Origin of the sequence: Streptomyces sp. NPDC050564, from assembly GCF_044457265.1 — a bacterium.
GTDB lineage: Bacteria > Actinomycetota > Actinomycetes > Streptomycetales > Streptomycetaceae > Streptomyces.
In genome coordinates this window covers 1-55985 of sequence record NZ_JBITGS010000050.1, presented here as the reverse complement: position 1 = coordinate 55985, position 55985 = coordinate 1, and the positions used below count along the sequence as shown (strand labels likewise).

30 protein-coding genes and 4 pseudogenes are annotated in these 55985 nt (G+C 68.2%); 19 read left to right on the top strand and 15 right to left on the bottom strand.

Features of this window, described 5'->3' with window-relative positions; all coding sequences use genetic code 11:
- Positions 1 to 85: 85 nt before the first annotated feature.
- Positions 86 to 1531 (bottom strand): dihydrolipoyl dehydrogenase family protein, encoded by a 1446-nt coding sequence (locus tag ACIBK0_RS45445; protein ID WP_399094312.1) that lies wholly within the window; start codon positions 1529 to 1531, stop codon positions 86 to 88.
- A 334-nt stretch (positions 1532 to 1865) separates the two neighbouring features.
- Positions 1866 to 2336 carry a VOC family protein gene (locus ACIBK0_RS45440; RefSeq protein ID WP_399094304.1) on the bottom strand — a complete coding sequence of 157 codons (471 nt, stop codon included), beginning with the start codon at positions 2334 to 2336 and terminating at the stop codon, positions 1866 to 1868.
- A 19-nt stretch (positions 2337 to 2355) separates the two neighbouring features.
- Between ACIBK0_RS45440 and ACIBK0_RS45435 the strand changes: the two genes are divergently transcribed.
- From ACIBK0_RS45435 to ACIBK0_RS45425, 3 genes and pseudogenes are all read left to right on the top strand, one after another.
- Positions 2356 to 2523, top strand: coding sequence for a hypothetical protein (locus tag ACIBK0_RS45435; protein WP_399094301.1), 168 nt, complete (start codon positions 2356 to 2358; stop codon positions 2521 to 2523).
- A gap of 43 nt (positions 2524 to 2566) precedes the next feature.
- Positions 2567 to 2946, top strand: a pseudogene (locus ACIBK0_RS45430) (TetR family transcriptional regulator).
- Positions 2947 to 3540: 594 nt separating this feature from the next.
- On the top strand, positions 3541 to 4539 hold the full coding sequence (locus ACIBK0_RS45425) for an NADP-dependent oxidoreductase (protein WP_399094309.1): 999 nt from the start codon (positions 3541 to 3543) through the stop codon (positions 4537 to 4539).
- Here the strand turns inward: ACIBK0_RS45425 and ACIBK0_RS45420 are convergent.
- From ACIBK0_RS45420 to ACIBK0_RS45405, 4 genes and pseudogenes are all read right to left on the bottom strand, one after another.
- The gene (locus tag ACIBK0_RS45420) at positions 4526 to 4753 is read right to left on the bottom strand and encodes a hypothetical protein (RefSeq protein ID WP_399094298.1); all 228 of its coding nucleotides are present in this window, start codon (positions 4751 to 4753) and stop codon (positions 4526 to 4528) included. The genes ACIBK0_RS45425 and ACIBK0_RS45420 overlap by 14 nt on opposite strands.
- A 74-nt stretch (positions 4754 to 4827) precedes the next feature.
- Positions 4828 to 5520, bottom strand: a pseudogene (locus tag ACIBK0_RS45415) (tetratricopeptide repeat protein); the annotation flags it as partial.
- Positions 5521 to 5659: 139 nt separating this feature from the next.
- The gene (locus ACIBK0_RS45410; protein WP_399094295.1) at positions 5660 to 7297 is read right to left on the bottom strand and encodes an integrase; all 1638 of its coding nucleotides are present in this window, start codon (positions 7295 to 7297) and stop codon (positions 5660 to 5662) included.
- 861 nt (positions 7298 to 8158) lie between these two features.
- Positions 8159 to 9070 (bottom strand): protein NO VEIN domain-containing protein, encoded by a 912-nt coding sequence (locus ACIBK0_RS45405; protein ID WP_399094292.1) that lies wholly within the window; start codon positions 9068 to 9070, stop codon positions 8159 to 8161.
- A 101-nt stretch (positions 9071 to 9171) separates the two neighbouring features.
- On the opposite strand from ACIBK0_RS45405, the gene ACIBK0_RS45400 reads away from it, so the two are divergent.
- The 3 genes from ACIBK0_RS45400 (at position 9172) to ACIBK0_RS45390 (ending at position 12808) form a co-directional block, all read left to right on the top strand.
- Positions 9172 to 9924, top strand: a complete 753-nt coding sequence (locus ACIBK0_RS45400) for a restriction endonuclease (RefSeq protein WP_399094289.1) — start codon at positions 9172 to 9174, stop codon at positions 9922 to 9924.
- 110 nt (positions 9925 to 10034) lie between these two features.
- A complete protein-coding gene (locus ACIBK0_RS45395) occupies positions 10035 to 11903 on the top strand; it encodes a DNA/RNA helicase domain-containing protein (protein ID WP_399094286.1) in 1869 nt (622 codons plus the stop codon).
- A 308-nt stretch (positions 11904 to 12211) separates the two neighbouring features.
- Complete coding sequence (locus ACIBK0_RS45390; protein WP_399094307.1) at positions 12212 to 12808, top strand: sce7726 family protein; 597 nt, start codon at positions 12212 to 12214, stop codon at positions 12806 to 12808.
- Here ACIBK0_RS45390 and ACIBK0_RS45385 read toward each other — a convergent pair.
- Positions 12780 to 13805, bottom strand: a complete 1026-nt coding sequence (locus ACIBK0_RS45385) for a hypothetical protein (RefSeq protein WP_399094283.1) — start codon at positions 13803 to 13805, stop codon at positions 12780 to 12782. The genes ACIBK0_RS45390 and ACIBK0_RS45385 overlap by 29 nt on opposite strands.
- 309 nt (positions 13806 to 14114) lie before the next feature.
- Here ACIBK0_RS45385 and ACIBK0_RS45380 point away from each other — a divergent pair, with 309 nt between their 5' ends.
- The 8 genes from ACIBK0_RS45380 to ACIBK0_RS45345 all read left to right on the top strand — a co-directional run bounded on the left by ACIBK0_RS45380 (position 14115) and on the right by ACIBK0_RS45345 (position 34221).
- A complete protein-coding gene (locus ACIBK0_RS45380) occupies positions 14115 to 14798 on the top strand; it encodes a hypothetical protein (protein WP_399094281.1) in 684 nt (227 codons plus the stop codon).
- Between the two features lie 710 nt (positions 14799 to 15508).
- Positions 15509 to 16111: an RNA polymerase sigma factor gene (locus tag ACIBK0_RS45375; RefSeq protein ID WP_399094278.1), complete on the top strand. Its 603-nt coding sequence runs from the start codon at positions 15509 to 15511 to the stop codon at positions 16109 to 16111.
- Positions 16108 to 16716, top strand: a complete 609-nt coding sequence (locus ACIBK0_RS45370; protein WP_399094275.1) for a hypothetical protein — start codon at positions 16108 to 16110, stop codon at positions 16714 to 16716. The genes ACIBK0_RS45375 and ACIBK0_RS45370 overlap by 4 nt, the downstream gene beginning before the upstream one ends.
- A gap of 587 nt (positions 16717 to 17303) precedes the next feature.
- A complete protein-coding gene (gene pglW / locus ACIBK0_RS45365; protein WP_399094272.1) occupies positions 17304 to 21995 on the top strand; it encodes a BREX system serine/threonine kinase PglW in 4692 nt (1563 codons plus the stop codon).
- Positions 21992 to 25624, top strand: a complete 3633-nt coding sequence (pglX, locus tag ACIBK0_RS45360) for a BREX-2 system adenine-specific DNA-methyltransferase PglX (RefSeq protein ID WP_399094269.1) — start codon at positions 21992 to 21994, stop codon at positions 25622 to 25624. The genes pglW and pglX overlap by 4 nt, the downstream gene beginning before the upstream one ends.
- A gap of 135 nt (positions 25625 to 25759) precedes the next feature.
- Positions 25760 to 29647 carry a phage resistance protein gene (locus ACIBK0_RS45355; protein WP_399094266.1) on the top strand — a complete coding sequence of 1296 codons (3888 nt, stop codon included), beginning with the start codon at positions 25760 to 25762 and terminating at the stop codon, positions 29645 to 29647.
- Positions 29644 to 32568, top strand: a complete 2925-nt coding sequence (gene pglZ / locus ACIBK0_RS45350) for a BREX-2 system phosphatase PglZ (protein WP_399094263.1) — start codon at positions 29644 to 29646, stop codon at positions 32566 to 32568. Before ACIBK0_RS45355 ends, pglZ begins: the two co-directional genes overlap by 4 nt.
- Before the next feature lie 333 nt (positions 32569 to 32901).
- Complete coding sequence (locus ACIBK0_RS45345) at positions 32902 to 34221, top strand: hypothetical protein (RefSeq protein WP_399094260.1); 1320 nt, start codon at positions 32902 to 32904, stop codon at positions 34219 to 34221.
- A 145-nt stretch (positions 34222 to 34366) separates the two neighbouring features.
- Here the strand turns inward: ACIBK0_RS45345 and ACIBK0_RS45340 are convergent, their stop codons facing one another.
- Genes ACIBK0_RS45340 through ACIBK0_RS45325 form a run of 4 tightly spaced genes read right to left on the bottom strand, consistent with a single transcriptional unit; the run spans position 34367 to position 44025 of the window.
- Positions 34367 to 40069, bottom strand: coding sequence for an SAV_2336 N-terminal domain-related protein (locus ACIBK0_RS45340; RefSeq protein ID WP_399094257.1), 5703 nt, complete (start codon positions 40067 to 40069; stop codon positions 34367 to 34369).
- Positions 40062 to 41018: an AAA family ATPase gene (locus tag ACIBK0_RS45335; protein ID WP_399094254.1), complete on the bottom strand. Its 957-nt coding sequence runs from the start codon at positions 41016 to 41018 to the stop codon at positions 40062 to 40064. The genes ACIBK0_RS45340 and ACIBK0_RS45335 overlap by 8 nt, the downstream gene beginning before the upstream one ends.
- Positions 41015 to 43081 (bottom strand): hypothetical protein, encoded by a 2067-nt coding sequence (locus tag ACIBK0_RS45330; protein WP_399094251.1) that lies wholly within the window; start codon positions 43079 to 43081, stop codon positions 41015 to 41017. Before ACIBK0_RS45330 ends, ACIBK0_RS45335 begins: the two co-directional genes overlap by 4 nt.
- Positions 43078 to 44025: a hypothetical protein gene (locus tag ACIBK0_RS45325; RefSeq protein ID WP_399094248.1), complete on the bottom strand. Its 948-nt coding sequence runs from the start codon at positions 44023 to 44025 to the stop codon at positions 43078 to 43080. Before ACIBK0_RS45325 ends, ACIBK0_RS45330 begins: the two co-directional genes overlap by 4 nt.
- A 530-nt stretch (positions 44026 to 44555) precedes the next feature.
- Here ACIBK0_RS45325 and brxD point away from each other — a divergent pair.
- Both brxD and ACIBK0_RS45315 read left to right on the top strand, forming a co-directional pair.
- Positions 44556 to 45905, top strand: a complete 1350-nt coding sequence (gene brxD, locus ACIBK0_RS45320) for a BREX system ATP-binding protein BrxD (RefSeq protein ID WP_399094245.1) — start codon at positions 44556 to 44558, stop codon at positions 45903 to 45905.
- On the top strand, positions 45905 to 48121 hold the full coding sequence (locus tag ACIBK0_RS45315) for a DEAD/DEAH box helicase (protein ID WP_399094242.1): 2217 nt from the start codon (positions 45905 to 45907) through the stop codon (positions 48119 to 48121). The genes brxD and ACIBK0_RS45315 overlap by 1 nt, the downstream gene beginning before the upstream one ends.
- A 263-nt stretch (positions 48122 to 48384) precedes the next feature.
- On the opposite strand, the gene ACIBK0_RS45310 is transcribed toward ACIBK0_RS45315, so the two are convergent.
- A complete protein-coding gene (locus tag ACIBK0_RS45310; protein ID WP_399094239.1) occupies positions 48385 to 49524 on the bottom strand; it encodes an RES domain-containing protein in 1140 nt (379 codons plus the stop codon).
- Between the two features lie 123 nt (positions 49525 to 49647).
- Between ACIBK0_RS45310 and ACIBK0_RS45305 the strand changes: the two genes are divergently transcribed.
- From ACIBK0_RS45305 to ACIBK0_RS45295, 3 genes are all read left to right on the top strand, one after another.
- A complete protein-coding gene (locus tag ACIBK0_RS45305) occupies positions 49648 to 50235 on the top strand; it encodes a hypothetical protein (RefSeq protein ID WP_399094236.1) in 588 nt (195 codons plus the stop codon).
- Positions 50236 to 50328: 93 nt separating this feature from the next.
- Complete coding sequence (locus ACIBK0_RS45300) at positions 50329 to 51540, top strand: HEPN-associated N-terminal domain-containing protein (protein WP_399094233.1); 1212 nt, start codon at positions 50329 to 50331, stop codon at positions 51538 to 51540.
- Between the two features lie 494 nt (positions 51541 to 52034).
- Complete coding sequence (locus ACIBK0_RS45295; protein WP_399094230.1) at positions 52035 to 52736, top strand: hypothetical protein; 702 nt, start codon at positions 52035 to 52037, stop codon at positions 52734 to 52736.
- Positions 52737 to 52922: 186 nt separating this feature from the next.
- Here ACIBK0_RS45295 and ACIBK0_RS45290 read toward each other — a convergent pair whose 3' ends face one another.
- The 3 genes and pseudogenes from ACIBK0_RS45290 to ACIBK0_RS45280 form a co-directional block, all read right to left on the bottom strand.
- A complete protein-coding gene (locus ACIBK0_RS45290; protein ID WP_399094227.1) occupies positions 52923 to 53432 on the bottom strand; it encodes a hypothetical protein in 510 nt (169 codons plus the stop codon).
- 185 nt (positions 53433 to 53617) lie between these two features.
- A pseudogene (locus ACIBK0_RS45285) lies at positions 53618 to 54705 on the bottom strand (protein-L-isoaspartate(D-aspartate) O-methyltransferase).
- A gap of 227 nt (positions 54706 to 54932) precedes the next feature.
- A pseudogene (locus ACIBK0_RS45280) lies at positions 54933 to 55526 on the bottom strand (radical SAM protein); the annotation flags it as partial.
- Between the last annotated feature and the right edge of the window lie 459 nt (positions 55527 to 55985).

Sequence of the window (55985 nt, the reverse complement as noted above, 5' to 3'; positions counted from 1 at the left end):
GCCACCCCATAGGGGTGTCTGGACGGAGGAGACCACCCAGCAGCCAGTTGGGCTCTACCTCCAAGCCCGGTCCTTCAGGGCCGGGTCAAGTTGACCCGCGGTGGGTCTCCAGCAGCCGCAGCCAGATCTCGCCGAGGGTGGGGAAGGCGGGGACGGCGTGCCAGAGCCGGTCGAGGGGGACTTCGCCGGCGACGGCGATGGTGGCCGAGTGGACGAGTTCTCCGACGCCGGGGCCGGCGAAGGTGACGCCCACCACGGTGCTGCGGTCGGTGTCGATGAGCATGCGGGCGTGGCCGCGGTAGTCCTCGCCGTACTGGTGGGCACCGGCGACGTGGGCGAGATCGTAGTCGACCACCTTGATGCGGCGGCCGCTCTGTTCGATCTCGCGGCTGGTCAGGCCGACGGAGGCGACCTCGGGGGTGGTGAAGACGACCTGGGGGACGGCCGCGTGGTCGGCGGTGGCGACATGCGCGCCCCAGGGGGCGTCGTCGACGGGCTCGTTCTTGGCGCGGGCGCCGATGACGGCGCCGGCGATCCGGGCCTGGTACTTGCCCTGATGCGTCATCAGGGCGCGGCGGTTGACGTCGCCGACGGCGTAGAGCCAGTCGCCGTCGACACCGCTCACTTGGAAGGTGTCGTCGACGGTCAGCCAGTCGCCGGGGGTCAGTCCGACGGTCTCCAGGCCGACGTCGCGGGTCTGCGGGGCGCGGCCGGTCGCCAGCAGGATCTCGTCCGTGGCCAGCTGCCCGCCGTCGGACAGTGTGATCCGCACCTCGCCGTCCTTGCCGCCCTCGCGGGCCATGGAGGTGGCGGTGGTGTTGAAGCGGATGTCGACGCCTGCTTCGCGCAGTCCGTCGGCGACCAGTTCGCCGGCGAACGGCTCCATCCGCTCCAGGAGCCCGTTCTCGAGGACGAGCATGGTGACCTGGGAGCCGAGGGCCTGCCAGGCGGTGGCCATCTCGACGGCGACGACGCCGCCGCCGACGATGGCGAGGCGGCCGGGCGCCTTGGTGGCGGTGGTCGCCTGGCGGCTGGTCCAGGGGCGGACGGTGTCGTATCCGGGGATGGGGGGCAGGGCGGCGCGGGTGCCGGTGCAGACGGCGACGGCGTGCCGGGCGGTCAGGGCGATGGTGTCGCCCTCAGGGGTCTGCACGGTGACCTGCTTGGGGCCGGTGAGGCGGCCGTGGCCGCGTATGAGGTCGACGTTGACGGAGTTGAGCCAGTCGACCTGGTCCTCGTCCTTCCAGTAGGAGGACATCTTGTCGCGGTGCGCGAGGACCGCCTCGACGTCCAGCGGGCCGGCCACCGCCGGGTTGAGTCCGGGTACGCGGCTCGCGTCGGCACGTGCCACCACCGGCCGCAGCAGCGCCTTGCTTGGGTCGCAGGCCCAGAACGAGCACTCGCCGCCGAGGAGTTCACGCTCCACGATCACGGTGGTGAGCCCTGTGGCGCGGGCGCGTTCGGCCACGTTCTCGCCGACTGGCCCTGCGCCGATGACGATCACGTCGTAGGTGCGGGTTGTCTCGTTCATCATTGCTGTGTTCCTCACTGTTTCGTTCCTCATTGCTTTTGTGAGTCGGTCGGACTCTCCGGCGGCCGCGGCCCCTTGCTGGCCGCGTTCGCCGTTGCCCGTCGCCGGACGGCCCCCGGGCCGCCGCACCGCACGGGGTCGAGGGGCAGTCACGGGATGGGACGGGCCCTGTGGCGGCCGGACCGCCGGGCGGCGGAGAGCACCCACCCTTGCGTTCGCCCGGCGGTCCGGTGCCGGTCTTCGGTCCGGACCGCGAGAAGTGCTGGGCCGGACCGGTTGCCGTCCGGGCCGGGCGCGGCCCGTTGCGGCCCTTGGACGGTGGCTTGTGGGGTGGTCAGCGGCCGGGGAGGCGCTGCGAGATTTCCTGGAGCACCCAGCCGTTGCTGTCCGGGTCGCTGAAGGTGAGGAAGGAGCCGTAGGAGGCGCGCTCGGGGTGCAGGCCGGCCAGCCGCTCCTGGCCGGGGCCGCGGTGGGTGACGTCCCCGCCCTCGTGGCCGTGGAAGAGGCCGCCTGCGTCGTGGAAGATCTCGCTGACCTCGATGCCGCGGCCGGTGAGCTCCGCCCGGGCCTCCTCGATGTCGGAGACGATGAGGTACAGGCCCTGGAACGAGCCGGGTGCGATGGGGGTCATCCCCTCGCCGAAGATGATCGAGCACTCGGAGCCGGGCGGCGTGAAGTGCACCACCCGGACGTCCTCGTTGGCCTTGTAGTCGACGTCCAGGCGGAATCCGACCTTCTCGTAGAAGGCCTTGGCCCGGTTGATGTCGGAGACGGGCAGCACGATCATTTCGAGCTTCAGTTTCATGGGGGGTGTCCTTAGTTTCTTGACGTCGGTGGATTACGCCAATGCGTCACCGGTTCAACAGGTGGTGGTCGCGGCCGGGGCCTCGTTGCCTCCGGCTGCTGCGGCGGACGGCGTGACGCCGAAGGGGGAGTGGGCGATCCGCTACCGGTCCGACCTGAACCAATGGTCCGTTTTTCCGGACCACTGATCCGAATATATGGACCACTGATCCGAATAGTCAAGAGGGGTAGCTGCGGGCCGACGCCAGGACGGACCGCAGCCACCTGCTCGCCGTGGCGGGCACCGCCATCACTGAGCAGGGCGTCGACGTGTCACTTGCGCGACATCGCGCGCAGGGTGGAGGTCGGGCTCGCGACGCTGCTGCGTCACTTCCCGGCGCGTGAGGCGCCGCCGAGGACACCGACTCCGCACTCCACGCTTCGTGCGTCACGATGTGCGCGGCCGGTGTGCGGCTCTTTGCCTGCGCCCAGGCCGCGGTCATGGCGCGGAGCGATATCGATGGCGCCAATTTGTCTGCGCTGCCGGCGGCGCTTGGCTCGGCGATCAGTGGTCGCTCGCGCCATGCGCCGATCGCCTCTTCGGGGGCCCGTCGTCTCGCGGTGGCTGCTGAGCCGACCCGAAGTCAGCGAGAAGCGGGGAACGGGCAAGGTGCCCTGGATCTCGAACTGTTCGTGCGCGCCGCCGTCGTCAGCCGCTTCGCGGCGGTCGTGGCCCGCTCCCGGGGAGCGCGCGGCTCGGTCGGCGCCTTTGGCCGCCTTGGCGAATGCGGCCTCGAGCCGCTCCTGCTGAGCGCGCTGCCGAGTTCGCCGGTCCGCGAACGAGGCGGTTTCGTCTGCAGGCCCGAGGGTGACGTTCCCCGTCGGGCCTGGCCGCTCATTGCGGTTGTCGGAATCTTGCTCGCGCCAGGCCTCAGGCCTTCGAAGTGGCGCCCACGCGTGCCGAGCTGGAGCAGCCTCGCGAGCCCGACCTCCACCCTGCGCGCGATGTCGCGCCGTGACCGTCGACGCCCTGCTCGCTGATGGCGGTGCCCGCTACGGCGAACAGGTGGCCGCGGTCCGTCCTGGCGTCGGCCCGCAGCTACCCCTCTTGACTATTCGGATCAGTGGTCCATATATTCGGATCAGTGGTCCGGAAAAGTGGACCGCTGATTCATTTCATTTACCCCCGCGAGAGACGCAGGAAGAGCGCTGTGCCAAAACAGACCATGAAAGCGATCCGGCTGCACGAGTTCGGCGGCCCTGAGGTGCTGCGTCATGAGGAGGTGCCGGTTCCCGCGCCGGGGCCGGGTGAGGTGCTCGTGCGCGTGCACGCGGTCGGCATCAACCCTCCTGACCGGTATGCGCGCGAGGGGATGCCCGACATACCCCCCGAGATCAGGCCCGAGTTCCAGCTCCCCCTGATTCCGGGGACCGACATCTCAGGCGTCGTGGAAGCCGTCGCCGCCGACGCCAACGGCTTCGCGGTCGGAGACGAGGTGACCGGCCTTCTGCGCTTCCCCACCCTCCTCCAGAGCAGCGCGTACGCCGAATACGTCACCGCGCCTGCGTCCGACCTCGCCCGCAAGCTGGCCGGCATCGACCACGTGCACGCCGCCGCCCTGGTCATGTCGGGATTGACGGCGTGGCAGTTCTTGATCGAGCTCGGGCACGATCATCCCTCGCCGTTCCAAGAGGCCCAGCACCGCCCGATGGCACTCGACAGCCACAGCACGGTGCTCATCAACGGCGCTGCCGGTGGCGTGGGCCACCTCGCTCTCCAGCTGGCCAAGTGGAAGGGGGCCCGCGTCATCGCCGTGGCCTCCGGCGCCCACGAGACGTTCCTGCGCGAGCTCGGCGCCGACGAGTTCATCGACTACACCAAGGAGCGGCCCGAGGAGGTCGTTCGTGACGTCGACCTGGTCCTGGACACCGTCGGGGGTCCCGACAGCAGGCGCTTTTTGCGCACCCTCAAGCGCGGCGGGTCCCTCTTCCCGGTGTACTTCGGCCAGTTCGACGACGAGGAGAACGCGGAGCTGGGTGTCACGGTCACGGCCGTGTCGGTCCGCTCGAGCGGCGCGCAGCTCGCCGAACTGCAGAGCTTGGTCGACGCGGGGAAGATTCGCGTCGCGATCGACAGCACGTTCCCGCTCGCGGATGCCCGGGCGGCGCACGAGCGCGTCGCCCGGGGGCACATCCGGGGCAAGGTCGTGCTCACGGTCGCTTAGGAACGAGCCGTCCCACCGACGCCACGCCGCCGGTGTGCCGCTCATCGCGGCGCGGCAAGAAACGGGCCACGAACTCGCCCAGGCTGTCAGCGACGGCTTCGGGTTCGGCTTCCGGTTTGGCGGGCATGCCGCAGAGCGGTGGATCGTCTTCGATGACGTCGAGTTCACGCGGCGCGCCGTCGATGACGCCGAAGATCCGGTCGTAGGTGTCCAACGGCCGCTGTTCGACCTCGAGTTGGTCGGCGGGGACGGGCCGTTGCCGGGCTTGTTTGTGGCTGGCGTTCTCGCCGGCTTGTCCTGGTAGGTCGCCTGCAAGCTCATGCAGGCAAGGACGTTGGCCATGAACTGGCGGTCGTCGATCTGCTTGGCCAGTTGCAGGGCCTCGGTGAAGTATGCGCGGGCCTGGTTGTACTGGCGGGCGTCGAAATACGTCCAGCCGGTGAGGCGTGCCAGCTCGGCCGCGATTCCGTACAGGCCGTTCTGGAGGGACGCCGGTCGGCTCTCCTTCAAGAGCCCGACCACATACCGGAGCTGACCGACGACGGCCGGCCTCAGAGCCGGCCGCCGTGCTGGTCATCTCGTCGCCAGTAGTCCTCGATAGAGGAGCGGAACGCTTCAAGTGTGGCTGCGCTGAGGCTTGTTCGTGTGGCCATAGCCAGGATGCTGTCCACATCCGGCCCCGGCAGGGACACGGGTGTCTGCTGCTCTGGCGCTTGCGGTGCCTCGCGCTTGGTGACGACGAGAGCCTGTGGAGTCTCCCAAGACCGGCGGGCAAGCCCGAGCATGTGTCCTGGGATGCGCAGGCCGTCCGCGATGCGCTCGATGAACGTCCATGTGCAGCAACTGGCGGCGGCCGGCGATAACTTCGCCCACGCGGCTGGGAGTCAGCGCGCACCGCCTGGCGATCATCGACGGATAGATGCCCGCCCTGATCTTCACCAGCCGGAAGACTCTGGTGAAGTCCCGTACCCGACACGCATTCGGCCACTGCTGGAGGTGGCTGCCGCAACACAGGGTGCCGCTCCAGCCTCCCAGGGTCCTGCACACGGGCCAGGAGCCTCCATCAAGGCATGCAGCGCATCGGGCCCCCAGCCGTCGGGTTGGACGAGGAAGCGCCGGATCAGCGGGGCGGCTCGAGAAGGTCGACGGTGGCGAGACTCGTCTCGCCGTTGACGAGTGTGAGGGCGACTTCGGCCCGGGCTGCCAGGTCAAGGGGATTGAGGCCTTCGGTATAGAAGGCATGGACAATGCGGTCGAGTCCCGCACCGATCAGGGGGGCGGCAGTGCGCAGTGATGCCTCCAGGGCGACACCGCTGGTTGCTCCGCCGTGAAGGACGATGTTGCGTGTGCGGTAGAGGCGTCGCAGGGCGACGCGGAACGCCTTGTTGACCTCGGCGAGTTGCCTGCGCGGCTCCGCGATGAGGGCGGCCATCCGGCCGGCTGCGGACTGGTCGGAATACCGGGTGGATGCCTTGCTCAGAGCCAAGGCATCCACGCCGCCGGCGTGAAGGGCCCCGGCGACCAGACGGGCACGCTCCCGGTTGCTGTTGCAGCCCTGGAGAGCGCGGGTGAGTTCGTCGGGCCGTCTCGGCCGGTGGCGGTGGGCCAGGGTGGTCAGTTCGGCCCGGGGCCAGGAGCAGGCAATGATCGCCGCCATGCGGTCGGCAGCGACGGCTTTGCCCCGCTCGCGGTCTCCCTTGGGGTCGTCGGCATGGACCAGAAGCGATTCGACAGCTGCCCATCCGCCGGCAACGGCAGGCGCGAGCGCACCCCGGTTGATGACCGCGGCGAGTTCGAGCGCGTCGTCGATACGCCCGCGTCGGCTGTCGACCTTGTACAGGTGCTTTTCATGAACGAGAGACAGCACGTCGGCGCCCCGGGTGGGGGGACCCAACGGCACCGGGGCGGAGTGGCCGGCGATCCAGATGTGCGGCAGCGGGACCACTCCGCCGCGGCTGGCACGCAGGAATTCAGAGCGGGCCGTCATGCGGTCCAACAGCCGCCGTGCCTGTTCGGCAGCGCCGTACGGGTCGCGTGCGCTGAGCTGGTAGACAAAGCCTCCGCCGGAACGGAACCCCGCGGTGCCGTGCCCGTGTTCCCTCAGCCAGGCAACGACCTTGCCTTTGGGGAGCCAGTGCTCCAGGGGCTCAGCGAGTTCCCGGCGCGGTACTTTCGCCAGAGCCACAAGGACCTCGTAGGGGCGCCCCGGAGCTTGGGCCAGTGCGGCTGCGCTCTCGGCGATGTCGCTGGTGGTGGCCTGGTCCCGGTCAAGCCTGCGCGCCCAGTTGCCTAAATAGCTGGAGCTGTAGCCGAGATCCAGAAGATGGGCTGCCACGGTGCGCGAGAAACGCTCGGGTTTGACCCTCTTGCCTTCCTCGACATTCACCGCGGCCGCCCAGCGCTCCAGGTAGCCGACCCGGGCATGCCCGATGATCTCCTTGAGTCTGCGGCGCTCCGGGCTGGGGTCCCACAGCGGCTGCTCAAGCAGCGCGGTGAGTTCTTTACGCAGGTCCCGGTCACCGAGTCCGCGATCGGGGCCTATAAGGGCGCTGAGCTCCTTGCGCTGCCAGTCGCAGGCGGGAGGCGACAACACGTTGTGGGCCTGCCAGTAGCTGGCCTCCCACAGTTCCTCCAAAGCGAGGACCGAGCCTATGTCCCACAAACGGCGAGGCCAGGGTGTTCCTTCGTCGGTGAAATAATCGGCCAAGCGGGCAAGAACGTGGCGAGCGTACAGGTCGGGGACCGGCGCGGAGACCATCGCAAGACTCTAGCCGCAGCGACCGAGCCGGGACAGCAGGAAAGCGGAAATCTGGTATCCTCCAAGTGGACTTGAAAGGGTCACTCGCCACCGTGTGGCCACTGGCCCCCGGCCCGCACGCTTATAGCGTGCGGGTTTTTTCTTCGCCTGACGCCTCCCCTGACCTGCGCGCCAGAGCTATGTCGTCCACTCAACTCCGATCCACCGGTTCGGCCCTGAAGTGATCACCGCGGAGCGGTTGGGGCTGATCGGCTGATGAAGGGCGCAGTGCTTCCGGGCAGCTGCCGAACACCAGGGCGCGGACGATCTCGGTTCAGTTCGCGTAGCCGCGGCAAGCCCTGCCCCTCCGGGAAGGCCCCGGGTCCGAAAGCGGCGAACATGCCCTGCGTTTGCGGGCTGAAGGCGACGCCACAGCCCCGCCACTGCTTGAGCTCGACCACCACCATGCCCAGCGCCTCACCGGGCGCTGGGCCCAGTAGCAGCGCGTCCAAGCGCCGTCCTCCGCCCGGCGTGCCGACCCCAGATACACCTGCGGATCTCCCAGCCCGGCCCGCACCAACGCCTCAAGCAGCGCAGGCCAGGAGCTGCGCGAGCTGCGCACCTCACTGCGATCCGGTACTCCGAACCCGGCGGTGGTCTACCGCTGTCGGCCCCGCCCGAGGAAGGACGTCCCAGACACCGCGGTGGCGATCTCCCGCACCCGGCCGGAAGCCGCGCACGGCACGAGCGCAAGCCACCTGGAGACTTCCCAGCGCTGCTGTCTGCCAGTCCACCCTGCCGACGACCGGCGGGCAGCTTCCGCAGCGACGATCAGCCCGTCCCGCTCGTCGACACGGTGCAGGAGCCAGGCACCGTAAGCCATCACTCACGTGTGCACAGACGGTACTCGTACACCATCGGCCGGCTGCCTGACACAACCTGGTCACCTGTCAGCACGGTGATCGTCGGCCGCGTGCCGAGTGCATCGGTCACTGCTGCCAGGCGCCAGCAGGAATCGGTGGCGGCCGTTCTGTGCTCGTTGGCCGTCAAGAGGAAGGCCGCCTTCGGGCCGGAGATCCCCTTGACCTCGACGTGCAGTTCACCATGTTCGGGCGCTGTGCAGGTGACGTCCCAGCCGCATTTACGGGCTGACACGTCGGTGACCGCGAAGCCGAAGCCACGATAGTGAGCCATGACCTGCTCCATGGCCGCCCGTTCGACTACCTGATTGGCAAGGGGATCACCAAAGGCAGCACCGGTGGGGCCGACAATGATCGCTGAGGGCGCATCGCCGGGATACTCCGGCCACGGGCCGACCCGCCCCTCAAGCGCAGACATTTCCTCGGGACTGATGTATATGGGGTTGCTCATCTGCGGTGCCCGGAACAGTTCCATACCCGCCAGTTCGGGCATCGCCTTCAGTTCGTCTGCCGCGATCGGGGTCGGCAGGATGTCGACGTCCAGATCGACGGCCCATTCCAAGCGATGGGCTCGTTCCTCGTCCAGCCAGTAATCCGAGGCGTCGTCGGCTTTGAGTCGAAGGTACGCCGGGCCTGTGGCATACCCGATGCCCCACACACCGGGTATGTGGGTGGTCGTCGCCGGGCCGCCCACCCACAGCACGACACGCTGGCCAGGTGCCATCAGGTCAGTACGGTAGTTCTTGGCGACGAGCCAGTCCCACACTTTGTACTCGCCGTCTTGGACCTGTTGAGGCAGGTCGTAGACATCTGGATTGCAGCGCAACACCCAGCCGCCGAGGTTCGCGTCAGTAATCCGCGGAGTCTTTGACACGGCCCCCTCCATGGATTGAGCCCCCTTGCCGCGCACCATCGCTGGTCTCGGCAGCGGTATGAGAAACGAGAACATTCAGGAGGCTACTGGAGCAGCTGACCGTGGCCTTCGTGGTCGGCCTGGCCGAGGCGCCGGCCGTGATCCACGACGCCGGGCTCATCCACCGCGGCCTCGCACGGGTGAACGTCCCGATCGCCGACGAACGGCCTCTGTTGGGCAGGAGACATTCCAAAAAGACGCCCCGCAACCGTCTCGTGACTGAGTGGCACGCCAAAATTCGACGAGAAGGGGCGCGGCCGGACCCGAGGGAGGTTCCTGCCGCCTGCGGTGCGTTGGTGTCAGGTCAGGACGCGAGGCGGAGCCAGGGAGATTGCGCAGGATTGCCCGACGAGCGCGGGAGCCCGAGCCGATTGCGCGCAACCTGTCCCGCCTGCCAAGTGCGGGCGGGAACTGCATGGTTGCGGCGATCGTCGGGCGCCCCACGGTGTGGAAGAGGCGCCGCCTGGGAGCCGACGGGGTGGCCTGGGACGGACAGGGCTCGGAAGTCGGTCTTGCAGTGCAAGCCGTACACGCGCCCGGTGGGCTCCCGGGAGGTGCAGACCTTCAACGGAACTCCCCGGCCCGAACATGGAGCGCACCACCCCATCATGATCGGACTCAGTGGCTTCACCCAGCCCGCGATCACCTTCACCGCCTGGCACGCCATCGTTCTGGTCGGTCGGAGCTCAAGCGCTGGGCTGATGGCACCCATCTCTACGACATCGTCGAAGCCGAAGCCCAAGAGCGACCTGCCGGCCTGGAGCGTGGGCTGCGGCTACCGGGAGGCCCTGCAGGTTGTCAGTGCCGGGGTTTAGAGTGATCTCTGTTTTTCGCGGCCCGCCGGGCTTCTGCTGTTTGCGGACATGCCCCCACCCGCGCACGGTGTTTCGTGCTGCCCGGGGGATGTCTGGTGTCGTTGCTGCGTATGTCTGCTCGTGCTGTGGTGGAGGCGGTGGGTGGCGGCTCGCTGGTGGAGAGCCTGGCCACGCAGTTCCGGTTCACCTACGGCTTTGAGGCCGGGGTGAGTGAGAAGAGGTCGTGGGGCAACAGTCTTCCCGCGCTCGCCCACACTCTGCTCGACGCGGGCCTGGGGGACGTCGAGGTCCTCATCGAGTATCCGGTGCCGCTGTCCAGCTACCGGGTGGACGCCCTGCTGGCCGGCGCCCACCCCGTGACGGGTGAGCCGTCGTATGTGGTGGTGGAGCTCAAGCAGTGGACGGCCGTCGCGCCGGTGCCGGACGCCGAGGACCTGGTGACGGTGCAGGGCATGGGCAACACCGCCCGCCTGCACCCCATCGCGCAGGTACGCCGCTACTGCGACCACATCGCGGACTTCACCAAGTCCCTCCACGGTCACGAACACCGGATCAGCGGCGCCGCGTTCCTGCACAACGCCACGGACTTCGGCGTCGACAGCCTTTTCGACCTTCAGGCCGACGCGTACGGCCGCTTGTTCACCGCCTCCAGCAAGGGAAAGTTCCAAGAATTCCTCAAGGAACGCCTTGCCCCCGTCTCCGGCGCGCACGCCGCGGACACGCTGCACCCGGAGCAGATTGCGCCCAGTAAGCAGCTGATGGCCGTCGCGGCCCAGGAGATTCAGGAACGCTCCCAGTTCAACTTGCTCAACGAGCAGCAGGTGGCCTACTCGCTGGTGATGCGGGCGGTGAAGAAGGCGAAGCAGTCCGACTTCAAGGAAGTCATCGTCGTCACGGGCGGTCCGGGCTCTGGCAAGAGCGTCATTGCGCTCGAAGTTCTCGGCGAGCTGTACCGCACCGGGGTGACGGCCATCCACGCCACCGGCTCCAAGTCGTTCACCACCACCCTGCAGAAAGTCGCCGGCAAAGGCAGCGGCCGTATCCGGAAGCTGTTCGGCTACTTCAACCATTTCAGCCACGCCGAGAAGAACGGCCTGGACGTGCTGCTGTGTGACGAGGCCCACCGGATCCGGGAGTCCTCCAACCACCGCTTCACCTCCAAGGCCAAGCGCAGCAACCGCCGCCAGATCGAAGAACTCCTGGACGCCGCCCGAGTGCCGGTCTTCCTGCTCGACGAACACCAGGTCGTGCGCCCCGGCGAAATGGGAACCGTCCACGAGATCGATCAGGTGGCCAAGGCCATGGGCCTGACCGTCCGGCACGTGAACCTCGACGGACAGTTCCGCTGCGGCGGCAGCCGCGCCTACGAACAGTGGGTCCTGCGCCTGCTGGGCCTGATTCCGGGCGGCCCCATCCCCTTCGAAGGCGATGACCACTTCACGCTCACGGTGGCCGAGACCCCGCAGGAACTCGAAGCGATCCTGCGCTCCCATCAGGAGGCCGGGCTGCAGGCGCGTATGACGGCGGGGTTCTGCTGGCGCTGGAGCGAGCCGGTTGTCGATGACCACAAGAACTTCGTTGCTCTCGTCGACGATGTCGACCTGCCTCAGTGGGATTGGAAGCGTCCGTGGAACGTGCAGGGGGACCGCACCATCGGCGGCTACCCCTCGAAAGACCTCTGGGCCACTGACCCGGCCGGGTTCACGCAGGTGGGATGCATCTACACGGCACAGGGCTTCGAATACGACGTCAGCGGCGTCATCTTCGGCCCCGACCTCGTGTGGCGTAACGGCGTATGGGTCGCCGACAAGAAGTCCAGCAAGGACACCGTCGTCGCCCGTGCCCCCGAGCACGAGTTCGCCCACCTGATCCGCAACACCTACAAAGTGCTCCTCACCCGCGGCATGCAGGGCACCGTCCTCTTCTCAACCGACCAGGAGACACAGGACATGCTGCGCTCTCTCGTGCGCTCGGCGTAGACGGCACGTGTACGACGGGGCTTGCGGCAGGCAGGCCCGGACGCTGCCCGGACATGTGCTGCGTCATCTCAGCTAGCCCACGCCAGTGCAGGTCGCGGCTACCGTCGCAGACCACCTCGTCCAGGGCACGGGGCAGGAGAGCGCCGTGCTCTGCGCTCTGGCAGTTGGCGTCGCTCGGGCTGATGCCGGCAGCCCCCGGCATCCACTGGGCGATGGGTCAAAGAGTTGGCAGGCACCGCCGCCCCGGCAGCACGGGCGGCATACCGAGATGGGTGGGTGGTGGGGCGTTTTAAAGTTCCGGGGTGAGCATGCGCAGCAGTCAGGCCCGGGATGGTGATATCCGGCCCGCGGTGCGGGAGTGGATCCTGCGGCAGCCGGGATGGGGGCAGGCGGTGCTGCGCGAAGAGTTCGGGCTGTGCAACGGCGAGGCCCGGGCCGATGTGGCCGTCATTGCTCCGCAGCTGGTCGGATTCGAGATCAAAGGCCCGCTGGACCGGTTGGATCGGCTGCCTCGTCAGGTCGCCTTCTACGACCGCATCTTCGCGCGTTCCTGGCTGGTGACCACCGAAGCGGCTTGGCCGGCCGCATCGGCGCTGATTTCTCCCTGGTGGGGTGTGTTGCTGGCCCAGAGCGGGCGCCGGCAGTCCGGTCTGCTCCCGGTGCGGGCGGCACAGCCCAGCCGCGTCGTTGAGCCGTTGGCGCTGGCCCGCCTGTTGTGGCGCCAGGAAGTGCTGGCCGAACTGGACGCAGTGCGCTGGAGGGGGGCCACCAGCCGCCTGCCCCGCTACCAGTTGTGGCAGATCCTGGCCGAGGCGCTGCCGGTGGAGGAGTTGGCAGGACGTGTCCAGCACGTTCTGGCTGCGCGGGAACGGCCCGCTAGCCCAGCTGACGCAGGGTCTGGGTGAGGTGCTGGGTGTGGCCGGCCCGGATGAATCGTTCCGGAGGACCGGCCGTCTCCTGTCCTGTGGCGCAGTTGGCGAGATACTGCTCGCCTTCGCTGAAGCCCCGCCCGCGGAAGCGGGGATCGCTGGTGAGGCGGGAGACCAGGGTTGGCATCTGTGCGGTGCCGTACACGGCCATGTTCCGCCCCTTGACGACCAGATAGTCCTCGGCCGTGGAATACAGCACCCGGCCCAGGATCGTCACCGGGCCCGTCGTGTGCTGCGCCGGCTTACCCGGATGCACGATCGAGTAGTCCCCGAACACCAGCCGCTCGCTCATCCCGGAGTGTTCGCCTACTTTCTGCCACAGCTCCAGTTCGCGACGGGAGAGGGGATTGATGATGTCGCGCTCCAGCCCTTGAAGCGAGGCAGGAAATGCGCCCGACAGCAGCACGAGGGTGCGCCAGGGCCGTAACGCGCCTACCAGCGAGGCTGCTTGCGCAGCCCATGCGAGGGCCTGCTGGGGCTGATCCAGCGCCCCGACATCGAGCAGCACGTCCGTCTCTTCCGGCTCGGTCTTTAGTCGCGTCAGCAACTGCTCTATCTGCTCGACGGCTACTGCGGTGGGCGCGTGTGCCCGCTCGATGCGCAGTCCTAGCCCGTTGCCGGTGGACTGGGCGAGCTCGTCGGCCAGGGCCTGCTGGCGTGGCGTACGAAACGGGCTGGTGACGGGCGCGGCGGTGGTGAACAGCCCGAAGGCGCTCCACAGCGTGCTGCCCACCATCTCGGGCTCGTCCTCCACGTGCTGGGTGTCGATCCAGCAGCGGCGCGAACTGCTCACGGCGCGCAGTCGGTTGGCCGCCTGTGTGAGGTGCTTGATGCGTTCGCGTGTCGATGGTCGTGTGTCGGTGGGCGTGCGCAGCACGGGCACCGTCCAGAGCACCGCCATCTGCTCGCCGACCTCTGCCGCCACGTCACAAAAGCCGCGCACGTCCCCGCGCTTGACCGGTAACGCCGCCACATAGCGAATCATCTTGTGCGCCCCCCATCGCCGTCCGTGACCGCAGAGTGACACGAGACAACGGCCCGTGAAAGGGCGCCTCAGGCCACCTGCACGGTCGCGCAACACGGCTGGTCCTTGTCGGTGCCATCCTCAACTCTTCCTCTGAACGCGAGCGGTGAACGCGTGGCGTTGGTCGTGACCGGACAGGATGCGGACACGAGGTGACACGGGTGAGCGGCAGGTGCATGGAGCCGCTCGATCGCCGGTCGCCGGATGCGGCCTTCGCTGGCGTTGGGGCGGTGGCATGGCTTCTAGGGAGGGTGTGACATGGGACGGCTGAATTACGCACCGTTGGACGACCTCACGGACGGCTTCTTCGCACCCACCTTGCACAAGTTGAGACTGACCGTCGAGCAGATCAGGGCGCAATCGCTCACCGAGCTGCAGGCTTCGCTGGAGAGGGTCAACACCGCGATCGAGCACCCGGATTCATTCCCGGTAGCGCGGGTGGAACTGGTCGCGCAGGCCGGCAGAGTGGTGACCGTTCTGACGAGCAATCCAGACGACACCCTGTACGAGGTGGGCATTCTCCCCACCCTGCTGGAACGTAAGACGCTGATCCTGGAACGGATCAACGCACTGCGGCCGGCCGCGCAGATCAAGGACTTCCGCCAAGAGGTCAGCACCAGTGTCAGCGACCCAGAGACACGGCAGCATCTGCTCAAGGTCCTCGACGAGCACGCCGCGATGGAAAAAGAACGCTCCGAACGACTGGAGCGCGAGCGAGCCGAGCTTTCCGCGGAGTTGGCGACCGAGTCCACGAGCCTGGCGACAGCAGTGGCCTTCACTGAACTGAAGCACCGCACGGCTGCAGTGGAGAAGCTTGCAGACAAACTCGACAGCGAGAAGGTAACGAAGTTCGACGTCGTCACGATCACGCTGACCATCCTTGCGGCGATCGGCGGTCTGACCGGTGCCGTGGTCGCGCTCATCAGGTGGGTAACCGGCTGAGTACCTTCGAGCGAAGAGAAGGGCGCTGGGTAGGGAACTCACCTGGCTGAACCCACCCGCGCCCGCTGCGTGAGACCGCACCTCACGTTGCCGACGTGACGTGGGCGCTGCGTTGGTAGGCCCGCCAACGCCACCCGGGCCCCCGTCGGCGCTGATTCGCCATGCCGTGCGGGAGCCGGGCGCGCAGTGGCCCAGCGTGGTGTGGAAACGCGGCCGCCCCTGCCGGGATGCGTCAAGGTGTGGTGCCGTGGCCATCTGCGGGGGCGGATCCAGCCGGCCTGGCAGGGCCCGCGGTCACTGGTCCGCCTGCCCACGGCGGCTTCCTGTTGGTTGCTGCCCGGCTGTGCGTGGGGTGTTGCGTCCTGGGGCGACAGGGGCAAGCGAGTTCGGGCTGACGGTGGGGCGGCGTGGATGTGGGCCCGGGTGGCAGCGTTTGGGGGGCTTTATTCGATGAAGGGGCATGACGGTTGGTGTAGAGCGCTGGGTGTGGGGGCTGTGGCCGGCGGCGTCGTGGTGTGCCTGGCTCGGTGTCTGCGTGGTCGTGGTGGTGGTGAGTGGGTGCGGGTGGCTTGCTGAACGGGGGCGCCGGGCCACGCTGGTGGCGCTGGTGTGTCATGCGCCTCCCGGCACGGTGGTGGTACAGCAGCGGGGCCGGGGCGGGCCTGCGATGGAGATCCGCCTGGGAGCGCACGTCAGGGAAGGGGGCCACCGTGACCGGACGGCGGATCTCCGAGCGGACAGCCAGTGAGGTTTCCACGTTGTGGAACTGCGAAGCGGTGCCGCTGCTGCGCTATGCCATGGTCTTGACGGGAGGCGCGCAGCCGGCCGCGGAGGACCTGGTGCAACGGGCGTTCATGGCGGTGGCTCAGCAGTGGGATTCCCTCACCGGAGCGGGCTTGGTCACAACAGCCCAGAAAGCACAGGCAGGTAGACACCGGGCATGGTTGCGCCGTGTGTGCCGCAATCTGTGGATCGACGACATCCGCAGGTCACAGCGGTTGAACCGGCTGGGCGCCGAGTTGGCTCGCCACTACGCCTCCCCTCCGCCGGATCCGGCCGACGTCATCTTGGCCCGTGACGATCTCGAACGCTGCTGGGAGGTGATCCGTAGCTTTTCCGAGCGGCGCAGGCAGGTGGCCATCTTGTACTTCGTCGAGCAGCGCTCAACGGCGCAGATCGGCGAACTGTTGGGGATCGAGCCGTCGGGGGTCCGCAAGCACGTAGCCATCGCCCGCGCAGCGCTGCGTCAAGCGGTAAGTCGCCCCCTACAGATCACCGAGCCTGCCAGGCCGCGAGGGGAGGAACAGTCGTGACAGACGACCAGCACGAACGCAAGGACGACGAGACGATCGCGCACCTGCTACGGGATGCCGAAGGTGTCATCGACATCGATCCCAGCAGTCTCCAGCAGCGCAAGTACGAACTGCGGGAATGGATGGCTGGCTCGGACCGCACTGGCCGGCCTGAGGCCGATGGCCCCACCGGTCGAAAGCATTCGTCCGGGGCCTGGCCCCGATTCATCGAATGGAATCCCGATCTCACGCTGAAACCCCTCGATTCCCCACGCGAGGTCGACGGCGACACGGCGGCCAGGCTGCATCGCGCGGTCGGTGACCACCTCCACCCTGCTCCTGCAGCGAGCAGCGGCTGGCGCCCCAACGCAGGCCGGGACGAAGCCGCCGAGGCCGCCCTCAACGCGGTGAGCGAACTGCGCACATACCTGGCGCTGTCGAGACCCGGCACGCACACACAACTGCTGCAGACGGTGCTTGCCGAGGCCGAGGACGAGATCACCCGCACCGGTCAGATCTCCGCCAGGCTGTACGAGCAACTGCGCACCGCGCTCACCGATACACCTCTGGGCGCCGCACTGGAGGCATCCGCCGGCGTCGTTGCACGGCTGCTGGCAGGCGAGTAATCGGGGGGCGGATACGGCCAAGGGCATGTGTGGGTTCCGCAACGGGCCGGGGGAGGCCCGCGCCCACCCGGCGTCGTCTGACGGCGTGAGTGGGCAGGAGGTGCCGATGTACGCCGCCCACTCCTGCCCGGTTCCGTGTCGATGAGGTACTCAGGCTCACCAGGATGACTGCATCGGCGGACGGTGAGGGTGCGGTAGCGCTCGGGCAAAGCATGCCCGCCCGGTACGGCGATACCGCCTCATAACGGGCACCAGCCGTACAGGGACACCTGGCTGCGGTGTATGCCTGTACGGCTTCGATCCGGTGATGAGGACGTCTGTGCCGACGAGCCGGTGAAACCGTAGACCGTCACTGCCGCCGAAGAGGCCTTCGGTGCTGGGGTGTTCCGGCAGGCCGACCAATCTGCCCGAACGCCAACGCGCATATTGTAGAGAACACCCCATTTCGGTCATGGGAGCTCTATGTCCTGAAGTCCCGTCCTTCACCGACTCTTCTCATGTCACAGGCAGCCACTAGGATCTGTACTTGAGGGTTTGACCACGGGGAACGGCTGCCCTTGAGGGAATTCGAGGAGTGGGGAACAGGCATGCGGGACGGCCGGTGGGTCACGGTCACCGAGTCGGAGTTCGATCACGAACGTCGCGGCCTGGAAGCGATCCGAGAGAAACTGCCGGACTCCGATCCCTGGCGCGCCTGGTCGAACTTCACCTTCACCGCGAATACCGGCCACGTCCGCGAGGTCGATCTCCTGGTCGTCGCCCCCGGCGGGGTGTGCATGATCGAGTTGAAGGACTGGCACGGCTCGGTCACCTCCGAGAACGGCACCTGGGTCCAGACCACGCCCGGTGGCCACCGCCGCACGCACGGCAACCCGCTGCACCTGGTCAACCGCAAGGCCAAGGAACTGGCCGGCCTGCTCGCGCAGAGTGGCGCCAAGCGGGTCTGGGTCGCCGAGGCCGTCTGCTTCACCGACAACAGCCTGCGGGTACGGCTGCCCGCCCACGACCAAAACGGCGTGTACACCGTCGACCAGCTGGTGGAGATGCTGAAGGCTCCTCCGCGTGATGAGCGGCGCCGTATCACCGCGATCAGCTCGCGCGAGATCGCGGCAGCCCTGAAGAGCATCGGTATCCGCCGCAGCGACGCGCAGTACAAGGTCGGCCCGTATGAACTGGAGCGCAAGTCCTTCGACTCCGGGCCCACCTGGGCGGACTACCTCGCCCGCCACAGCGACCTGCCCGAGGCCGCCCGCGTCCGCATCTACCTCAGCGAACGCGGCTCCGACGCCTCCCTGCGGCAGTCCGTTGAGAACGCCGCCCGGCGCGAGGCCGCGGTGCTGGGCCGGTTCAAGCACCCCGGCGCCGTCGAACTCAAGCAGTACTTCCCCTCCGGTCACGCCGCCGGCCCCGCGCTGATCTTCGACTACCACCCCGACACCCTGAAGCTGGACGAGTACCTGGTCCAGTACGGCGAAAAGCTGGACATCCTCGGCCGGATGGCGCTGGTACGCCAGCTCGCCGAGACCATGCGCTCCGCGCACTCCAGCCGCATCCACCACCGAGCCCTCGCCGCCCGCTCCGTGCTCGTCGTCCCCCGCCCGCGCGGCCGCAAGGGCCAGGCCGTGGGGGAGGAGGCCGCCTGGCTCACTCCGAAGCTGCAGATCTCCGACTGGCAGATCGCCACCCAACGCAGCGGCGACTCCTCGCAAGGCCAGGGCATGACCCGGTTCGCACCGACCGCGCTGTCCGCCATGCACCTGGCCGACGACGCCGACGCCTACCTCGCGCCGGAACTCACCGCCCTGAACCCCGACCCGGTCTACCTCGACGTGTACGGACTCGGCGTCCTCACCTACCTGCTGGTCACCGGCAAAGCCCCAGCCGCCAGCCAAGCCGAACTCCTGGCCCGCCTGGAAGCGGGGGAGGGCCTGCGCCCCAGCTCCCTGGTGGACGGCCTGTCCGAGGACGTGGACGAGCTGGTGCAGGCCGCCACCGCCTACCGACCCGGCCAGCGCCTGTCCAGCGTGGATGAATTCCTGGAGCTGCTGGAAGTCGTCGAGGACTCCCTGACCGCCCCCTCCACAGCAGCCACCACCCCCGACGAACCCAGCGAACAAGACGACACGGCCATCGACAAGGACCCGCTGGAAGCCGTCGCCGGTGACGTACTCGCCGGCCGGTGGGAGATCCGCCGCCGCCTGGGCACCGGCTCCACCAGCCGCGCCTTCCTCGTCCGCGACCTTCAGGCCGAGGCCCGCAAGATGCGCCCGCTGGCCGTGCTGAAGGTCGCCCTGTCCGACAACCGCGGCGAAGTCTTGGCCCGCGAGGCCGAGGTCATGGGCCGCCTACGCCCCGACTCCCGCATCATCCGCCTCGTCGAACCCGAACCGCTCCACATCGCCGGCCGCACCGTCCTGGTGCTGGAGTACGTCGGCGACGAACGCGACGACAACGGCCCAGGCGCCGAGAGTGCCGCCCGCCCGCGTCGCCGTGAGGAGACCGTCGCCCGCCAGCTGCGCGAACACGGCCGCCTCCAGGTCGACCAACTGGAGGCGTACGGCGACTACCTCTTCGGCGCCGTCGACCACCTGGAGGGCGAGGGGGTCTGGCACCGCGACATCAAGCCGGACAACATCGCCGTCCGTATCCGCCCCAACCGCACCCGCGAACTCGTCCTCATCGACTTCTCCCTCGCCGGCTACCCCGCGAAGAACACCGACGCCGGCACCGACGGCTACCTCGACCCCTTCGTCGACGTCATCACCCGCGGCTCCTACGACTCGCACGCCGAGCGGTACGCCCTCGCCGTCACCCTGCACCAGATGGCCTCCGGCGAACTGCCCAAGTGGGGCGACGGCAGCCTCCTGCCGCGCATGACCGACCCGAAGGAGTGGCCGTACCCGACGATCGCGGCCGAGGCCTTCGACCCGGCCGTACGCGACGGGCTCGTCGCCTTCTTTGAAAAGGCCCTGCACCGCGACGCAAGCAAGCGGTTCCCCGAGCTCAAGCCGATGCGCGATGCCTGGCGCAAGGTCTTCCTCGACGCCTCGCAGACCGTCCCCTCCAGCCACCGCACCCGCCACCCCGCCCCCACGGCCACGCCCGCCGACGACGGGATGCCTGCCGAGGGCGCCGTCGCCATCGCGGACGCCGAGCCGGAGACCGCCGAGCAGCAACGCGACCGGCTCGCCGCCGAAGTCACCCGCGACACCCCGCTGACCGTCTCCGGCCTCACCCCCGCCGCCCAGTCCTTCCTCTACGGCCTGAACCTCACCACCGTCGGCGAACTCCTCGACTACAGCCGACGCAAGCTCGTCAACGCCCCCGGACTCGGCGCCAAGACCCGCAACGAGGTCCAGCAGCGCCAGCGCGAATGGGGCGAGCGGCTCCGCGAGATCCCCGTCTCCCCACTCACCCCCAAGGGACGGGCAGAGGCCAAGGAGGAGCTGGAGCAGCTCACCGCCGCCGAGTCGACCCTCGCCGGCCAGCTCGCGACGGGCGACACGGCGGCCGCACTGTCCGCGCGCACGCTGCGCTCCGTCAGCCTCGACACCCTCGCCACCGTCTTCGTCCCCGCCATCAACAACAACGGCTCCAACCGCAACAAGGCGGAGATGGTACGGCTGTTGCTGCGCCTACCCGACGAGCACGGCGTCCTGCCCGACATCGGCGTATGGCCCAAGCAGAAGGACGTCGCCGACGCGCTCGGCCTCAGCCACGGCCGCATCCCGCAGATGCTCAAGGAGGAGCGCAAGCGCTGGAAGGCGGAGCCCACCGTCCAGGCACTGCGGGAGGAGATTATCGACCTGCTCGTGAGCATGGGCCGCGTCGCCTCCGCCGTGGAGATCGCAGACGCCCTCGCCGTCCGCCGCGGCACCCACCTCGCCGGCCGCGAGCAGCGGCGCGCGATGGCCCTGGCGGCCGTACGGGCCGTCGTCGAAGCCGAGCAACTGGTGCCGCAGGAAGCCGAGTTCCAGCACCAGGCGAACCGCAAAGCAACCGACGAGTCCCTCGGCGCCGGCCTGCTCGCCCTCGACGTGCGCGACAACGACGCCCCCGATACCCCAACCGCGCCAGGCCTGCTGGACTACGCGACCCGCCTCGGCCGCACGGCCGACCGGCTCGCCAAGCTCGACACCCTGCCCACAGCCGCGACCGTCCTGGCCGAACTGAGTGCGCTGACCGTGCCGCCAGGCGCCGTCGACTGGGACGAGCGACGCATGGTCGAACTGGCCGCCGCCGCGTCCGTCAACGCCGCCGCCACCCCACGCCTGGAGATCTACCCCCGCGACCTGCCGCTCGTCCGGACTCTGCGCCTGACCCAAGCCGGACTCGTCCGCTGGATCCCGGGCATGCCGGAAGGCCGCCAGCCCGGCCTGACCGGCGAGGACGTCCACGAACGCATCCGCGCCCGCTTCCCCGAACTAGTCGTCCCCGACGGGCGCGGCGCCACCGCCCACGACCTGCCCACCGGCGGACCGCTCACCAAGGCCCTACGCAACGCGGGCTTCGAACTCTCGCTGAGCATGCGCGAGGACACCGGCACCCTGCGCTACCTGCCCACCCGGATCGACGACACCTCCAGCTACCTCACCACCGGCGCATGGCGCCAGTCCACCCGCACCGGCACAGTGACGCGGTACGCGGACGACCCCCAGCTCGCGAGCGCGGTGCGCGCGGAGGAACGCCTCCTCGCCTCGGCCCGCCGGGACGGCTACCGGGTACTGACCGTACGCCAGCAGCTCGTGCGCGACGCGGTGCGGGAACTGGGCGGTGAACGGCTGGGCGCGCAGGCCCTGTCGGTGACCGAACTGTTCCTTCAAGCCCTGCACGCGCAGGTCTCGCCCGGAACCAAGCCCACCTGGGAGACCCTGCTCAAGGCGGACGCCGCCGAGCCGGGATCGAAGGGCGCGGTGCGGTTCGCCGAGTACGCGCGCACCGCGTGGGGCTCGGTCGAGCCCCGCATCGTCGACCTGCTGACCAACGACGGCGGGGGTGTGACGGGTCCCCTCCTGCTGGCGGAGGCCGGGGTGTTTGCCCGCTACGACGCGATGGGCGTCCTGGACCGGCTGGCGTCGGCGGCCCGACAGGGCGGACGGGGCCTGTGGCTCCTGGTCCCGCAGAGCGACCCCTCGCGCGAGCCGCGGCTCGGGCAGGTAGCCGTGCCCTACCAGGCCGGCCTGGGGGAGTGGATCCAGCTTCCGGACACCTGGGTGGGCAACGCCCACCGCGGGTCCGGCGAGATTGTGGCAAGTAGTGTCGAGGGAGACGCCAAGTGATCGACCGCAAGGCTCTGTTGAACGACCTGAAGAAGCAGGTCACGGCGGTCGAAGCTGACCTCGGGCGACAGGTCAAGGCGCTGGGCGAGGTCGGCGCCAGACTGAAGGCCGAGTACAACCAGGCACGCAAACTCGGGCGCACGGCGGCGACCTGGAACGCGTGGTTGGACGAGCGAATCACGCAGGTTGCAGTGGCGTGGGTACTGGGCACGGTGTTCGTACGGTTCTGCGAGGACAACCAGCTGATCCCCGAGCCCTACCTGACCGGGCCGGACGGCGACCGGCGCGAGCTGGCGGAGTCCCGGTACGACGCGTACGTCGAGGCGGACGACAACCCGACATACCGCGGCTGGCTGGAGAAGGCCTTCGATGAACTGGGCACAGGCCAGGCCGGCCGCCTACTCTTCGACAAGCGGCACAACCCGCTCTACCAGATCCCGCTCTCGCACGACGGGGCCCGGGAGTTGGTCGAGTTCTGGCGGCAGCGGAACGGGGAGGGCGTCCTTGTCCACGACTTCACCGACCCGCTGAACGAGGATGGCACGAAGGGCTGGGACACGCGGTTCCTGGGCGACCTGTACCAGGACCTGAGCGAGGCCGCGCGGAAGACATACGCGCTGCTCCAGACACCGGAATTCGTAGAGGAGTTCATCCTCGACCGCACGATGAACCCGGCGGTGCGGGAGTTCGGGTACGAGGAACTGAAGATGATCGACCCCACGTGTGGGTCGGGGCACTTTGTGCTGAGCGCGTTTCGGCGGTTGGTGCGGCTGTGGGGCGAGGGCCGGCCTGGGCGTGATGTGCATGAGCGGGTTCGGGCTGCGCTGGACTCCGTGCACGGTGTGGACATCAACCCGTTCGCGGTGGCCATTGCGCGCTTCCGGCTGTTGGTTGCGGCGATGGCGGCAAGCGGCGTGCGGACAATGGCGGAGGCTGCGGGGTACGAGTGGCCGATCCACTTGGCGGTGGGTGACTCCCTCATTAAGGCGCGGCAGCTTGAGCTGACATTGGGAGGGGACGAGGACGACCTCGATGATCAGCTGGCCTCATTCACCTACGCCACAGAAGACGTGCACGAGCACCCGGGAATCCTGCAGCAGGGGCGCTACCACGTGGTGGTCGGGAATCCACCGTACATCACTGTGAAGGACAAGAAGCTTAACGCTCTATACCGGGAACTTTACGACGCCTGCGCAGGAAAGTATGCGTTGTCAATCCCCTTCGCTCAGCGGTTCTTCGAGTTGGCTAAACAAGGAGATGACGAGGGGCGAGGATACGGATTGGTGGGTCAAATTACCGCGAACTCGTTCATGAAGCGCGAGTTCGGGAGTAAATTGATCGAAGATTACTTCGCCCAAAGAGTGGAACTGACGGAAGTGATCGACACCTCTGGAGCGTATATCCCCGGCCACGGCACACCTACAGTAATCCTGGTCGGTCGCCGTTGTATCACAGGAAGGTCGGGAGTTGTTCGAACGGTAAGGAGCGTTCAAGGAGAGCCGTTCTCCCGTTGCAACCCGGCGGACGGAAAGGTTTGGAGAGATATCGTAGAGCATATTGATTCCCCGGGCCATAAGGGATTGTGGGTAACGGTCGACGATTTGAAGCGCGACAGTTATGTAAAGCATCCATGGATGCTTACAGCCGGAGGAATGGAAATTATTGAAGAAATTAATAAAGCGAAGAATTTCTCGCTGAATCAAGTCGTATCGCGCATTGGGTTCTACGGGGTCCTGGGGTCGGATGATGTTATGACGGCTCCCATTGGCGCATACCGTAAGGCTGGCGCAGAGAAGTCTTACATTCGACGCCTAGTAATCGGCGACGAGGTACGCGATTTTGGGTTCAGCGGCGAGGGCGTGTTTGCGTTCCACCCCTATAGCAAAGACAGGGAGCTCGCCCGGCTGGAAGGATTTCCCGCATTGCGTCAATGGCTTTGGCCTTGGCGAACCGAGTTGGGAAATCGGGCCACTTTCTCTGGTGGCACCTACTTTCGTGATGGGCGCCCTTGGTGGGAATGGCATCAGATTCCCAAGGATAAGGGTGCCCATGAATGGGCTATTGCCCTGGGTGAAGTGGCTACCCATAATCACTTTTCGCTTGATCGTGGCGATAAGGTATTCAATCGTACCGCTCCAGTGATTAAGTTGCCTGCGAGCGCCAGGAGTGAGGATCACTTCAATCTTCTGGGGCTTCTAAACAGTTCTACTGCATGCATTTGGCTGAAGATGATGTGTCACAACAAGGGGGAAGGGGGTGGGGCGCGCGTTGATGCTGGATATGCGGCAATGGGTAGCGAAGCATGGAAGAATCACTTCGCATTCAATGGCTCAAATGTGGAAAAATTTCCTCTGCCTGGCTCCTATCCCACAGACTTGGCGGTAATCCTCGAAGATCTTGCGCGTAAGCTGGCAGATCTTGCGCCCTATGCCCTAGTTGACAAGGAGCTGACTACTCCAAGCCTTCGTGAGGCGCGCAGTGCTTGGATGCGTACTCGCGCTCGCATGATCGCCCTTCAAGAGGAACTGGACTGGCAGGTCTATTCCCTCTACAATCTCCACCCCGAAGACCTCCGGGTCTCCGAGGACACCGACGATCGCAACATCCCCGAACTCGCCCTGGGCGAGCGCGCCTTTGAGATCGTCCTGGCCCGCCGGGTCGAGGCAGGCGAGGCCAGCGACGAGTGGTTCAAGCGACACAACTCCACCCCCATCACGGAGATTCCCGCTCACTGGCCCGCTCCCTACCGGGAGATCGTGCAGAAGCGGATCGACGCCATCGAGTCGAACCAAGCCATCGGCATGGTCGAGCGTCCCGAGTACAAGCGTCGCTGGGCTACCGAGGGCTGGGACGTACTCCAGGGGAAGGCCCTGCGCTCCTGGCTGCTCGACCGCATGGAGAACCGCGACCACTGGTTCGACGAGAACAGTCAGCCCACTATCCTCACCCTGTCGCGCCTCACCGACGCGCTCTCGCGTGACGAGGACTTCGTCTCCGTTGCCAAGCTCTACGCGCCCCGCAAGGAGCTGGCGAAGGTCGTCGCCGAGCTGATCACAGATGAGCACGTGCCGTTCCTCTCCGCCCTGCGTTACAAGCCGTCCGGCCTGAAGAAGCGCGCGGACTGGGAAGAGGTGTGGGAACTCCAGCGCAAGGAGGATGCCGCGCCCGACGAGCCCGCCAAGCGGAAGATTCGGGATTCCACCCCCGTGCCGCCGAAGTACACCTCGGCCGACTTCCTGCGCACCTCCTACTGGAAGGCGCGCGGCAAGCTCGACGTGCCGAAGGAGCGGTTCATCTCTTATGGGCAGACCAACGCCCCCACTCCCGAGTTGTACGGGTGGGCTGGCTGGGACCACCGGGAGCAGGCGCAGGCCCTCGCAACGTACTTCACCAACACCGCGCTGACCGCCGAGGAGATCACGCCGTTCCTCGCCGGGCTGCTGGAACTGCAGCCGTGGCTGTATCAGTGGCACAGCGAGTTCGACATGCTCTACAGCGGTTCCCCGGCGGACTTTTTCGCTGGTTACCGCCAGCAGATGCAGGGTGGGCACGGACTCACCGACGACGACCTCCGCACTTGGCGGCCTCAGGCTGCAACCCGAGGCCGCCGCGCCGCCGTGAAGAAGTAGCAGCAACAGAAGCAGAGTCAGGGCGCGGACAAGCCCGCTCCACCAACGGCTGCCCGGCCCTGACCTCGGCCCCGCCCCCACCGTCCTGACCACCTACCGCACGCCACACGTCCGCAAGGAGAGCGAGAACCCAAGATGGCCCAGCAGCCCCTCCTCCGCGATGTCATCGACATCAAGAAGTCCATCTCCACCTCGGACTTCGTGCTGTCCCTCGCTGAGGCGACCACGCCTGAGGGTGCCCAGCATGCGCTCAAGGACTATGTCGTCACTGAGCGGCTGCTGGAGAATTTCGACGAGGCGCTGGACCTGATCAAGTCGGCGCTGGATGGGCAGCGTTCCAAGGCGGCGTATCTGCACGGTTCGTTCGGTTCCGGTAAGTCGCACTTTATGGCCGTGCTGTACGCGTTGCTCAGCGGCAACCCGGCTGCCCGTGCCCGCACGGAGTTTGACCCGGTGCTGACTAAGCACGAGTGGCTGAGCACGGATGGCAAGAAGTTCCTGCTGGTGCCGTATCACATGCTCGGCGCGAAGGCTCTCGAGCAGAGGGTGCTCGGCGGGTACGTGCACCACGTCAAGAAGCTGCACCCGGACGCCCCGACCCCGCAGGTGTACCGGACCGACTCCCTGTTCGCCGACATTCGTGCGCTGCGCGCCAGTACGGGCGATGAGGCCATCATCCGCGGCCTGGGCGGCAGTAGCGACGCGGATGACGGCGAAGAGGACGAGTGGGGTGAGGGCTTCGCCTGGACCCCGCAGCTCCTGGATACCGCTCTTGCGGCCGAGGAGAACCACGAGGCGGGCACCCCGCTCAACCTCCGTAACCCTTCCACCCCGGCCGAGTTGCGGGCCAAGCTGGTCAACGATGCCAGCACCAACCTGCTGCCCGGCTTTGCGAAGAACGCCGCCGAGGATGAGCACGGTTTCATCTCTTTGGACGCGGGGCTGTCCGTCATTGCCGAGCACGCCAAGTCGCTCGGCTACGACGGCCTGATCCTGTTCCTGGACGAGCTGATCCTGTGGCTTGCCACCCTCATCCACGAGCAGAAGTTCGTCGCGCGCGAGGCAAGCAAGATCACGAACTTTGTGGAGGGCGGTGACGCCCGCCGCGCCATTCCCGTCGTGTCGTTGATCGCTCGCCAGCGCGACCTGCGCGAGCTGGTCGGCGAGGAGGTGTCCGGTGCGGCGGAGTCGTCCATCCAGGACACCCTGAACCTGGCCTCCGGCCGCTTCGACAAGATCACTCTGGAGGACCGCAACCTCCCGCAGATTGCTCACGCCCGTCTCCTCAAGCCCAAGGACGCCGAGGCGGAAAGGCTCGTCGACGCGGCCTTCGAGCAGACCAAGCGGGTCGGCTCGCAAGTGTGGGACACCCTGCTCGGCTCAGAGAAGGGCACGACCGGCGCGGACGCGGAGTCGTTTAGGCTGACGTATCCGTTCTCGCCGGCGTTCATGGACACCCTCGTCCACATCTCGTCCGCGCTGCAGCGCTCCCGCACCGGTCTGAAGCTGATGGGCCAGCTCCTGGCCGATCACCGCAACGAGATCCGCCTCGGGCAACTCATCCCGGTCGGCGATCTCTACCCGGTGATTGCGGAGGGCGGTGACAAGCCGTTCACCGACAGTCTGAAGGTCGTCTTCGAGGCCGCCGACAAGCTGTACACGAACAAGCTGCGCCCGTATCTGCTCAGCGCGTACGACATCACCGAAGACGACGTCGAGGAGTACCTCAACCGGCCCGAGGCGATCACCGACCTGCAGCGCGGCAACCGGTGCCGGATGTTCGTCGGCGACAACCGGCTGGTGTGCACGCTGCTGCTGTCGGCGCTCGCGCCCAGCGTGCCCTCCCTGGCCGAGCTGACCATCCGCCGGCTCGGTGCGCTCAACCACGGCTCGGTCCTCGCGCCGATCCCGGGCGCCGAGGTCGGCATCATCAAGAACAAGGTCGCCGAGTGGGCGGCCCGCTTCCCTGAGATCAAGGAGACCGGCACCGACGCCAACCCCGGCGTGCGGCTGGAGCTGTCCGGCGTCGACGTGGACTCCGTCATCGCCAACGCCCAGGTCAACGACAACCCCGGCAACCGGGTCGCGCTCGCCCGGCGCCTGCTGTCGGAGGAACTGGGCGTCGAGCACGGCCAGTTGAGCGACCAGCTCAGCTTTACCTGGCGCGGCACCGCCCGCACCGCTGAGATCGTGTTCGGCAATGTCGCCGATGAGGACGAGCTGCCCGATCACGACCTGATGCCGCAGGACGAGGGCCGTTGGCGGATCGCTATCGACCTCCCCTTCGACGAGGGCGAGTGGGGTCCGGTCGAGGACGTCAATCGCATCCGGCGGCTGCGCGAGCGGCAGCAGGGCGAGCGGTCCCGCACGATCGCCTGGCTGCCCGCGCACCTGTCCGCGCAGCGCTTCGCCGACTTCCGCCGTCTGGTTGTCATCGACAAGGCTCTCGCCGACGAGCATCGCTTCGACACGCAGTACGCCGGCCACCTCAACGCCGATAACCGAAGCCGTGCCAAGGGCCTCCTCGAAACCCAGCGGGAGGCTCTGCTCAAGCAGGTCAAGGGTGCCTTCAAGCAGGCGTACGGCCTCGCGCAGAAGCAGAGCGCCGACGTCGTGCCGGACTTCGACGACCACCTCGTCGCGCTGCCCGACGTGGACGGTCTCACCCTGTCTTTCGGGCAGAGCCTGCACGACGGCATCCGGCACGTCGCGGGCAAGCTGCTTGCCCACCAGTACCCGGCGCACCCCGACCTGGACCCCGATGCCAGCGGTATCGCCGTCAAGGCCACCGACACCAAGAAGGTGTTCACCCATGTGCGGGCCGCCGCCGAGGCCCGCGACGGGCGAATCGAGGTCCCGGCCGGCGACCGTAAGCTCATGCAGCGGATCGCCGGACCCTTGCGTCTTGGGCAGCAGAAGGAGGCGTACTTCGAGCTGTCCCGCTACTGGGCCGACCACTTCCGCCAGCTCGCCAGCGCCCAGGGCGTCACCGGGGACCTGTCCCTGATCACCCTGACCGACTGGACGGACAAGCCCGACCCGCGCGGCCTGCCGGACTTCCCTGCCAGGCTTGTCGTCGCCGCCTTCGCGGAGATGGACGACCGGGTGTGGGTGCGCGGCGGGACCGTCCTGGACCCGGCGCCCGAACTGTCCGCGATCAAGGACCACGACGCGCTGCGCAGCCAGCCGCGGCCCGCCGAAGCCGACTGGGACACCGCCCGCCAGCGCTTCGAGACGATCTTCGGGCAGAAGCCGCCCGCCCTGTGGCGCGGCCGCATGATCAACCAGTTCGCCCGCCAGATCATCGAGGCCGCCCGCACCCACCGGGACCACGCGGCCGACCTGGTACACCAACTGGAGGCGCACGCCTCCTTCCTCGGCCTTGACCAGAGCGCCGACACCGGACGGCTCGCTCTCGCCCGACGCTGTCTGCAGCTGTTGGATGCGCTCACCGCGGAGGCCGGCAAAGGCGCGGCCGGGGCGAAGAAGACGGTGGAGGCCCTCGCCGCCTTCGACCTGGGCCCCACCAGCGCCGACCGGTACGGCACGTCCATCAAGCAGGCCCGCACGGTCGCGGAGGCCGTCGCCTCCGCGCCCTGGAGCACCCTGGAACTGGCCGCCGGGCTCGGCCCCGAGGGTGAGGCGCTGCTCGACTCGCTGCGCAACGTGGCCCGCGATGATCAGCGCACGGCGAACCTGCGCGACGCCCTGGCCCGCACTCAGCGTGAGGTCGTCGCTCTGATCAAGCGCAGCCAGGCCGCCGCTACCCCGCCCGCGCCTGCTCCGGTCCAGCCCACCGCGGATGACCTGTCCCTGAACACGTCGACGAGTGATCCGCGCATCCCCTACACCTCGCAGGAGACGCCCTCCCCAAGGAGGGGTGCAGGCAAGCGTTCTGGCGGAGGCCGCACCACGGTGGAGCGTGTCGTCGCTGATTTCCATGCTGAGCTCGGACAGTTGACGGACGTGGAACCTGGAACGGTCATCGAGTTCTCCTGGCGGGTCGTGGAGGAGGACCGATGAGTGCTGTCACTGCAGCCGCGCCCGCTGCTGGCGCTGTCCGGCTGAACACCGCGACCATCACCCAGTACCTGTCCTCACAGTCCTCCCTCGCCACCTCCCTGACGGGGGACGGCGGGGCCAGGCGCCGGGTCGTGCTGCTTCGGTCGACGCCCCAGTGGGACGGCCCTGCCGAACCCGCCTGGGGCGAGGGACGGACGGCCGGTGTGGCAGTGGCGCCCTCACCACTCGCTGTCCACGAACTCGTCCTCGACCACCTGGCGGGCCGCCGGCCCGGCCCTGCCGTCCTGGTCGTCCTCACCGACCGCGAGCCAAACGAACTCGACCCGGCGATCCTCGCCCGCGTCCACAAACTCCGCATCGACACCGTCGACAGCTGGGACGTCGTCCGCGAGACATTCGGCGCCCGGCAGATCGACCCCCGGCTCAAAGACGTCAACTTCGCCGCCGAAGCCCTCCTCGACGCCACCCCGCCCGGCGGCTGGCCGCCCGTGCCCGGCGGCTGGCTGTCACGGCAGTACGCTCTGACCGCGCTCGCCCAGCGCCGCCTGCGCCTGGGCCGCTACGACACCGAGGGCGGCACCTGGCAACTTGGCGATGACCGGCTCGACGCACAGGCTCTGCTGCATTGGTCGACCCGGCCCGGCGCCCCCGAGCGGCTACTGAACCTGCGCGGCCCCGAACGCGCCGGACTGAGCGGCTTCCTCGGCGAGGAGGACCAGGCCGGCCTTGCCGGACGCGCCCTGCTCGCCCTCGTGGACGCCGAACGCGGAGCGGACGCGGCCGCCTTCGGCCTGGTGTGCGCGACCCTGTGGCAGCACGCCGAGCCTGCCCCCGCCACCTACCAGGCACGCGGGCGTGCCGAACGCTACTTCGGCGAGCAGCCCCCCGCGATCGGTGAACAACTCGACGCTCTGGTGAGTGTCTTCGGCCGGGCCGCCGAGGAGTACGTGACCACGCTGTTGGCAGCAGGACACCGCAACGGGGGTAGCGACGCGGACCGGGCCCGCGAGGCACGCCGTACCACCGGCACCGTCCTGGACCGGGCGGCCGTGCTGGCCCGCCAGTTCGGCGCGGAACAGGCCATGGGGACGAGCCCCATCCTGCGCGGCGGACTCGAAGCCCGGTTCACCGCCGTCGGCCAGGCCCTCACGTCAGGCGACACCAGCGCGGTCACGAACGCCGTCCGGAACCTGGAGGACCACCGGCTTGCCACCGAGCCGGAGGAGTCTGCCCGCATCGAACGCGCCCGCATGGGACAGCGCCTCGCACGCTGGCTGGCCACCGACCCGCCCGCCGACACCCCCACGGTGGCCGACGCCATACAGCGGCACGTCGCCGAGACCGGCTGGGCCGATCTCGCCCTGGAACACATCGAGGCCGGCGGCGACCCGGACCCCGTCCTCAAGGCCGCCTACGACACCCTCGGCACACGCGTCAGGGACCGACGGCGGAAGATCGACGCATCCTTCGCCCGCTCGCTGGCCTCCTGGACGCAGTCCGGCACCCAGCCCGGCAGCATGCTCACCGTCGAGACCTTCCTTCAGCGCGTGGTCGGGCCCGTCGTCCGCCACGACCAGGAGCGACGGGTACTGCTGCTCCTCCTGGACGGCATGAGCGCGGCCATAGCGAACGAACTCGGCGAGGAACTGCGCCGCTCCTGGGCGGAGTTCGACCCGCTCGCCGAGGGCGCCCCGCACCGCCGGGCCATGGCGGCCGCACTGCCCACGCTGACGGCCGTCTCCCGAACCTCCCTGTTCGCAGGCACCCTGATGAAGGGCACCCAGGCAGAGGAGAAGCGCCTCTTCCCCACCCTGAAACTGTGGGGCGGCGCCCCGGCCGCCGTGTTCCACAAGGACGATTTGCGCACCGAGAGTGCGGGCGACACCTTCGGCCCCGCGCTCGCACAGGCACTCACCGACGGCCACACCCATGTCGCCGTCGTCCTCAACGCTATCGACGACCGGCTCGCCAAGGAACAAAAACTCGGCGATGGAGCCTGGCGCGTCGACGACGTCCCCGGCCTGCGCGACCTGCTGCGCATCGCGGCGGCCCAGGGCATGGCCGTCATCGTCACCAGCGACCACGGCCACGTCATCGACCGCCACGGAACAAAGACCGACACCACCATCGACCCCGCCTCCGCCCGACACCGCCCGCCCGGCACCGGCCCACTCGCCGAACGGGAAATCGCCCTGTCCGGACCGCGCGTGGTGTGGCCCGAGCCCGGCGCATCCATCGTCGCGCTGTGGGACGCCGACTCCCGCTACACCGCACTCAAGGCCGGCTACCACGGCGGGGCCTCCCTCGCCGAGTTCACCATTCCCGTCCTCGCCTTCCTGCCGTTCGGGGCGGAACCCCCCAAGGACTGGCGGGAGTTGGGCGATCAGCGACCCACCTGGTGGGCTCCGCAAGAGGCCGGAAGACTACTGCCGGCCGAGCGAACACTTCAGGCGGCCGGCCCGGCTCCGGCAGCTGCTGCGAAGAAGACGACGGCGAGGACTCAAAAGAAGCAGGCGGAACTCGCCCGGACGCACGACGCTCTCTTCGACGTGGAGCTGACCGCTGGGGGAGATGACGCCCTGCTCACGGCGACTCTGGTCTCCCGGACCGAAACGCTCGTGATGGCACTACTCGACTCCGAGACGTACCAGGCACAGCTCGGCGGGCTGGCACGCAAACCCCAACCAGAGCAGGTCCACAAGGCGCTCACCGCGCTGCTCGAGGCGGGCGGCACTCTGCCCGTCACCGCGCTCGCCCAGCGCGCGGGGATGCCCACCACCCGAGGCGACGGCTTCGCCGCCGTCCTGCGCCAGCTCCTCAACTACGACGGAGTCCAGGCGCTGGAGACCCTGCCCGACGGACGCACCCTCCGACTCCACGAGGCACTGCTGCGCGAGCAGTTCGCGCTCGGAGCAGGCTGACCCAACGGGCTGCCCGGCGGACTCTGTCCTGGGGCGGCCCGAGTGGCGTGTCCGTTGCTGCCGTCATTCATCGTGCTTGTGAGCGTGTAGGTGGGGTGCATCATTCACCAACGCGTTCGGCCCCCCGGGCCTGACCGGCGGAGCCAAAGCCGAAACATGGAGGAGATACGTGCCTCCGCCTGCTGCGCAGCAAGCGTGAGTAAGACCAGAGCACGCCCGGACATTCCGACGGGTCAGCAAGAACCACGCCCCCATCCTCGCGCGCATCAAAACAGTGGAACGGAGGGAACCCATCGTGCACTCTGAACGGTTACCCCATGAGAGGCCGCGACCATGGCAGAGATCCGCTCGCTTGATGAGCTGCAGACACCGGACAGCACCACGCTCGTCTTCACCCCGCATGGGCTGGGCAGCAAGATGCCTGCCGAAAAGTCAGCGGAGTACCTGCAGTTGCTGATCGCAGGCTGCGTACTCGACCCGGACGTGGCCCAGAACACGCGTCGCGAGTTCGCCCGGCTTCAGCGGCTGTTCGCTTACGGTGTGCTCGAATACGACATTTTCACCGTCGTCGACGACCGCGCGCTCCTGGTGATGGAACAGGCGCTGAGAGAGCGGTTCGTCCAGTGGTGCGCCGGTACGATCACGTTCGAAGACGCCAACGGCAGTGAGCCTGCCGCCGTCGAGGATGTCCACACCTACGACGATGTGCTCGCCGCAGTAAAGAGATTGAGCAGAAGGCGCCGGCGGGCCTCGCCGCGGTGGCAGTTGAAGGTCGGTAGCACGCTGATCGACTTCAATGGAATGTTTGCCGGGCTGCGGACCTGGGCGCGTGAGGCCGGGCTGCTGCGTGGTCAGCGCACACGTGGCATCGAGCACGCATTGACACATCTACGCAATGCTGTCGCCCACCCGGTCGGCTACCAGCGCACTACGCCGGTGGCGACGGCCCGCACACTGCACGACTTGGCAGAGTTCATCAACCAGCTGTGGGGATGCCCCACCCCGGGCGGTCGCTTGTATCCCGCGCCTGTGGAGCGCGACATCGTCGTTATGGCCTGGAACGACGAGGGAAACATCCACATGGCCCAGGCCGATGCCCTGCGCGATGACACCGGCGCCGAAGGGTTCGTCTACCTCCTGATCCGCAGCGTCTTTCGCCCGGAAGGCGGACTGCAGGATGCCCACTGGGCAGCGTTCGACACTCGGTTTGAGACCACGCAGTTCCCCACGGACTACCTATGGGGGCCAGGAAGCCGCAGCGACGCCTTGGCCTGGCTGAAGGAGCAACAGCCGACGGGAGATACCGTCGACTACATCGACCGCGTCTTCCTGCTCCGCGAGCACGATGGCCAGCTCTACCCGCCCATGCGCCCGGACGTGGCCGCTGGTCTCCTCCCAGAGGAGCAGAGCGGCACCTGGCACTCTGTGCGTGCCGACTTTCCCGAACACGCCTTCGCACACGTGCGGGAACTCAACAGCACCCCTCGCACGCACGCCCGCACGGGTGACTGCATCTGCCCTGCTCATCACCTCAGCAGCGGCACCCACGAAGAGGTAATGAGGACGGCCGAGGCCGTCGTCGGCACGATGACCCCCCGACGGCCTCCTGCCGTGCAAACCCCCGACACGTTCCTTTGGCCACACCGTTTCTGAGTTCACAACCAGCCCACCGCCTGGACAGCGCCCATGTCGGCGACCCCACCTTGAGGCGTGCAAAGCCGCTGCGAGAGCGATGCCGCGACAGGTCCATCCGGGTTCGGTCTCCGGCGTCGCGAAGTCGGCCGTCCGGCCGCCACCGTCACAGATCTTCAGGAGGACGCGACCATGCTTCGATGGCGGGTGGTGCCTTGTACCCCGCGACCGAGACCCACGCCTTCTCGGCGCCCTCCTTACTCTGGATGTAGACAGGGCGGAAGGTGTTGCGTAGGTCCTGCCTGTCAGCGAAGGCGGCGTGAAACAGGGTGTCGGAGATCGCCACGGCCGCCGGGGAATTGCGCGCGGCGTTCAGAGCGGCCTGCAACGGCTGCGAATCCACCAACCTGGTGGCCGTGACCACCGGCTGCCCCAGCCGTGCCCCCCGGTTCTGTGCCACGTCACCGCAGTGCAGCGCGAGGCGCAGTCTGAGTGATGCGTCTCGGTGGAGGTCGTGCAGTGCGCGCTCTAGCCGCGTGAGCAGGTCCGGGGCCAGCGCCATTGTTCGCGTCCCCGGCTCGAAGACGATGATCTGCCCGTCGCCCCTGTCGCTTCTCTCCCACGTCGGTGGGCTCTCGTCCTGGGAGAGCACTTGGGTCAGAACGGTGTTCAGAGCACTGTGGGCATTCATTTGGTCCATCACGGACTTCGCGGCAAATCCCGCGATGTCCACGACGAGGATGAGGTAATTGCGTCCGGAGTCCACGGCGGCGGCGCGGGTGCGCGCGAGTTCGCCGATGCCAGCGTCCGACTCGTTTGCGGCGTTACGCGTGTTGCTCCACTGTCTCCCTGCTTCTACCGCCCTGGTCGTCACTTCGAGTCCCAGGTCGGTGCGCAGGAGCAGGGGACGCAGCACGTACTGCGCGGACGGTCCAGCACCGTGGATATGCAACCAATCGAGTGCGCGGTCACCGGCCCTCATCGCCTCGACCGGAGTGAGGTCGTCGCGGGAGAGTACCGCGCTCAGGACAAACTGGTCGTCAAGATCGGTGTCGTGCCCGTGACCCCTCAGCCACCTCAGAGCGAGCGCCGTGGCCTCGCGCGTCTCCTCCGGTGCCAGATCGATGCGTTGCAGGAGCGGATAGAGCACGAGCTGGGCTTCGGGGGAGGCGCCGTTCGATCTGAGCCAGTCGAGGGCGTACCGCACGAACTGGCGTAGGGCGTTGGATGGTAGGTCGTTCCGGCGCAGTGCAGCGCCCTGCACGAACGCACTGTCGAGGCTATCGCCGTAGGAGTCCAGCCAGTGCAGCGCTTGGTTCACTACGAAGTGGGCATCCTCCTGCGACAGGCCTTCGTGCAGCAGAGCCGCCGACAACACGAACTGCGCCGCTTTGGTGTCCCCACGTGCCGCGAGCCATGTCCGGGTATACGCCAGCGTCCGGGCCGTCTCGTCCCCGGCAAGGTGGGGGATCGCCAGCAGGGAGCTGAGTAGGTACTGCGCATCTTGGGCCTGCCCGTGCACCGTAAGCCAGTCCAGCGCCTGGTCGACGATGGCTCTGACCTCGTCTGTGCCGAGGTCGGTGCGTTTCAGCAGCTCACGCAGGACAAGCTGGGCGTCAAGATCGGTGTCGTGCCTGTGACCCTCCAGCCACCTCAGAGCGAGCGCCGTGGCCTCGCGCGTCTCCTCCGGTGCCAGATCGGTGCGTTGCAGGAGCCGATAGAGCACGAGCTGGGCCTTGGCGGAGGTGCCGACCGACCTGAGCCAGTCGAGGGCGTACCGCACGAACTGGCGTAGGGTGTTGGATGGTAGGTCGTTCCGGCGCAGTGCGGCGCTCTGCACGAACGCACTGTCGAGGCTGCCGCCGTAGGAGTCCAGCCAGTGCAGCGCCTGGTTCACGACGAAGTGGGCGTCCTCCTGCGACAGGCCTTCGTGCAGCAGAGCCGTCGACAGCACGAACTGCGCCGATTCGGTGTCCCCATGTGCTGCGAGCCATGTCCGGGTATACGCCAGTGTTCGGGCCGTCTCGTCCCCGGCAAGGTGGGGGATCGTCAGCAGGGAGCGGAGTAGGTACTGCGCGTCTTGGGCCTGCCCGTGCACCGTAAGCCAGTCCAGTGCCTGTTGGATCGCCTGTGTCGTCTGCCGGCGAGGCAGATCCGGGCGGGACACGAGGGCGGTGAGGACGTATTGAGCGCTCTCGGTACGGTCATGCGCGCTCAGCCAGTCCAGTGCCTGGTCGGCGACGGCTCTGGCCTCGTCTGTGCCGAGGTCGGTGCGTTCCAACAGCTGACGCAGTTGGACGGGGGTGGTTTCCTGCACGGCGGTGGACGCTTTCCGCCGCTCCGTGGCGAGTGCTTGGAAACGCTCCGCAAGCTGTGAGTCGCCCTGTTCTTCCGCCGTGCGGGCGATGGCTTCCAGGTCCGGGACCGCGGCGTTCCGAGCCAGTGCGTCCCACAGGGATTCCGGGGGGATCGAGTGACGGCGGATTTCACGCCCATACTGCTCGATGTGGTCGGAGAGCCGGAAGGATCCCAGCGAGGATACTGACCCGTCCGGCCGCGCAACTTGGATCAGGCCTGCGCTGTTCAGCTTCTCGATAGAGAGCTGTCTCAGATCCGGAGTGTTCTTATCGAGATGGCGCAGATAGCCGAGGGCCGCCTCGGAGAGCAGGACGCCAGGGATCGTCGGGCCGTGACCGTAGCGGCGGGCGTCGATCGCGGCGTCCACGAAGGCGCGTACGAACGACGGCGCGGAGGTATACCGCTCGATCGCGTCGGCGCCACTCGTGAGATAGGAGAGGGACGGGGCGTTCACTAGCGATGGCACGGGGATGGCCACACCCCTCAGGCACAGAGCTCGTGCCTGCTGATGACGGTCGGGAGAACTCAGCGGGGCAGCGGAGGTGAGTGTGTACCAGGGCTCCGTTCGCACTGTGCCCATCATCAGGACTGGACCGTCGGCGGGGGCTTCCAGCCGCGCTCTCAGCGCCTCCGCGACCCGTTCGCCGCGGCCGCCGGCCGTCTCGTCCAGGAGGTGACGCTCCGCATCGCCCAGCCAGATCACGGTGCGCGCACCGATCCGGGCCGGGGTGTCGAGTGCCGCCTCGAGGTCGGCGCTGGACTGGGGTTCCCACAGAGACCAGTCGTCCGGAAGGTGGCGCGCCGCTTCCCAGGCCGACCGGGACTTGCCCGAGCCAGGCGGGCCGACGAGCAGGACCAGCCTCGATGCTCCGGCAACGCAGTCACTTACGACGGCCCGCAGCAATCGGTCGTGGCTCCGCTCGATGTAGCGCGGCGCTTTCGACCGCGCCGCACGGTCGGCGAATACAGCAATCGGTTGCCCGAGCCGTGTCGTCATGACGGATGATGCCGGTTCTTCTCGACGCTTCTGCAGAGCACGGTCCCGCAACTCGTTGAGAGCGGCCGCGGTTGACTGGCCGTCGGAATCCGGACCAGCCTGCTGGGCGAGAACGTGAACCAGCCAGTTAAAACTGCGCTCGTCGGCCGGGACGGCCTTCCCTCTGAACCAGTCGGACAGTGTGCTCGTGGTGAGGTGGACGGGAGGGGACGCCTGCTCGGCCCGCCACACCAGCGACGCATATGTCGGGGCGCCGGCCCGGTGGTGTAGCTCGCGCAGAGATTTGGCGAGTGCATCCCGGCTTTCCCGCCGTACTTTGCTGAGGCGGGTCTGGACACGGAACACGACGACGGCCCCCGGCCGGGGAGCCGTGCGCTCGACCAGGGCCACACAGGATCCGAGAGGCTGAAGCCCTCCGGGTTTGTCCGAGTCGTCGAGGACCAGGAGGAATTCGACGGGAGAGAGTACGACCGGGGTGCGCGGGGATGTGGTGCGCGCAGCCTGCATCACGCGCGGCCACGAGAAAGTGGTCTCCATTCGTAGCGTGACACGCAGCGGTGCGCCTGGGGTACGCCACTGCAGGTCCTGTTCGAGCGCGTCCTCAACCCGCGTCGGCCCTTCGAGGTCGATGCCCTCCTCGGAGAGCTGGCCGCGGAGGTCGCTAATCACATGGGTGAGTGTGAGTCTGCCCTGGATGGGGCGCAGGTCATCGAAGAGCGTGTTCCGATAAGGCCAGCCACCAAGCGGGGCCGGGAGCCGGTGATAGGTGTAGTCAATCAGGTGCCGCAGCAGGAGCTCGGTGTCGCGCAGAGCCGAGGGCGCGGTGGGCGGGCCGAACAGCGACTGCATCTGCGCCCGTATAGCCTCGTACGTAGCGGATGCCTCGTCCGCCCCAAGAGTTGTCGCCGCGGCACTGGCCTCGGGGGTGGCCGGGGGTGTCGCACCGGCCCGCCGTGTCGCCTCCGCGCCTCCGTCCCCCCTCACCGCGGTGGCTGTCTCGGCGAAGGGCTGTGTCTGCGCCGGGACTTGCCGTGCCGCAGTCGGGTCGTGCAGTACGGTCGCGACGCCCCCGGGGGCGTACGGGTGGGCGGTGGCATGGCGGCTGAAGGCGGCCCGGATGTGCCATGCGTCGTGGGTCGTGAGGTGCGTGCGCAGATGGGCCCGGGCGGGGGCGCTGAGCGCCAGCAGCGGATCGCCCTCGGCGTCGCGGCGTACGGTGAACAGGCCGCTGGTGAGCAGCTCGGCGAGATCGGAGTACCGGGCTTCGGGCACGGCCTCGTCGCGCAGTATGTGCAACAGCGGCAGAGGCAGTTCGGGGAGCTCGGAGCAGAGGACGGCCAGACGTACGGCCGGGGTGGGGGCGGTGTGGACGAACGCTTCGGCGAGCCGCGTCGGGTCGGTCTGTCGGGCAGGTGCTGATCTGTTGCGCGCCCGGGGCAGGCGGCCCGTCGCGGGGATGAGTACCGCGTCGCAGCCCCGTGGGTCGGCGCGCATGAGCGTGCTCGCCCACGCGCCCAGGGAGTTCGGGCTCCAGGACACGACGGGCAGCGCGGACCAGGGCCCGAGGGTGTCCTCGGCGTCCACACGGGGACGGAGTCTGGGAGGCAGCCGGAAGCGGAGGGCGCGGTTGGGCTCGCCGGCTCGGTCCGCGGTGACGCGTACGGGGGGCAGGTTCAGGGCGGAGCGGCGCCACAGCCGCGGCGGCAACGGATCGAGCAGGGCCACCGGAATCTGTGCACCCCAGTCGCGCAACAACACCCAGGGGACGGGGCTGTGCCAGCCGCGGGCGGCGCAGTCGGAGACCAGCAGGACCAGCCGCCTGCCCCGGGTGCCGCTGCCGTGGTGGGGGACGCGCTCGCGGGGGACTTCGCAGCCGTGGTGGTCGTGTACGCGCGGTTCGTCCCCCTGCCATTCCAGGCGCCAGGTGTGGACGGCGCGGAAACCTCCCAAGGTGGTCAGGAGCCGGGTGACGGCCCGGATGGTTTCCTGCCACACGCTCATGGACAGCGCGGAGTCCACGATGACGACCGCCTCGAACCAGGGTTCGGGAGCGGGACGGAACAGCGGTACCAGGGGGCCGCCGCGCGCATAGTGCTCGACGGTGGCGTCGATGTCCAGGAGGTTGCGTGCGCCCTGGCGCCATGGCCGGCGGAAGGGCTGGATGGCCCGGCCGACGACGAGCGCATCCGGCAGCGGGTTGGCGCGCCCCAGCGACAATGGCGCGCCACGTACCGTGTCACTCGCCCCGGGTTGCCGGACGGACAGCTCCCTGCTCCTCGCGCCGGTCGGGGTGCCGTCCCCACCGAGCCCGGGCTCGGTGCGCTCAGGCGGCGCCGTGGATTCGGGGAGGGTGACGGTCTCCTCGGCGGGTGCGGACAGGGGTGGGGCCGGGTCCCGGTCCGCGGTGCCCGAGGCGGCGAGCCACAGGGCGTCGGCGAGCGTGCGCGCGTCCACTGCGGAGGGCAGTGGCGCGCTGCCCAGGGCCCGAACGAGCCGGGTGAGGGCGTCAGACACGCGAGAGCTCGCGCAGGAGCAGCTCTCGCAGCTCCTCGTACTGTTTGCCCTGCGGCGCTTGGTCACCGGTGAGCAGGGCCACGGCGTTCAGCAGCTGGTCGACGGCGAGGTGTTCGCCCGCCTCGACTCGCTCGGCGAACTCCTCGACGAGTTGCTGTGCGCTCTCCGGCACCTCGTGGAAGTGGGCCTCGACGATGCTGGTGAGGAAGTCACCTGTGAGGGCGGGCATGGGGTAGCGGATGCAGCGGCGTAGGAAGGCCGGTGAGAAGTCGCGTTCACCGTTGCTGGTCAGCAGGATGAACGGGAACTGGGTGCACTGCACCCGCCCCCGCTCGATGAGGTGCTCCTCGTCGCTGTCCCACTGGCGGACCTTGACCCTGGGCTTGCGGTACCGCACAAGTTCGGGGATCTCGAACTCACCTCGCTCCAGGACCTCCAGGAGGTCGCTGGGCAAGTCGAGGTCGCTTTTGTCGATCTCGTCGACCAGCAGGGCACGCGGCTGGTCGGCCGGCAGCAACGCGGTGCCGAGGGGCCCGAGCTGCAGGAAGGGAGCGATGTCGTCGCGGCTGCGTCCGCGTCCGGCCCGGTCCGCCGGTCCGTGCGTCATGGCCGCGCGCAGGCTCTGCGCGTGGATGCGGCCCAGGGCGTCGTAACGGTAAACGGCGTCGGTCAGCGAGCTGCGGGAGGTGATGTGCCAGCGCAGGACTTGCCCGAGCTTCAGCTCGTGGGCCACCTGCTCGATCACAGTGGACTTGCCGGACCCGGCGGGACCAGTGACGAGGAGGGGGCGGCGCAGGTGCAGCGCCGCGTTCACCGCGTCGACGAGACCGGGCGGCGGCTGGTACTGGCGGTGCTGCGGCGTGCGCGGAAACGTGCGCCACGGCGGCGGGACGGCCAGTGGGGTGTCGCGCTGCTCGCCGTCACCGCGGTAGTAGGGCTTCCAGGTCACAACTCCTCCTCGGGGCTGGCCACGACACGCTGCTCGAAGGGACGGCAGAACTCCAGCCAGGCCTCGTCGTGCCAGACCGCACGCATCTCGCCGAGACAGGCCTTGCAATCTTCGTGTCCCGCGGACCACCGTTTCCGGTAGGCCTCGGCGAAGCCAGCGGGCAGGCTTTGCCAGTGGCGTTCTACCTGGGCCTGCAGTCGTTGGTCACCGGGGCGCGCGTCCGGCCGTGGCCACAGGATGATCGGCGCGTACGGCAGTAGTTGCTCAAGGACGTCATGCAGGGCTTCGGGGTGGTGGTCGAGCCCGACCGCGGTGTCGTACCGGCCTGTCTCCAGGTCTTGCTCGAGTCGCCGCTGGTCCTTCAGGACGGACGCTCCGATCCAGTCCACCGGCGCGCTGGTGCAGGCGGCCATGTCGCGCAGCGCCTTGCGGGCGGCATCGTTCATCTCAGCGTTTTCCTCCATCGGGTCCATGCGGCCGCTCCAGCGCACGACGACGGTGTGGTTGACGCCGAGCCGGCGAAGGCCGACCTTGTCCTCCTCGGGCTGCCAGGACGCCAGCAGGTGGGCAGGCGCGGCGACATCCAGGTTGACCAGCTGTTCCGGTGTGGGGAGCCGGCGGCGCGCCCAGTTCAGGGCCGTCCCGATCGCCCGGCTCACCCCGCGCTGGTCCGCGGACTCGCAGCGGAAGCGCTCGTGGACGGGGAGCCTCTGGCCGCCGCCGATCAGCCAGGCGTCCACCTCGTCCGGCCAGTTGTTCAACGCGCCGGCCAGGCTGACGACCAGGCGGAGTTCACCCTGCTCACGCTTGCGCGCCAGCTCGGCCAGGGCGTCGTTGAAGTCGATCACCACACCCGCCTTCCCCGCCCACTCCCGCAGCCGGGCGTCCACCTCGTTCCCCGCGGCCAGTAGGGCAAGGGCCGCCACGAAGCGCGCGGGGACCTTCCACGGGGACTCGTCGAGCTTCGGCATGCGTAGGGCCGCGTACTCGACGATGTCGCGCAGCAGCTCGGCGCCCTCGGCCTCCGGAGGCAGACCGGACAACTGGCGTGCCGCGCGCAGCAGATCGCTGGTCAGCACCTCGGCGAACACGGTGTTGAGGAGGGTGACGACCTCGCAGCATCCCAGGAGTGTCGCCACCACGTCGGTGACCCGGTCGTGCCAGACCGGGTCGACAGCGTCCGCCACCTCGCTCCGCCGGGCGAACGTGTGTAGCTCGTCGAGCGCGGAACGTGTGAGGCGTGCCGGGAGGCGGGTACCGGCTCGCCACAGGGCCACGGCTTCCTCCAGGTCCTGTCGTCCCGCAGGCCCCACGACGCCGCCTCCGGCGCCTGGCGCCGACCGCGCGTTGCGGGCGAGCCACAGGCCGTCGGCGGCGAAGGGGTCGTTGTCGTATTCGAACCGGCCGACGACCTGGCCGACGATGCGTTCGCGCAGCTCTTCGGTGAGCTTGGCGTCCGCATACACCAGAGGGCCGGCGCCGGTGATTCCTTTGCGTAACACGTCGACGACGGCGAACGTCAGGCGCATGTCGCGGGCCGCCTGATCGGCTGCGGCTGCGGTGAGGACCGACAGCCTGGTACGGCCCGCCCGCACCCCGCCCGCGATGCCGCGCGCGTCCGGGGCGGCGCCAGCCGCGTGGCAGGTGTCCACCAGCGCGACGACGCCCTCGACCCCTGGCTCGTCGACGGCTTCGGTGAGCAACTGGCCGACGTGCACCGCGGACCCGATGCTGCCGGTCGTGGAGTCGGCGACCATGTAGTACAGGTCGGCCTGCTGGGGGGCGGTGAAACCGTGCCCGAGCAACGCCACCACCAGCACCGCGTTGTCGTCCCGGGCCCGGCACACGGCTTCGCGTACGGCGTTGCGTACGTCCTCGGGTTTCAGAGCGGCGCTCACCAGCAGGGACGGATGGTCGCCGGTGCGGGCGGCGCACGCCCCGAGGGCGGGGTCGGTGAGCACGGAGTGCAGGTTGCGGGCGGCTTCCTCCAGCCGGGACAGGACGCCCATCGCCGTGCACTGCGCGCCCACGACCAAGACGTGCCGGCGCTGCTCCTCGGTCACTTCTTCAGCGCTTCGACCAGGGGGCCGGCGACGGCCGGCTGCTGCAGGTATTTGGTGGCGCTGTGCACCCACAGACCGTCGGAGTCCACCCGCTCGGTCACCGGCAGGACACCCGAGGCGTTGGGCAGCATCCAGTTCTGGATGCGGGGCCGGCCCACCACGATGTCGTCGCGGTCCCAGAAGTTCAGCCACCGTTCGACCCGGCCAGGAGTGCGGGGCGGTTGCGGCACGAGACGCTGCAGTACGGCCGCCCCGGTGGCCAGCGGTGAGCCCAAGGTCATCAGCAGCGGAACCGGCCCGCGGTGGCCGCTCAGCGCCTCGAACGCCACGACGGTGCCGAGTGAGTGGCTCACCACGATCAGCGGCCGGTCGGGCTCCGTGCCACGCAGCACCCGCTCGCGGATCCGTTGGTCCAAAGTGCGCCCGGCGCCGTCGGCCTCTTGCCTGCCGAGGTAGCGGCCGACCTGGGCCAGGTACCACAGCAGCGGCAGACCACTCGCCCACTGCGCGCTCCCGCGCAGCCCCGGAATCTGCAGCAGGGTCGTCAGCACCCTGCCGAGGACCCGGATCGGCGCTCCGACGCCCTGGGCCTCGCCGTCGAAGCGGGGCAGCTGGGACCGGGCGTCCTCGACCACCGCCAACGCCCGCTTGTCGCCCCGCTCCACGGACTGTACGCCCAGCTCGTCGATCAGTGCCTCGACGAACTCCTCCAGGAACACCGCGTCTTCCTGGTCATCGAGTGCCAGGGCCTGGTCCCCCTGAGCCTCGGCGTCGACGAACAGATCGCTGTAGTCGGCGAACCGGACCTCCGCCAGCCAGCCCTGGGTCAGCCCGGAAACCGCGTCGGCGTGCCCCGCCTTGCGCGCGCCTGCGGCCAGGGCCTCCAGCCACTCACGGCGTTCCCGCTCCGGATCACGGATCCCTCCGATCCCGTGCAAGAACACAAGTTGAGTAGCGTCTGAACCGCCCACCCTCGCCCCCATACCACCTGTGCTGAAACGCTCGACTGACACTAAGCCACAACTCCGCGCCTCACCAGGCGAATCGGGCAACACCGGAGGAGGACCCCGCCATGGGGCCAGCCACATGCGGCGGTGATCCGCTCACCGTCGCCCGCGGACCGGATCGGTCGGTATCAACGGCGCGATCCGGCCCCACATCGCATTACTGATCACCAACCGGACACTCCCGTCACCCGTGAGACCGAGATATCCGTTTTAAGAGGCTTATTACCTATATGTGACGCTCTGGGGTGCGCGGACAACCCAAGCCACAGCCCTCTGCAGCGCGATGGCTGCGTGCCAGCAGCGTCGAGCTCCGCGAAAAAACACTCGGCCGGGTAGGGGAGAAGTGCTAGGCAACCGGACCCGGTCGAGCAGCACGGGCACCGCCGCTTGAAACCGGTGCACACCGGGCGCCTCAACCCCCACTGCTCCCGTCAGGCAACGCTGCAGAAGATGGAAGACTGCTGTTCGTGAGCACCACTGGATCCAAGGGCCCCGTCCACGTGAGCGCGGCCCGCCGCCGTACCGTCATCGACGCGCTGCGCCGCGGCGCCGTGCCCGAGAGCGGACTCGATCTGCTGGCCACCGGACTCGACCGGTTCGAAGCAGCCCTGGACGCGGAACTCGACGCCGTGGCCTCGGGTGAGGCGGTGTTCAAGGCTGTGCGCGGCGAGTACGGGTCCGGCAAGACCTTCTTCACCCGCTGGCTGGGGGAGCGCGCCAAGCGCCGCAACTTCGCCGTGGCCGAGATCCAGATCTCCGAGAACGAGACCCCACTGCACAAGCTGGAGACGGTCTACCGGCGCCTCACCGAACGCCTGACCACCTCCAGCTTCCCGCCCAGCGCCCTACGCCCCGTCGTCGACGCCTGGTTCTACGCCCTGGAAGAGGACGCCCTCGCCGCCGGCGCGAGCGAGGACGAGCTGCCCGACGAGGTAGAGAAACTCCTCGTGGCACGGCTTGCAGAGGTATCCCGCCACGCCCCGTCCTTCGCCACCGCGCTGCGCGGCTACCGCACCGCCCTCGCCGACGCAGACGAGACAACCGCCGCCGCCGTGCTGGCCTGGCTCGGCGGCCAGCCCCATGTCGCCGCCTCCGCCCGCAGGGCCGCCGGGGTACGCGGCGACCTCGACCACTTCGGCGCCCTCGGCTTCCTCCAAGGCCTCCTCACCGTGCTCCGCGACAGTGGGCACACCGGACTCATCGTCGTCCTCGACGAGGTAGAGACCCTGCAACGGGTCCGCTCAGACGCCCGCGACAAGGCCCTCAACGCACTGCGGCAACTCATCGACGAGGTGCACTCCGGCCGCTTCCCCGGCCTCTACCTCATCATCACCGGCACCCCTGCCTTCTACGACGGGCAGCAGGGCGTGCAGCGCCTGGCCCCACTCGCCCAGCGGATCGCCACCGACTTCACCACCGACCCCCGCTTCGACAACCCCCGCGCCGTGCAGATCAGACTCCCCGGCTTCAACCAGGAGTCCCTGGTCGGTCTCGGCGTCACCATCCGGGACCTGTACGCGCAGGCCGCCGCGTCGCCCGAGCGCGTGAAGACGGTCGTCGACGACCTGTATGTCGCGGACCTCGCGCGGGCCGTCGGTGGGGCGCTGGGCGGGAAAGTCGGTGTGGCTCCGCGACTGTTCCTCAAAAAGCTCGTCGGAGACGTCCTGGACCGTGTGGACCAGTTCGACGACTTCGACCCCCGCCAGCACTACCGGCTGACGGTCGCCAGCAGCGAACTCACCGACGTGGAGCGCAATCTGGCCGCCACTGCCACCGGCGGCCCCGCATCCGCCGACGACATCGACGTGGACCTGTAATGGCAGACGGCGACAGCACCCTCGACGCCAACGGACAGGGCAGCAGCAAAGAAGAGGTTGCTCCCTTCGATGTGCTGGACCGGCTCGACCCCGTCGTCCTGCACCACATCGTCAACACCCTCGGCTGGCCCGACCTGCGCCCCCTGCAGAAGGCGGCGATCACCCCGCTCATGGAGGGCCAAGACGCCGTACTGCTGGCTCCCACCGCGGGCGGCAAGACCGAAGCGGCCTGCTTTCCCCTCCTGTCCGCGATGGCCACCCAGCAGTGGACCGGCACCTCCGTCCTCTACCTGTGTCCGCTCAAAGCCCTCCTCAACAACCTCGTCACCCGCGTCGACTCCTACGCCCAGTGGCTGGGGCGACGCGCGGCCCTGTGGCACGGCGACACCAAGGAATCAACGCGCCAGCGCATCCGCACCGACGCGCCGGACATCCTGCTGACCACACCCGAGTCACTCGAGGCGATGCTGATCGGCGTCAAAACCGACCACGCGCGCCTGCTGGGAAACGTGCGGGCCGTCGTCGTCGACGAAGTGCACGCCTTCGCCGGCGACGACCGAGGCTGGCACCTGCTCGCCGTCCTCGAACGCCTTCAACGGGTCACCGGGCGGCCCATCCAGCGCGTCGGACTATCGGCGACCGTCGGCAACGCCGCCCAGCTGCTGCACTGGCTGCAAGGCGCAGGCGCCGAAAACCGCACCGGGCAGGTCGTCGCCCCCGACGTCCACCTGCCCACCACCCCAGCCCCTGAGCCTGGCAACACGGCTGCCGCCGACGTCTCTCGCAGACCCGCCGGCGAGGTGGAACTCGACTACGTCGGCTCCCTGGAGAACGCCGCCAAACTCATCGCGGCCCTGCACCGGGGAGAAAAACGGCTCGTCTTTTGCGACTCACGCCGCCAGGTCGAAGAGCTGGGCGCCGCCCTGCGGGCCCGCGAGGTAACCGTCTTCCTCTCCCACGCCTCCCTCTCCGTTGACGAACGCACCCGCTCCGAACAAGCCTTCGCCGAGGCACGCGACTGCGTCATCGTCTCCACCTCCACCCTCGAACTCGGCATCGACGTCGGCGACCTGGACCGCGTCATCCAGATCGACTCACCCCCCACCGTCGCCTCGTTCCTGCAACGCATCGGCCGCACCGGCAGGCGCACCGGCACCCAACGCAACTGCCTGTTTCTCACCACCCGCAAGGAAACACTGCTGCAGGCGGCGGGCCTGCTCCTGCTGTGGGCGCGCGGCTGGGTGGAACCCGTCCTCCCGCCCCCCGAGCCACGCCACCTCGTGGCCCAGCAACTGCTCGCCGTCACCCTGCAACAGCACAAGCTCGGCGACCAGTTGTGGGACCGGCAGTGGAACGGCCTGGCACCCTTCGACCGGTCCGCCGCCCCCATCCTGCGCTTCCTCACCGAGGAAGGCTTCCTCGACACCGACGGCGGCATGCTCTTCGTCGGCCCCGAAGCCGAACGCCGCTTCGGCAAACGGCACTTCATCGAACTCACCGCCTCCTTCACCGCGCCACCGCAGTTCACCGTCCTGTCCGGGCGCACGGAGATCGGCCGCACCGACCCGACCGTCCTGACCGAGGAGCGCCCCGGCCCCCGACGGCTCCTGCTCGGCGGACGCAGCTGGCAGGTCACCTACATCGACTGGCTCCGCAAGCGCGTCTTCGTCGAACCCGCCGACAGCGGCGGCATCGCCAAGTGGATGAACGGCGGGGTCAGCGGACTGTCCTACGCCCTCACCCGCTCCATGCGCGAGGTACTGCTGGGCACAGACCCGCCCGTCTCCCTCACCCGACGCGCCACCGCGTGCCTGACAGAACAGCGCGAGAGCGACGCACCCGACACCGTGCACCCCGGCGGCACGCTGATCACGCGCGTCGGCAGCGATGTGCGCTGGTGGACATGGGCCGGCTACCGCGCCAACGCCACCCTCGCCGCCACCCTCCAATCCGTCACCGACCCGCTGCAACGCCCCACCGACAGCTGGCTGCGCCTACGCGAAGACCTCACCCCGGCCGACTGGCGCACCGCCCGCGAGAACGTCAGCGACAATCTCGTCCTGCCCGACGTGGACCGTCGCGCCGTACGCGGCCTGAAATTCTCCGCCGCCTTGCCCGAACGACTCGCCGTCGCCACGGTCGCGGCCCGACTCGCTGACTTCGACAGCGCCCGCACGGTACTCGGTGAACCCGTGCGCTTCCAGCACAGCAGCTGAACCAGATGACGAGGTGGGGGGCTGTGCGGAGGGGCCCGTCGGGGCCCCACCCCTAGCGGCGGCACAGTCCCGGCCCGTCCATGCATGACCGGGCCGGTGCGTGTCCGCAGCCCCCACACCCTTACGGGGCCGGTGTGGACGTCAGACGTCTGCGGTAACAACGGCGAGCTGGGCGCGCAGGGCTCGCCGCGATTCGGTGGGGTTCTCCGACCATGGATTGAAGATCGCAACGAACACCTGACCACGCCGACGAGAGCGGCAGCTCATTCCGCCTTGAGCATGGTCCGCAGAGCTGTAGTGGGTTCGATAACCAGCAGGTGCTCGGGCTTCTGGGTCTGGGGGTCGCTGCAGTCCTGAGGGCCTGCGAACAGGACGTAGTTGATGCCGTCGCTGATTTGGGCTGAGCGGAACCGGATGCCCTTGACTCCAAGAGGCGCCTGGTGTTGCAGGTACTGGGTGAAGAGTTGGGTGGGCCGGTATTCGTGGTGCTGCGCGCCGTCGAGCGGAACCGGCTTGGACAGTTCGCTGGCGAAGTGCTGCATGAAGTCCGCGAACGTGTACATATTCCGCCGCTGGCTGTCGAAGATGCTGGGAACTTCGGGCAGGTCGGTCAGGTCTAGAACCCAGCAATCGTAATGAGCCACGGCAAAGGCACAGGTGGTCAGATGCGTCTGCGTCGGATCAATGCGGTGCGCTGTCACCTCACGTTGGGCTGTGGAGGGATCTTCGGCGGCGTAGAACATCGACACCCTGGCCGGGCTCATGCGATTGGGTCCTGCGTATTTGGCTGGCGCCGGCCCCACCTCTTTGGCAGTACACGCAACAGGTTTCTCATCCAGCCGGCTGCGCCACAGCTGGCTGCCCTCGACGAGCGGCACCACCAGCCCCAGCTTCTTTGCCATCTCACAGATGTGGTCGAGCACTTCCAGGGGTCCGTACAGGCCGTACGCCCACCGCCGGTCCGGTCCTGCCGGCAACAGTATGGCCTCGTCGTGTTCATCGACCAGCTTGCAAAAGTCCCTCCAGCCTCGCCGCATCGCCACATCGTGGGCAGGCCAGGGGTAGTCGCGGTACACCCAGGCGTCACCGTCGTCATGCTTGCCGACGGCGTCGGCGACAGCCCACTCGACGGCACCCCACAGGATTTCCTGGGTGACCTCATGGAAGTCCCAGGTGGCTTCTGCCCAGTCCCCATCCTCGCGCGGGACCCCTGCGTCACCGGCACGTTGGAATCGCCAGCTCACCGCGGACATGACTTCTTCCATAAAGAGCTCGAAGGACACCACGCCTTCACCCCCGCCGCCGCAGAAGCTGCACGTGCCGGAATCGAGATACCCGCGAAGCTCCTTCTGCAGCGCTTCATCGTAGATCTCCGCCATGCACAGGTAGTGCTGTTCGTCCATCGCCCCTCCCGCTGAACTCTCCGCAAGCCGCAACTTGCTGATGGGGGATCATTCCACGTGATCGGCCGGACGGCTTAACTGTCATACTTGTCTTCTTTGTCGTCGCAGAGGAGGTTGCGAGCTGTGGGGGACACGTGGGGCGCCTTGGCCGTTGCTGTCGTCGGTGTCGTGGGCACGCTGGGCGGTGCTTTGTTCACCCAAGGCCGCGCCGACCGTACTAAGCGTCTGGAACTTCAGGTGATGGCTCAGCAGCAGCGCGAAGAGCGCCAACACCTCGAGCAGGTACGACGGGCCGAACGCGCTGAGGCACATCAGCGAGACTTCCTTGACTTGCGCCGCTCCTGTTACATATCCCTCAACACCGCCTCCCGCCAGTACCTGACGGCTCAGGTCAACCTCCAGCACGCCCTGCGCTCCGGCAGTGGGGTCGAGGCATGCCTCGACGAACTGGAGTCCCGCCGCACCGCTCATCGTGACAGTTATGCCGAGGCGCAGATGGTCGTGCCGACTCTCGTCCTGGCAGCCGCCGGAGCAGCCAGCCGGCACCTCAACCGGGGCTACGGAATGCTCAAACGACTGCTTGTTGCGCCGCCGGCCGACCCCGAAGCCCTCGATGCGTTCGACGGGCAGGTGAACGCCTCGTGGGAGCTGCTGTCCGAGATGCGCCACACGATGCGCCGCGATCTGAGCATCGACGACACCGACCACTGACCCTCCTTCCTGCATCATCACTTGCACCTCCCAACGACGCTTGCACGGCAGCATGTCGCACGCCCGTATGTCGGTCGCCTAACCTTTGAGCTCATGGGGGGAGATCTGTGGCTGGCACAGGACGAGCAGGGCTGGGCCTACGCCGACAAGTGGGTATGCGCCGACTGCGTGAATGATCGACATCTGGCGGATGAGGTGAAGGCAGCGGCCGACACCGACCAGATGTGCGACTTCTGCGAGGCGGCGCCCGCGGCCGAACTCGACGTACTCCTCAAGGCTTTCTTCGACGGCCTGCGCACCGAGTACGCCTACGCCGGCGACGAGGGCGCCTACTTCGAAGGAGAGCTCGTCGCCACCCCATCATGGAGCGGGCCAGAACTCGTCGACGACTACGCACACGTCTTCACCAATGATCAACTACAGGCAGCAGTCCGCGACGCGGCACTGGACCACACCTGGATCGAGCGCGACTTTGCCGCACTCCGCCACGACGAAGCCCTGCGCGACGGTTGGAAGCGGTTTTGCCATCAGGTCAAATTCCGCACTCGCCACGTGTTCTGGCTGACCGAGAATAGCCCGGATGAGGAGTTCCTGGGCGCCGGGGAGATCCCGGCGGCTGCGATCCTCCATGAGGTCGGTCAACTCATACCTCAAGTGGGACTACTGCGGGAATTGCCCGCTGGGCACAGACTGTGGCGAGCGCGCACGCACAGCGCATCCGATCTGTGCTGGCACGCTCGCCATCTGGGCACCCCCTTGCCTGAGCAAGCCGTGCGGCCCAACAGGATGAGCCCGGCCGGCATTCCGCTGTTCTACGGTGCCAGCTGCCCGCGCACGGCCGTACAGGAAGTGACACGCCACGCCACCGACGCCACGCCATTGATCACCTACGCGGCCTTCGAGACCACCCGGCCTTGCACTGTCGTCGACTTCACGCGTCTGATACCGGAGCCTTCGATCTTCCATCCGCATCACGATGCCCGACTACGACGGGGCGTTAGGTTTCTTTACGACTTCGTGAAGGAACTCAGCGCCAATTCGGACGGGTTGGAGCATCTGGAGTACGTGCCCACACAGATCGTCACCGAGTACCTGCTGCGTGTCTTCAGCTCGTCCCATCCGGTCGAAGGCCTCATCTTCACTTCCTCGGCCGACTCTGTTGCTGGCGGTGGCACTTGCACGGTCCTCGATGTCCCACAGTCACGATGCCTTGACGTCGCCCAGCCAGAGTCAGATGACGCGTTGTGCTTGCGCATCGTTGCTGACTCGCTCCGTCCGAACAACCGTATGTACTCGCTTGCATGAAGCCCGCAGTAGGGAGGACGTCGAGGACGCAGCGGACGCGATCTTCTGGACGTGCGGCTGACCTGGCGCCGAACCATTCTCTGTGCCTCTTCGCGAGGGCTGCGTTGGTGGTTATCGGGTGTGGGTGACGGTGATGGGGGAGTTGGGGCACTCGTCGAGGATGTCGGTGAGCGCAGCATGTTCGGTGTGGTCGATGGCAAGCTGCCAGAGTGCTTTGATGATGATCCAGTCGGTGCCGTACGGGCAGCGGGTAGCCGGCGGCCGGGGGCTGCCACGTGGTGGGGTCCTGATCGGCTTTGGAGCGGTTGGAAGCACGCGAGTTCGCAGAATCCTGGAGTCGGCGATGCGGGAGCCCGCGCGCCCAGCTTGACTTCACGAGGGCTCAGCGCGCAGGTTCCCGTCGGCGGCGCTGCGGGACGGAGGAGAACGGCCTTGGCGGGGCGGCTTCTACTGGTGCCGAGTACTGCCGTCGGCGTCCGGGCAGGATTGCCCGCATGGACGGTGAGATGACGGCTGCGCTGATCGGCGGAGCCAGCGGGTTAGCCGGTGCGTTGGTCGGCGGCGTGGCTGCTCTGTCGGCCGCGAGGATGGCGATGAAGGCCGCGTCGGAGACAGCCCTAACGGCGTATCTAGGGCCACTCGACACCGCGCGGCGGACGGCGCAGCGTGAGGTATTCGCGCAGTTTCTCACCGTCTCCCAAGAATGGACACGCCAGGCGGACCCAGCGGCGAAGGCCGCTGAGCGCTGGGACCGAGCAGTTCAGGAGCACGTAGACCGGCTCAAGGACGAGGAATGTGCGTACGTGGACCTTCCCGACGCCACGACGCGTTGGCTCCAGCAGCAGGTCTCTGCCCTTGGCCAACCACACCGCATCGCAGAAGCTGCCCAACATGTGCTGCTGGAGGCCGCAGGAGTCGCTGGTACTGATGTAGTGAGAGCTGCTCAGAAAGTGCAGCAACACGCGGTGAGGCTCAAGGACTTCCTGAACGACGCAGGAAGGACTCATCTAATAGACCCGGATGAGACGAGTCCGGACGACCCTTCAAACCACCGGCCACCGAACCCAAGTCGCTCGCCCAACGAGCACGTGGCCCTGAAGAACGCGATCGACGCGTTCGCCCAGAGAGCGGCGGAATACCTGAACAGGCGCGACCCTGGCGTAGTGCCGACGGTCCCTCCAGCTCCTGAACGTTGAGTACGGGACCAGAGGACATCATCAGCACGGCTATGGCTGTTGTTCGTGGCGTTTCCCAGGGGCCGTGTTCGTGCCCGACCCGACGGGCGTCTGCGGCAAAGGGCAGCTCGACGGCACCCGTAGCCGGGGCTCCCTGCTCGGGCGGCGGTCCGCCGGGCCTCGTCCATGGCGGCGGCGAACTCCGTGTCACGGCGGCGCCGTTGATAAAGCCTGGGGAGTGACGCCGACGGCTGCAGCGGCGGCTTTCACGCTCGTCGCCCCGCAACGCAACACGGGCGTGCGCAGCTTGGCGAGGAACCGGGCCACGGTGGGCGGGGTGAGCCGGGCCCACTTGCCGTGCCCGTAGGGGGCGGTGGTCTCGCTGACGGCGGCGCAGGACTTCGCATACGCCGGAACGGCGCGCCGCCTGGCGACGTCGCCGGCGCCCATGATGAGCTCCGCCCGTGTCGGCGGGAGACCAAGGGCGAGCAATCGCAGATACTCCGCCTTGGCCGTGCGCGCCGTCTCTGCCTCGGCGTCCGGGTCCCGGCCCGCGAGCGCGACCGTCAGCCGGGTGTCCGTGCGAGCCGTAGCCCAGACTGTGAGCAGGTCTGGCCACAGGTCGCCGGTGGCGTCCTCCAAACTCCGGCCGTGCCGCAGTGCGGTGACGAGACGCGCGGACTCCTCGGAGCTGAGCAACTGGACGGAACTGGCCATGGCCGCACGATACGAGGGCCGGGCGGTCGGCGGCATGGCAGTGCCCCGTCCTGGCCTAGGGGAGGGGGAGAGGCCAGGGACGGGGCACACCGCTGATCTGCTACGGGGGGCGCGGACCGGCGGGTCTAGGGGATGCGTGATCAGTTGAGGGCTGACCTGGTACGCCTCGGTGTTCGCCTGGGCGGTCAGGCGGTGATGGTGGTCGTCCAGTTGCCGCGCGCGAGGTGCATGGTGCCGTCCGGGTCGATGTGCACTCGGGCTCCGTACACCGGCAAGCCCCCTTCCCTGTTGAGCCGGTGGCGGATGCGTTCGAGCTCGTCCCACAGGCGCTGTGGCCCGCCCTGGTGGACCGTGGGCGAGTCCAGGAATCCGGTCGCGGTCGCGCGGGCCCACGAACCGTCGGGGTGGAGCAACCACACGGTGCGCGTCTCTCCATCGGTGCTGGTGCGGTGGCTGATGCCGGGGAGGGTGAGTTCGAGCGCCGACATCACCTCCCACGAATCCGGTACGTATAGCAGCGGGTAGCGGCTGGTCGTGACGGTGTCGCCGTCGGCGTGCCGTGCCGTCTCCCACAACTGGTCTATAGCCCGGTGGTCGTAGTCGTCGCCGTGGCGGGTGCGCATGAACCCCGCCGGGTCGGGCTCGATGCGGCCGATGGCTCCGCCGCCCTCGGTCTTGTCTGCGGTGACGATCAGGCCGGTTCCGGCGAGTGTGGTGACGAGTCGGCCGCCGGCCTGCAGCGCGGCCAGCCAGGAGACGGGGATGGACCGTACGGACACGTGGCCGTGTGCGGGTGCAGCCCGATGGAGTCGAGCCGTTCACCGGCGACCTTGACCAGGTGCGCATCCACGTCCACGGTCGTGACTCGCTCGTCGCCCAGCCGTCGGCACAGCAGCGCGGTGCCGTATCCGGTCCCGGTCGTCACCAGCACGCGTGAGTCGTCGGTGATCAACGCGTGCCGGTACATGGTGACCACCAGGCCCGGCAGCGTCGATGACGACGTCGGGGTGCCGGTCGCAAGGATCGCGCCGGGCTCGGCGTGGTCGGCGTGGACCGGGCCGACACGAGTCACGAGTGTCCGGTTCGCATAGGCGGCCTGCATCCACGCCTCGGGGTCGGCCGCACCGTCGTGCAGTTCCCACGCCTGCGAACCGTGCGTCCACCAGCGGGGCACGAACGTGTGCCGGGGTGTGGTGGCGAGCGGTTCGTACCAACGCGACTCGGGCCGCACCACTTCGGCGGCCAGGCGCCGGGCGTGCGTCTGCCAGTCCATGGAGGCCTCCTACTCGTATGCCGGTTCGCAGGCGCCGGGGTCTCGGCCGGACTGCAGTCCGACCCATCCTGATCAGGGTTGCAGGCCGACATCCTGCCGGGGGAGGGCATGCAGGAGTCTTCGTCGGGCGTGCATCCGTCCCGGTACCGGCGCGGGATACTGGCAGGGACCTGAGCCCACTGCTGCCCGGCGAGCACGGCCGCGAGTCCGGCCGTCTTCACGTCGCCGGCGGGCAGGAAACGGCCCAGCGCGCAGGGGGCGACGGTGCCGTCCGGCAGAATCGCCGCCTTCCCCTGCGCGCAGCGCCCGCACAGCTCCGATGTGGACGGCGGGGCCGCCGTCCTTGCCGCGTTGCCCACGGCGCGCACCCGGTCCACGTGCACCCGCTTGATGCCGAGGGCTTCTATCTCGGTGCGGGCCTCTTCGGTGCGCTGGCTGTCGCGCATCTGGATGATGCCGACCTTGACGGGGATGCCGCGGCGCACCGCTTCGGCGATGTTCGCCCGGGTGGAGTCGTGGGATCCCTTCCGGCCGGTGATCTCGTCGTGCTCTGCCGGGTCGTCGGAGTAGTACGACGTCCCGAGGCTCACCTTCGGGTGCGCGAAGAGCTCCCAGTTCTCTCGCCGCACTCGGTACAGGTTGCTGAACACCTGCACGCCCAGCCCGGCTGCCAGGGCGGGCGCGACCAGTTCGGTGAAGTCGGGGTGCATCGTCGGCTCGCCGCCGGTGATCTGCAGCCAGAGCACCCCGGCATCCCTCATGATCTCCAGCAGCCGTGCCTTGTGCTCCCATGACAGGCCCTCGAACTTCTTCTGCCCCAGGTAGCAGTGCGGGCAGTCATAGTCACAGCCCTTGTTGATCTCGTACGAGGCCGGGCGTAGCCATAGGGGGCCGGAGCCCGCACGAGCACGCTGTCAGTGACGGACCGCTCAGCAATGTCCAGGGACCACGCCCGATGGGCACCGTCGACGAGCCAGGCCGGCGGGGGCCGGCCATCGTCCACCGCCCGCTTCACCTCCAGGTAGCGAGACAGGGGGATCTTGATACCAGCGGCGTGTCCGGGGCGGACGACCAGGTGTTCATCAAGGAACGGGCTCGCGATCAGGCCATGCACGAAGCCTCCAAGGGGAGTGAACGTCACGTGGGCTGGTTCTGGGCCGTGGGGGGGGGGCGGGGGGGGGGGGGGGGGGGCCCGGGGGGGGGGCCCCCGCCCGCCCCCCCCCCCCCCACCACCCCCGGCCCCCGACCGGGGGGGGATGGGGCCCCCGGGGGTTGAAACA

Coding starts and splice junctions, on each gene's coding strand:
- ACIBK0_RS45425 (WP_399094309.1), top strand. CDS start 3,541: ATGAAAGCGATCCGGCTGCACGAGTTCGGCGGCCCTGAGGTGCTGCGT.
- ACIBK0_RS45315 (WP_399094242.1), top strand. CDS start 45,905: ATGGCAGACGGCGACAGCACCCTCGACGCCAACGGACAGGGCAGCAGC.
- ACIBK0_RS45390 (WP_399094307.1), top strand. CDS start 12,212: ATGCGCAGCAGTCAGGCCCGGGATGGTGATATCCGGCCCGCGGTGCGG.
- ACIBK0_RS45345 (WP_399094260.1), top strand. CDS start 32,902: ATGGCAGAGATCCGCTCGCTTGATGAGCTGCAGACACCGGACAGCACC.
- ACIBK0_RS45355 (WP_399094266.1), top strand. CDS start 25,760: ATGGCCCAGCAGCCCCTCCTCCGCGATGTCATCGACATCAAGAAGTCC.
- ACIBK0_RS45445 (WP_399094312.1), bottom strand. CDS start 1,531: ATGAACGAGACAACCCGCACCTACGACGTGATCGTCATCGGCGCAGGG.
- ACIBK0_RS45395 (WP_399094286.1), top strand. CDS start 10,035: ATGTCTGCTCGTGCTGTGGTGGAGGCGGTGGGTGGCGGCTCGCTGGTG.
- ACIBK0_RS45300 (WP_399094233.1), top strand. CDS start 50,329: ATGGGGGGAGATCTGTGGCTGGCACAGGACGAGCAGGGCTGGGCCTAC.
- ACIBK0_RS45310 (WP_399094239.1), bottom strand. CDS start 49,524: ATGGACGAACAGCACTACCTGTGCATGGCGGAGATCTACGATGAAGCG.
- pglZ (WP_399094263.1), top strand. CDS start 29,644: ATGAGTGCTGTCACTGCAGCCGCGCCCGCTGCTGGCGCTGTCCGGCTG.
- ACIBK0_RS45295 (WP_399094230.1), top strand. CDS start 52,035: ATGGACGGTGAGATGACGGCTGCGCTGATCGGCGGAGCCAGCGGGTTA.
- pglW (WP_399094272.1), top strand. CDS start 17,304: ATGCGGGACGGCCGGTGGGTCACGGTCACCGAGTCGGAGTTCGATCAC.
- ACIBK0_RS45440 (WP_399094304.1), bottom strand. CDS start 2,336: ATGAAACTGAAGCTCGAAATGATCGTGCTGCCCGTCTCCGACATCAAC.
- ACIBK0_RS45290 (WP_399094227.1), bottom strand. CDS start 53,432: ATGGCCAGTTCCGTCCAGTTGCTCAGCTCCGAGGAGTCCGCGCGTCTC.
- ACIBK0_RS45380 (WP_399094281.1), top strand. CDS start 14,115: ATGGGACGGCTGAATTACGCACCGTTGGACGACCTCACGGACGGCTTC.
- ACIBK0_RS45410 (WP_399094295.1), bottom strand. CDS start 7,297: ATGGTCTCCGCGCCGGTCCCCGACCTGTACGCTCGCCACGTTCTTGCC.